The organism is Rhizobium sp. AQ_MP (assembly GCF_014237835.1).
In the GTDB taxonomy this organism is placed as follows: domain Bacteria; phylum Pseudomonadota; class Alphaproteobacteria; order Rhizobiales; family Rhizobiaceae; genus Allorhizobium.
In genome coordinates this window covers 1-57,671 of sequence record NZ_JACJVI010000012.1, presented here as the reverse complement: position 1 = coordinate 57,671, position 57,671 = coordinate 1, and the positions used below count along the sequence as shown (strand labels likewise).

Here is a 57,671-nt window from a genome sequence, read left to right as displayed (position 1 = left end):
CGGCAAGCGCCGCCACAATAAGCTTTTTCATGTTTTCTCCTCCTCAACAGACCGTTGACGCGAACGATCTCGACCGAGCACCTGCCCGGTCCTCCCGTGTTTCCTCTGAAGCCCCGGAAAACCGCGACCTTCCATCCGCCTCCTCCGGCGGACCATCCTGCACAATCGATGTTTCTTTTTTGCACAATCGATGGTGCAATGACTATCTTGCAATGCTAGACTTTCGTCAAGAGGGGATTTTTTCTAAACGATATCGGTCAGGAGAATCTGGAATGACTGAGTTCGGAAAAAAGAAGGCGACGATCTACGACCTGTCTGTCTTGTCGGGATGTTCGCCTTCAACGGTGAGTGCCGTGTTGAACGGCAGCTGGCGCAAGCGCCGGATCAAGGAGGCAACTGCCCTTCTGATCCAGGGCCTGGCCGACGAACACGACTATACGGCAAATCTCCAGGCCCGAGGCTTGCGCTCCTCTCGTTCCGGGCTGGTGGGACTGCTTCTTCCAGTGCATGACAACCGGTATTTTTCCTCGATGGCGCAGACATTCGAGGCCGAGGTCAGAAGCAGAGGCCAATGCCCGATCGTCGTCAGTGCCTGCCGCGACCCTCACGAAGAACGCCAGATCGTTGAGACCCTCATTTCCTACTCCATCGACGAGCTCTTTATCGCCGGCGCAACAGACCCGGACGGGGTGCATGAGGTCTGCGTCAAGGCTGGCCTGAGGCACATCAACATCGATCTGCCCGGCACAAAGGCGCCATCGGTGATCTCAGACAATTTCGAAGGCGCACGCATGCTGACGCGTGCAATCATCGAGCGCGCCATGGAAGAGGACAGGCTCGATCCCGATGAGGTCTATCTCTTCGGCGGCCGTGACGATCATGCGAGCCGCGAGCGTATCCGGGGCTTTCGCGACATCAAGAACACCCTGCTCAAGAGCGACAACGAAACCTGCATCCAGCCGACGGGCTATTCACCAGGTATGACGGCACGGGCATTCGAGACCTTCTACGAAAGCCACGGCAAGCTGCCGCGCTGCTTCTTCGTCAACTCTTCGATCAACCTTGAAGGTCTGATCCGCTTCCTTGGCCAGCATCCGCACGAGACCTTCGCCGACATCATCGTCGGCTGTTACGACTATGACCCCTTCGGCTCCTTCCTCCCGTTCCCGGTCTACATGATCCGTCAGGACAGCGAGGCGATGATATCGGAAGGCTTCAAGATCCTGGAAACACCCCGCCCTCCCGCCCTGACGCACCTCGTCCGTCCCCTGCTCGTCCAGCCGCGAACAGCTCTGACCGGCCCGCTCGATGCCCTCAAAGATGTGGACAGCGCTCCAGAGCCGAGTGCGCGAAGGCACAAGCAGCCGGGCGAATAGATCCCGTGCCAGGCTCGCTCATATCGGCCTGCTTCCGTCAAGCAAGCCGCCGAATCGGCTACGCTTCGGCTCGCGTGGCCTTTGCGACGCAGCTCTCCATCGGCATCGAAACCGCCAATGAACCGAGCCTCGCCGAGGCCGGTAAACGCCATAACTTGTGGCATGACATGATTGCCCTAAATCTCGCGCGAAAGCGCTAGAACTCGCCGCATGCGGCGTAAGCTCAATTTCACGGAGCTACGGAAGTATCAGGATGGCGCGAAAGTCGTTCACGTTTGTGAGTGTCGGTCCCGTGACGACTTGCGTGTTTATCGACCCGAAGAAGGAATGAGCATCGTTGTTATCGAGGGCGGCCTGTGGATCGACATTGGCTCCGAGTGCTCTCTTCAAAGTCTCTGGTCCGATCATGGCACCGGCGACTTCGGCAGCGCCATCGACGCCGTCCGTATCGCAGGCCAGGCCGTAAATGCCTTCGGCCCCATCGAGCTTCAGTGCAAGTGCGAGGCAGAACTCGGCATTTGGACCGCCGATACCGTCACCTCTTCGGGTGACGGTCAGCTCTCCGCCGGACAGAAGAAGGATTGGCGCATCGGCTGGTTTCATTCCTGACTTTACGATGAGGGCCTCTTTCGCCTGCGCTGCCGCAACCTCACGCGCCTCGCCTTCGAGTGCATCGCCTAGCAGACGCACCTCACAGCCGGCCTCTCTTGCGAGCGCTGCCGCCGCCTCCAGTGACTGGCGCGGCGCGGCATAAATGACGTTTCGGGTGCCTGCCAAGCGGGGATCAAAGGGCTTTACCACGCCGGAACCACGGGAGAGGGCCTCACGGACGGATGGGGGCACATCGACCCTCCACTGCTCTATCACGGCGAGGGCTTCCTCTGGCGTCGAGGGGTCGCCCACAGTCGGCCCTGATCCGATAAATGCCGGATCGTCTCCGGGCACATCCGAAATGATCAGCGCCAACAGTTGTGCAGGCCAGGCCGCGGCGGCCAGTTGTCCGCCCTTGGCCCGGCTCAGATGCTTTCGGACCGTATTCATCCGGTCGATCGGCGCACCGGAGGCGAGAAGCGCCTGATTGACCGCTTGCTTTTCAACGAGCGAGACGCCCGCTACCGGCTGGACCAACAATGCTGAAGCACCGCCAGAGATCAGCGCGAGGATGAAATCACCCTCGCCTGCCGTTTCGACCAGTGACAGCATGCGGGCCGTCGCCTCAAGACCGGCCTCATCCGGAACCGGGTGCGCCGCCTCGACGATCTCGATCCCCTGGCAAGGCCGGGCATAGCCATAGCGGGTGATGACGAGGCCTTCGCAGGGACCCCAGGCCGCCTCGACGGCCTCGGCCATGCGGGCGCTCGCCTTGCCGGCGCCGATGACAATCAGGCGGCCTTTGGGCTTCTCCGGCAGGAAATCCTTGAGCGAGCGCATGGGATCGGCAACTTCAACGGCCCGGTCAAACAGGCGTCGAAGGAAGAGCTCCGGCTGATCGATCATGGGACATCCCTCACGCCGCTGGTGTCGCGGATCACCAGCTCCACAGACGTGAGCGTCTCCGGCTCAGGGCGTTTGCCCTCCTCCAGCCAGGCCAGAATGGTTGCGGCGATGCTCCGACCAAATTCGGCGATGCCACAATGGACGGTGGAAAGCGCCGGGAAGACCTGGCTGCATTCCTCGATATCGTCGAAGCCGACCATGCGAAAATCCTGCCCGACATTGCGCTCCAGCTTGGCAAAGCCTGAGAGCATGCCGAGTGCCACGAGATCGTTGAAACAGATGGCAGCATCAATTTCCGGATGAGTGCGTGTCAATTCCTCGGCTGCCTCGCGACCGAAGCTGCGGCTTGCGCGGCCCAGCAGGACAAATGGTTCCATGCCGCACTCGGCCAGCGCGTCGAAATATCCTGTCATGCGCTCGCGCGTAACGGCGCGGTCTGCAAGGCCACCGACAAAGGCGATGCGGCGAGGAGAAAAGGAAAGGATATGCCGGGCAGCAAGCAGACTGCCCTGCCGATAGTCGGGGGCGGCGAAGGGGAATTGTTGGACACGAGGATCGACCTTGCGGAGCACCTGCATGGTCGGAATTCCGCCGCGCGCGATGGCATCGAATGTGCCGCCTTCGTCGCCATAGGCGGGGGACAGGACCAGCGCAGAGACGCCGTGTTCGATCATCGCGCCGACAACCTGAGCCTGGACGGCCGGGTCCTCATCGGTGTTTGCGACAACCGTCGCATAGCCGCGCGCAGACAGGGCCATCTGCAGCGAGGTTGCGAATTCCGTGAAGAACGGGTTGCGGAGATCGTTGATGACGAGGCCGATTAGGCCAACATTCGAAGATCGCAGGTTCGCGGCAGCGCGGTTATAGACATAGCCGACCTTGTCCATGGCCTCGCGGACCAGGCGGCGGGTCTCCTCCTTGACCAGCGGACTGTTCTGCAGGACGAGGCTGACGGTGGATTTGGAAATCCCTGCCACGCGTGCCACATCGATGATCGTCGGCCGCCGTTCCATGCCCGTCAATAAACCCCGTTCAGCTCAGCCAAGATCCGCATCCTTCTCACGGCAAGCTCCGGATCGGCAAGCAGATTTGCCTGATCGGCAAGCCGGAAGACCTCCGCATAGTGGACGATATCACGGCTCGACTGGAAGCCCGCCGGCATGATGAAATGCCGCTGTTGGCCGTTCAGCCATGCGAGAAAGGCAATACCGGCCTTGTAGAACCTTGTTGGGGCGCGGAAGATTTCGCGGCTGAGCGGCACCGTGGGCTTCAGCAGGCGGTGATAGGTGTCGAGATCACCGGCAGCGAGTGCATCGAGCGCCTGAGAGGCAGCGGGGGCTATTGCGGCGAAGATGCCAAGCAGCGCATGGGAATAATGCTTGCCGTCGCCCGCGATCAGGTCGGCATAGTTGAAGTCGTCGCCCGTGTAGAGACGCACACCCTCCGGCAGGCGGGCGCGAAACGCCTCTTCATGCGCCTGATCGAGCAGCGAGATCTTGATGCCGTCGACCTTGCCGGGGTTCTCGCCGATCAGGTCGAGCACGAAGTCACTTGCTTTAGCAACGTCCTCGCTGCCCCAATAGCCCTTCAGCGCCGGATCGAACATGTCACCCAGCCAGTGCAGGATGACTGGCTCGCGCGCGCCGTCGATCAGCTTGCGATAAACGGAGCGGTAGACATCGGGCCCCGCTCCCATGGCGGGGAAGGCGCGAGAGGCCATCAGGATCAACTGGCCACCGGCGGACTCGATGGCTTCCGCCTGCGTCTGATAGGCGGCTGCGATTTTGTCGGCGGTGGTCAGGTCGGCGAGCGCCATATGGTCGGTGCCGGCACCGCAAGCGACGCGCGGCTTCATCGGATGCACCTTGGCGGCCACCATCGTGCGCTGGATCAGTTCCAGCGCCGTCGGCCAATCGACCCCCATGCCGCGCTGGGCGGTGTCCATGGCTTCGGCAAGACCTAGGCCCTGATCCCAAAGCGAGGTGCGGAAGGCAAGAGTTCCCTCCCAGTCGACCGCCGGTCGCGTGTCCCAGGGATTGCGTTCGCGCAGCGGATCGGAAACGACATGGGCGGCGGCAAAGGCTGTGCGGGTCAGCGGACGCGTCGGAGCGCGCGGTGTCAGCGGTATCCCTGTCAGGCGATAGTCTTCGACGCGGCCAGCGGCGGTGGGCAAGGCAATCATGTTGGAGATCCCTGAGTTTGGACGGGGAGGTCGAAGACGAGGATGCCGTCGAGACCGCCCTCGGCATGGGCGACGAGACGGACCCCGAAGCGCTTGTGATCCGGATGGACCTGATAGGCTTCGAGGGCTGCCCAGTCGGCGAAATCGGCGACGAAGCCGTGCAGATAGCCGCGTTCGATGCGCTCCGGGCTTTCGCTGCGGCCCGAGGTGATCGACAGCAGGCCCGGCACCTTGCCTTCGATCTGATGCAGTTCGGCGAAGAGGTCGTCGATGACGGCAGGCGACACTGCCGGCTGGAAACGGATGAGCACGATGTGGCGGATCATGACTTGGCTCCGTGATCGGCCTTGATCATGTCGGCTGCCTTTTCGGCAATCATGATGGTCGGTGCATTGGTATTGGACGAGACCACGGTCGGCATGATCGAGGCGTCGATGACACGCAGGCCTTCGATACCGTTAAAGCGCAGACGCGGATCGACGACGGCCTCAGGGTCCGACCCCATGCGGCAGGTGCCGGCGGGATGGTGGTCAGTCTTGGAGTGGCGGCAGGCATAGTTGAAATAGTCCTGGTCGCTCTGCACATCGGGACCCGGAAGGCGCTCGGCCTTGACGTAGGGCTTCAGCGAATCCTGGCGCATGATGTCTCTTGCGATCTTCAGACCCCGGATCGACATTTCGCGATCGTGCGGATCTTCCCAGTAGTTGGGATCGATCAACGGGGCCGCGAGCGGATCGGCCGAGCCGAGCCGGACAGTGCCGCGCGACCTAGGGCGTAGATAGGCGGAATTCAGCGTGACGCCGCCGTTTTCCATGGCGGCCACACCGGCCTCGATGCCGGAGCCGAGGCCGAGATGAAACTGGATATCCGGCGAGCGGGCTTCCGGATCGGCATACCAGAACCCACCGGTTTCGAAGAGGCTCGACGCGACAGGGCCGCTCTTCGTCAGAAGATATTGCAGGCCGGCCAGCACCGAGAGATGCGGCTTGGCGAAGCGGTCATAGGTATGCGGCCCGGTGCATTCGGCTATGACGAAGAGATCGAGATGGTCTTGGAGATTGGAGCCGACGCCGGGCTGGTCGAAGACCACGGGCACACCGACCGAGGCGAGATGGTCGGCAGGGCCGATGCCTGACAGCATCAGGAGGCGCGGACTGCCGATTGCCCCTGATGAGAGCAGCACCTCCCGCTCGGCCCTGATCACGCCTTCGCCGGCAAGCTCCACGCCAACGGCGCGCCCGTTTTCGACCACGAGCTTCAGCACCTGCGCATCCGTGCGGATGGTGAGGTTGGGGCGTTTGCGTGTGGGGTTGAGATAGGCGATCGAGGCCGAGGAGCGGCGGACATTGCGCTGGGTCAGCTGGTAGTATCCGACGCCATCCTGCGTCTCGCCCGTCATGTCGCCATTGAAGGGAATGCCGAGTTCGGCGGCCGCCTTGAAGTAGGCCTCGCAGATCGGCAGCGGCGCCGAAGGCTTGCTGACCCCGAGCGGACCGCCCTTGCCGTGATAGCGATTGTCGAAGCTGTCATTGTCCTCGGCCTTGCGGAAGTAAGGCAGGACATCCTCGTAGGACCAGCCTTCGCAGCCCATCTGGCGCCAATCGTCATAGTCAAGCGCATTGCCACGGGTGTATATCTGGGCATTGATGCTTGAGCCGCCGCCGATAACCTTCGCCTGGGTGTAGCGGATCACCATGTTGTTCATGTGCCGCTGCGGCACCGTGCTCCAGCCCCAGCTGCCGATGCCCTTGGTCATCTTCGCGAAGCCTGCCGGCAAATGGTAGAAGGGATGCCAGTCGCGTCCGCCTGCCTCGAGCAGAAGCACGTTGAAATCCGGATTTTCCGATAGCCGAGCCGCAAGCACAGAGCCCGCCGAACCGCCACCGACAATGATAAAATCAAAAGCTTGCTTCATAAATGTCTCCTAGAGGCGGGCCAGCGACAGACCGCCATCGACCGGAATAATCGCACCATTGGCGAAGGCGAAACGTCCTTCCGCCAGCGGCACGACCACGCTGCCGATGTCGACCGGCTGGCCCCAGCGCTGCGCCGGGACAAGCCCGCCCTCGATCCGCGCCGTGTATTTGTCCTTCACACCCGCCGTCATCTCCGTCTCGATGATGCCGGGTCTCAGTTCGAAAACGCCGATGCCATGCGGCGCAAGGCGGAGTGCAAAGAGCTCCGCCATCATGCCGGCACCGGCCTTGGATATGCAGTATTCCGCTCGCTCGATCGAGGCCATGTTGGCACTCACCGAGGTCACGAAGACGATTGAGCGATAGGTATCCGATGGGGTCGCCAGCATGCGTCGTGCGACCTCTTGGGCGAGGAAGAAGGCACCGCGCAGGTTGACACCGAGCACGAAGTCGAAGCTGTCGGGTGCGAGCTCCAGCATGTCGCCGCGCACCTTGGCGGGCACGCCGGCATTCGACACGAAGGTGGTGACAGGGCCGAGGCTCGCTTCGACCTGGTCAACGACCGAGGCGACGCTGTCGATCTCCTGCAAGTCATGGCGAACATAGATGGCGGCCTCCCCCAGTTCCGCAAGTGCTGCCTGGACCTGTGGCACATCTTCCTCTGACCTCGACGCCAGCGCGAGCTTGTAGCCGGCGCCGGCCAGTTCGCGGGCGATGCCGAGGCCGATGCCCTGCTGGCCTCCGGTAATGAGTGCGACCTTGCTCACTGGCTGAACTCCGTTTCGATGATGTGCTGGCCCGACCGCAGGGCGAGTGCTGCGATGGTCAGGGCCGGGTTGACGGCGGCGGAGGTTGGCAGGATCGACGCATCGACGATGTAGAGATTGCGATGATCGTGGCTGCGCCCGAAACTGTCCACCACACTCGTCATCGGGTCCGAACCCATGCGCGCGGTGCCGCATTGATGGGAGGGCGTGCGGCGGTCGAAGGGTCGCGAGAGAACGACCGGATAACCAGCTTTCCGGATCAGAGATTTCAGCCTGTCGACCAGGGCGAGATGCGCCTCCCAGTTGGACCGCTTCCAGTCGAGCATGATCCGACCATTCCTGACCGTCACGCGGCTTTCCGGATTGGGCAGGTCCTCGGACATGGCATAGAGGTCGATCGAGCGGTCGGCGATCCAGTGTGCAAGCGGTCGCGGCAACGGCGAGCTTGCGCTCAGGATCGGGCCTGTGATCTTGCCGAGCAACTGGATATTGCCGAGCGGCTCACCGTTCGGTCCGCCCGTCAGGTAGAAGTCGTTCACCAGCAGGGTCTTCTGGTAGATCGAGGGATTGCGCCTGAAGGGGTGGAGCGCCAGGACCGCCGAGCAATTGTGGTTCATGAAGTTGCGACCGACCTGGTCGGAGCGGTTTGCGAGACCTCGCGGGTGGCTTTCATCCGCCGATGACAGCAGGATGGCAGCGCTTCGGACGGCACCGGCTGCGAGAACAACGAGCGGCGTGGAAATCACCCTCCTCTCGCCTCGGTTCAACACCACGACACCGGTTATCTGACCGCTCTCTCCCGCCAACAGACGCGTCACTTCACAACCCGTCGCCAGCGACACGTTCGGATGGCGCAGCGCGGCGGCAAGGCTTACGGTCTCGGCATCCTTCTTGCCGCCGCAGGTATCGGGAAAAGCGTCCCAGGTCGTTTTCCCATGGGCGAGCCATTGCTGAATGTCGACACCGAGTGGCAGGGAGGCCGGGTGAAGCCCGACGGACTTGAGGCGGCGACGCAGATCGGCGATGGCAGGTTCGTCCGGTACTGGCGTGTGGTCGTAGGGCCCGGAATGTGGCGGCTCGGTCGGATCCTCTCCCAACGTTCCCCGGACCTCGAACAAGCGTTCCGCCTGCTGATACCAGCGCTCCAGGCTGTCATACGTGATCGGCCAGCCGGGCGTCGTTCCGCCCATATGGCGAAGCGGCGAGAAGTCCTCTCGCCGATAGCGCAGCAGCACCGCGCCATAGAATTTCGAGTTACCGCCGACATTATAGTAGTTGCCGGGGTTGAATGGCTGGCCATCGCCGTCCAGCCATTCTTCCTTTGGCCGGAAATGCGCCTTGCCGAAAATCGCCTCGGGATCGCGATCCGCCTGGGATGGAAGCAGCCTTTCGCCCTTCTCGACGATCAGAATGCGTCGGCCGGTCGGCGCGAGCTGGGCGGCCAGCGTTGCGCCCCCCATGCCCGAACCGATGATCATGATGTCCGCGTCGCTCATGGCCGGATGCGCTCTTGCGTCTTCGGATCGAAAGCGACTGCCTTTTCCATGTTGACCGCGAATTCGAAATCGTCGCCACCGGCAATATCGACATCGGCCCGCATGCGCGCGATCACGTCCTTATTCCCGAGGCTCATCGTGACAAAGGTGTCGGAACCCGCCGGCTCGGTGACGATCACCCGGTTCTTCAGGCTGACGATGTTCTGCGACTTGCGGTCAGCGCCATCGGGGTCGGTGATCGCCTCCGGGCGGATCCCGAGCAGGATCTCACGCCCGTCCCAGGCGGCGAGGCTCGGCTGGCTGAAAGCGAGCAGGCTCTTCGATCCATCCCCCACCACGACTTCGGCATGCGCTACGCCATTGGTCACGACGACACGTGCGGGCACGACATTCATCGCCGGGCTTCCCATGAAGGTGGCGACGAAGACATTGGCCGGGGTGTCGTAGATCTCCTTCGGCGTGCCGAGCTGCTGGATGTAGCCCTTGTTCATGACCGCGATGCGGGTCGACAGCGTCATCGCCTCGATCTGGTCGTGGGTGACATAGACGATGGTGCGCTTCAGCTTGGCATGCAGTTTCTTGATCTCGGTGCGCATGTCGACGCGCAGCTTGGCATCCAGGTTGGAAAGCGGCTCGTCGAAGAGGAAGACGTCGGGATCGCGCACCAAAGCGCGGCCCATGGCGACACGCTGACGCTGGCCGCCAGACAGCTGACCGGGCTTGCGGTCCGTCAGGTGATCGATCTGCAGCAGCTTCGCGACGTCGAGCAGTGCCTTGTCCCGTTCCGGCTTCGGCACCCCGTGCATCTCAAGGCCAAAGGTGATGTTCTGGCCAACAGTCATGTTGGGGTAGAGCGCATAGGATTGGAAGACCATGGCAATGTTGCGCTTCGACGGATGGACCCCGTTAATGACTCGGTCCTTGATCGCGATTTCGCCGGAGGAAATGCCCTCAAGGCCGGCGATCATGCCGAGCAGGGTCGACTTGCCGCAGCCGGAGGGGCCGACGAGCACGAGGAACTCCCCCTCCTCCACCGAGATGTCCACGCGATGCAGGACTTCAAGCTGTCCGTAGGACTTGGTGACGTTCCGGATGTCGAGAAAGCCCATGATCTTATCCTTTGACTGAACCGGCCATCAGTCCGCGCACGAAATAGCGCCCGGCGACGACGTAAACGAGAAGGGTGGGAAGGGCAGCGATGATCGCGCCCGCGAAGTGGACATTGTATTCCTTCACGCCCGTAGAGGACTGAACGAGGTTGTTGAGGGCTGCCGTCATCGGCTGGCTGGTGCCGCCAAAGGAGACGCCGAACAGGAAGTCGTTCCAGATATTGGTGAACTGCCAGATGACGGAGACGACGGTAATCGGGCCCGACACCGGCAAAAGGATGCGCCAGAAGATGCGGAAAAAGCCGGCGCCGTCGATCTGTGCCGCTTTCACCAGTTCGGTCGGAAAGGTCGCATAGTAGTTGCGGTAGTAGAGCGTGGTGAAGCCAATGCCATAGACCACATGGACCAAGACCAGTCCTGGAACCGTGCCGGCAAGCCCGAGCTTTCCAAGCACCAGCGCCATCGGGATCAGCACGATCTGAAACGGAATGAAGCAGGAAAACAGCATCAGACCGAAGACGATGGTGTCGCCGCGGAATCGCCATTTGGTAAGCACGTATCCATTGAGCGCACCAACGATCGTCGAGATGGCGACGGCGGGGACGACCATCAGGATCGAGTTCAGGAAGTAGGGTTTGAGGCCGGTGGGCGACACGCCGATCTGGGCGGTCGACCAGGCGGATCGCCAGGCATCCAGCGTCCAGGTTTCCGGCAGCGCCATCATGTTGCCGCCGGTGATCTCCGGCAGCGGCTTCAGCGAATTGACACCCATCACATAGAGCGGCAGCAGGTAGAAGAGCGCGAAGAGGAGAAGCACCAGATAGATGAAGGTGCGGGTGACGCGACCGGTCCTGACGGCGGTGTCCTGGCTGACGGCAGACATCAGTTCTTCTCCTTCAGTTCGGCATAGAGATAGGGAACCATGATGGCCGCAATGGTCATCAGCATGATCACGGCAGAGGCCGAGCCGACACCCATCTGGTTGCGGGTGAAGGTGTAGGAATACATGAAGGTCGCGGGCATCTCGGTGGCGCGCCCTGGGCCGCCACCGGTGAGGGCAATGACGAGGTCATAGGACTTGATCGCGAGGTGGCTGAGGATGACGAAGGCCGAGAGAAAGGCCGGTCGCAGCATCGGGATGACGATGCGCCGGTAGAGCTGGAAGCTCGAGGCGCCGTCGATCTGGGCGGCCTTCAGGATCTCGTTGTCGATGCCGCGCAGTCCGGCCAGGAACATGGCCATGACGAAGCCGCTTGTCTGCCAGACCGCCGCAATGACGATGGTGTAGATGGCCATGTCATTGTCCTTGATCCAGGTGAAGGAAAAGCTCTCCCAGCCCCAGAGGCGCATGATGCGTTCGAGACCGATGCCCGGATCGAGGAACCACTTCCAGGCCGTGCCGGTGACGATGAAGGACAGAGCCATCGGATAGAGATAGATCGGCCGCAACAGCCCCTCGCCCCTTATCTTCTGGTCGAGGAAAATCGCCAGCATCAGGCCGATTGCGGTGCAGATGACGATGTAGAGGCTTGCGAAGATCGCGATGTTGCTGATCGCGATATGCCAGTTTTCCTGGGCCCAGAGCCGGCTGTAGTTGGTGAAGCCGACGAAATTGTAGATCGGCAGCATCTTCGAGCCGGTAAACGACAGGAAAATCGTGAACAGGATGAAGCCATAGACAAACAGGAGGGTCACGGCAAAGGAGGGCGCCAGCACCACCTTAGGCAGCCAATCCTGTATGCGCGTGCGCAAGTCAGCTCCGGTCGAGCTTGTCATGGGGTTTCTCCTGATACGGTCTGGATAGACCGACGCCGCCTTTCACCAAGCAGACGGCGTCGGAGGGGTCGCGAGCGGCGAGGAGGCCGCCCGCGACGGGAGGTTACTTCGCAGCCGCGACGGCTTCGGCGAGCGCCTTGGCTGCCTCGGCACCATCCTTGAAGCCGCCGTTGAAGGCCTTGGTGACGACGTCATAGACGGCATTCTTCACCGCAGCCGGGGCAGCATGACCATGCGCCATGGAGCCGAAGAGCGAACCGGCAGAGCTCGCTTCTGCGAGGTCCTTCATGCCCTTCTTGCCGCAATCGTCGAAGTCCGTGTCCGGCACGTCGGTGCGGGCCGGGACCGATCCCTTGACGACGTTGAAGGCCGACTGGAACTTCGGGCTTTCGATGGCGGAGGCCATGGCCATCTGTGCCTTGATCTTGTCGTCGCCAGAGACGTTGAACATCGCGAACTGGTCGGAGTTGAACGTCACAGACCCCTGCGTTCCGGGGAAGCGAATGCAGACGAAGTCGGTGCCCGGCTTCTGGCCGGCCTTCAGGAACTCACCCTTGGCCCAGTCGCCCATCATCTGCATGCCGGCCTTGCCTTCGATGACCATGGCCGAGGCCAGGTTCCAGTCACGGCCGGAGAAGTTGTCGTCCACGTAGCTGCGCAGCTTGATCAGACGATCGAAGGCGTCCGCCATATCGGGACCGCTGAGTGTCGCTTCGTCGAGATCGATGAAGGCCTTCTTGTAGAAGTCGTTGCCCTTGGAGAGAACGACACCATCAAAGACAGTGGCGTCCTGCCAGGGCTGGCCACCATGGGCGAGCGGGGTGATGCCGTTTGCCTTCATCTTGTCGAGCATGGCGACGAGTTCGTCCCAGCTTTCGGGTGCCTTGCCACCGGCGGCATCGAGAGCTGCCTTATTGATCCACACCCAGTTGGTCGAGTGGACGTTGACAGGAGCGGCGATCCAGCGACCGTCATACTTCGAGAATTTCTGCAGTGCTTCCGGGACGACCTTGTCCCAGCCTTCGGCATTGGCGACTTCATCGAGATTGCCGAGAGCCCCCTGCTCCGCCCAGTCGAGAATGTCGAAACCCAACATCTGGACGGCCGTCGGGGAATCCCCGGCCGTAACGCGGGCGCGCAGCGCGGTCATTGCGGCTTCACCGCCACCGCCGGCAACCGGCATGTCGACCCAGCCGATACCCTTGCTGTTCAGATCCTCCTTCAGAACATTCAAGGCCGCGGCTTCACCGCCAGAGGTCCACCAGTGCAGCACCTCGACGTCGGTGGCATGAGAGATGCCGGCGGTGCCCGCCAGCATGGTACCAGTAATCAGCATGGTCTTGAAAAGGCTACGCATGTTTTCCTCCTGTTTGATGCGTTGCTTTCAATCGTTCCGGAAGTCAGTCGCGTACCCAGTTCGGCCTGGTCTTGCCGATGCGCATCACGACGGATTTGATCTCCAGGAATTCTTCGAGGCCATAGCGGCCATTCTCGCGGCCTTGGCCGCTCTGCTTGAAGCCGCCAAAGGCGACTTCCGGGAAGCCATCCATCCATGTGTTGGTCCAGACGGTGCCGGCTTCGGCGCGGCGGGCGAAGGCAAGGCAGGTATGCACATTCTCGCTCCAGACGCCGGCCGACAGGCCGTAGGACGCGTCATTGACGAGTGCGACCGCTTCCTCCAGCGTCTTGAAAGTGAGAACCGCAAGCACCGGGCCGAAGACCTCCTCGCGGGCAATCGGCATGTCGGGGCTGACATGCGTCACCACGGTCGGGGCAAAGAAATCGCCGGGTAGGCCGGGATGACGCACGGCTTCGCCGCCGAGCGCGAGCTTCGCGCCCGATGCCACCGCATCGCGCACATAGGCAGCGATCTTCTGCTGATGCGCCTCAGAGATGATCGCGCCGACCTGGGTCTCGGGATTGAGCGGATCGCCGAAGGCAACCTTTCGGGAGAGCGCCACGACCTTTTCAACCAGGGCGTCTGCGATGTCTTCATGCACGATGATGCGACTGCCGGAATTGCAGCACTCGCCGGCGTTGAAATAGACGCCGAAGGTGATCGCATCCGCAGCAGAATCGAGGTCGGCATCCGGGAAGACGACCTGCGGGTTCTTGCCGCCCAGTTCGAGCGCGACCTTCTTCAGCGACTTCGAAGCTGCGGCACTGATCGCCTTGCCGACGGCGGTTGAACCGGTGAAGCTCACCATGTCGATATGCGGATGTTCCGCCATCAGCGCGCCGACCGGCTGACCGAAACCAAGGACGATGTTGACGACGCCTGCTGGCAGTCCCGCTTCGATCAGCAGCTCTCCCAGCATTACGGTCGTCGAGGGCGTCATTTCCGACGGCTTGATCACGCAGGTGCAGCCGGCCGCCAGCGCAAAGGGCAGCTTCTGGCTGAGGATCCAGAAGGGAAAATTCCAGGGCGTAATGATCGAGACGACGCCGATCGGCTCTTTCAGCACGACGGCCAGCATGTCCTCGCCGAGCGAATTGTGGCTGTCACCATGCAGCGTACGGGCAAGTGCTGCGGCATAGCGCCAGAGGTCGGCAGCACCGGCGACTTCACCGCGCGCCTGGGAAATCGGCTTCCCGCTTTCGAGTGTTTCGAGAAGCGCCATGCGCTCGACATTGGCCTCGATAAGATCGGCGACCTTCAGAAGCAGCGTCGAGCGCTCCTTGCCGGTCGCGCGGCTCCATGTGCCCTTGTCGAAGGCCCGTCTCGCCGCTGAAATGGCAGCAGCCGTCTCAGCAGCACCACCACGGGACGAGCGACTGACGACAATGCCATGCGACGGTGAGATCCTGTCGAAAGTTGCCCCATCGGCGCTTCCCTGCCAGAGCCCGTCGATCAGGTGGCGACCTTCGAAGGGAGCCTCCGGAAGCGGATGGGCGACGGCAGCGGTCATGGTCATGTCGTTCATGTCATTCTCCCGAGAATGCGGGTTTGCGTTTCGCCCTGAAGGCGGCGACACCTTCGTCGCGATCGGCGCTGGCTGCAATTGCGGCGCTGCCCAACGCCTCGATCATCGCATCGCGGTCTTCGCCCCGGCCCGCATGGACCATGAATTTCGCCACTTCGACCGCGCGCGGCGACAGACCAAGGACGGAGCGGGCGATCTCCCGAGCGGTTTCCTCCGGGCTTGCCGAAACCTCGGCCACAAAGCCGAAGCCATGGGCGCGCTCGGCAGAGATGCGACGGCCAAACAGGGCCATTTCCTTGAGGATCGGTTCCGGCAGCAACCGCGCCAGGCGCTGCGTGCCGGACCAGCCAGGCACGATGCCGACATGGGCTTCCGGAAGGGCGATCGTGGCGGATGGCGCCATGACCCTGATGTCGCAGGCGGCGGCAAGCTCCAGACCACCGCCGAAGGCATGGCCTGCCATGGCGGCGATCGCCGGCTTCGACAGGCGTGCCAGACGATCGAAGATGCGATGCCCATCGCGCACCCAGTGGCGGGCGAATTCGGCAGGGGTCAGATCACCCCATGCATTGATGTCCGCCCCGGCGCAGAAAGCGCGCTCGCCCTGTGCCGTGATGACGACACAGCGGACATCGCCCATCCGCTCCAGCCGATCGAGATGGCAAGAGAGTTGCTCCAGCATCTCGACCGTGAAGGCATTGAGTTTCGCCGGATTATCGAGCCGCATCTCAGCGATCCCATCGGCGATATCCAGGTGAACGGCGCTCATGGTGTCCACCCCATCGGATCACTCGACAGGAGCGAGGTGGAGATGATGCGTGCATCCGGCGCGACCGCCACCCTGCCCTGCGATGCCGCGACGATATCCTGTCCGGGATTGATGCCCGGCATGATCTCGGTCGCGACGAGCCCGGTTTCCGTCAGGCGCATGACGCAGCGCTCGGTAATGTAGAGCACATCCTGTCCCTGCTCACGGGCTCTTTTGCCGGAGAAGGTGACATGCTCCACCTTGTCGACCATCTTGGTAAACTTGCCGGGACTGCGGACGTGGATACCGTCTTCCGTCAATTCGACGGCCGCACCGGCCTCGAACCAGCCGGAGAAGACGATCTTCTTTGCATGGGCCGTGATATCGACAAAGCCGCCGCAGCCTGCGGTCAGATAAGGCTTCTTGCCGAGCTTGGAGACGTTGACATTGCCCTCGACGTCCACCTCCAGGAAGGAGAGGAAGGACACGTCGAAGCCGCCGCCCTGGAAATAGATGAACTGCTGCGGCGATGGTACGAAAGCATCGGCATTCGAGGCACAGCCAAAGGCGAAGTCGGTGAGCGGCATGCCGCCCACGGCACCCTGCTCAATCGCCCAGGTGACGGCTTCGGGATGTCCCTCCTCCAGCAGGATACGCGGCACCTGCGCGCTGATGCCGAAGCCGAGATTGGCCGTCATGCCGGCTTTCAGTTCAAGAGCTGCGCGGCGGGCAATCACCTTCTCAACGCCATGTTCGGCCAGCTTGAAGCTTGACCAGGGCCGCATGATCTGGCCCGAGATTGCCGGATCATAGGGCGTCTCGCAGGTCTGCTTCTGCTCGGGATCGAGGACAACAAGGTCAACGAGATGACCGGGCACGCGCACATCGTGGGGACGAAGGCTCCCGGCCGCCGTCATGCGGCTGACCTGGGCGATGACGAGGCCGCCATTGTTGCGCGTTGCGATCGCCTGCTCCAGACCGCCGAGGTAGGCGCCCTCGTGTTCATAAGTGAGATTACCGCGCTCATCGGCCGTGGTGGCCCTGAGAATGCAGACATCCGGATAGATGTTTGGGAAATGCAGCCAGGTCTCGCCGGCAAACTCGACGCGGCTGACGATCGGATGGCCTGATGCCCTCTCATTCATCGCGCAGCCCTCGCGGACCGGATCAACAAAGGTGTCGAGGCCGATGCGGGTCAAAACGCCGGGACGCCGGGCGGCCGCTTCGCGGTGCATGTCGAACATGATGCCGGAGGGGACGTTATAGGCCTCGATCCTGTCTTCCACGACCATCTTCCAGATCTCGGGCATGGGCAGACTTGAGGGACCCGACGGATAGGAGCCGGCCAACACACGGCTGATCAGGCCATCCTTTGCGATATGGTCGATGCCCTTCACGCCATACATGTCACCAGCAGCGATCGGATGCAGCATGGTGAGATTACGCGGGTGACCTTCAGCGTCGAAACGGCGGCCAATTGCGGCCAGGACGAAGTCCGGGCAGCCGAGCGCCGATGACGAAGACACCGTGACGACGGCGCCATCCGGGATGCGCGAGACGGCCTCGGCGGGGGCAACAAGCTTGCTCAACGGACACCTCCGTAATTCACGTCGATCCGAACACCGCGCGCGGCGGCTTCACGCACGGCAAGAGCCACGGCAAGCGACTTGACGCCATCGGGGCCGGTGGCTGCCGGCTCGCCATCGCCGGCGACGGCGGCATGGAAGCGCCGAACGCCCTCTGCGTAGAGATCATGGTGATCGAAGCCGATCGCCTCGCGACCGGAGGCCGTGACCAGTTCGATGGAACCGATCGGATTTTGGGTCATGACGTCCCGGGCGAAGATCGACCCTTCCGTGCCGTGCACTTCGAGACCGGAGCCGGCGAAGGGATGGGTGAAACTCTCGTGGCTCATCACCATGGCACCTGACGGCATGGTCCAGACCGACATGGCCGAATCCTCGACGCCCTCTCCCAGCCCCGAAGCCGTCATCTGCGCCACCACCGAGACTGGGTCTTCCCCCAGCAGGAAGCGGGCGACGTCAGCATCGTGAACGGTGATGTCGGGAATGACGCCACCGCCAGCATCCGGCGCATTGATCCGCCATCCCTGCAGATGCGGCGGCAGGAACACGGCGTGATGGAGGCGCAGGGAAAGCACACGGCCGATCCGGCCAGAGTCGATCAGCGCGCGAACAGTGCGATGACTTCCGGAGCAACGCAGATGGTGATTGGTGGCGAAGACGAGGCCCGCCTCAGCAGCGGCTTGGACCATGGCGATCGCGTCCTGCAGCGCGAGCGCGAGCGGCTTCTCGCAAAGCACATGCTTACCCGCCCCGATGGCAGCCAGGGCCTGCGGCAGGTGCTTTTCATTTGTGGTTGAGATGTAGACCGCCTCCACCTCGGGATCGGCCAGAAGGTCGGTGAGGTCGATATACGCTCGCCGAATCTGATTCTCATCCGCGAATGCGCGCGCACGGTCAGTCGATGCGCTTACAACGCCGACAACCTCACCATGCTGAGCGCGAATGGCTGCAATCATATACTGACGAGCAATCGTGCTCGCACCCACCAGGCCCCATCGCATCGCAAGCGTCTCCTCAACGTCACCGCTTTATTGGATCGTTCCAATTTGTATGGAACGATCCAAATCATATGTCAACCGGTTTTGATCAGTGGGTTCGTGACATGGCCATAGACCGCCCTGGCGACTAGCCTTGGGAACCTTCCCCAAAGGCCGAATGACGACAAGAAGCCAGATTTCCAGAAAGTGCGCCGTCGCTGATCGCGCCAGGTCGCTGGGTCAGGAGCCACGGCGGTTGCGTCGGACAACTGTCGGACTTGGCCGGATTTTCAGGGTCGAACGATAGTGCGAGATATCACGGTGTCTAGCCACCCCATGATAACTCGCAGGCGCCACTCGCCGGAGCCACAAAATCCTGACGCGCAGCCATCTGGCGACTGGTCCATCCACGCGTAGAACCGCCTGCTCGCAAGGCTCGTCTCCATTCAGGACTTGAAACCCGTGTCCTTCAGGGGCGCTGCGAGACGAACCTGATTCGACGACCAACTATCCGAAAATTCGACGACCAACGCTTCAGCCGTAACTCGCCCGGTAGATTCTCTCCGCATCGACCTTCGTCACAGGGCGTGGGTTATTGGCGAGCAGGCGCTGCTGCAGCATAGCCTGTTCTGCAAGGTTCGGGATGGCCTCAGCAGGAATACCGACCGAGGACAGTCCAGCGGGAAGACCGAGGGTGCTTGTGAGAGCCTGCAGCTTCTCGATGAGCAAGCCGGCGCGTTGGTGCGGTGGAAGATGAACCAGATCTGGAAAGGCAAAGGGCGCGATCTCGGCATAGGCTTCCTCCGCCATTGGCAGATTAAAGCGCATGACCTCGACCAAAACCAGCGCGTTTGAAAGCCCATGAGGGACGTGATAGAGGCCGCCGATGGGATAGGCGAGAGCATGAACCGCACCAACCGGTGAATTGCCGAACGCCTGGCCCGCCAACATGGCCCCAAGCAGCATCGCGTGGCGAGCGGCGCGGTTGCTTCCGTCTGCAACTGCGCTTTCGATGTGGCCGCATAGCAACGAAAGGGCCTGACAGGCCATCATGCGGGATAGCGAATTGTTGTTCGCATTGACTGAGCTATAGGCCTCGATAGCATGGACGATTGCATCAACCCCGGTGTAGGCGGTGATATGGCGAGGCAGACTCATGGTCAGCCCGACGTCGAGTACGGCAATGTCCGGCACGATCAGCGGGCTTGAAACACCGCGCTTCTCGCCATCACCGACAGTGATGATCGAGACCGGAGTGACTTCCGAGCCGGTGCCTGCGGTGGTGGGCACCAGCACCAGCGGCAGGCGTGGTCCGGTGGCGTTGTTGACGCCCCAGGCCGCATCGAGATCTTCCCCCGAGCCGAGCAGCAGCGCGGTAAGCTTGGCGATATCCAACGACGAGCCGCCGCCCAACCCGACGACACCGGTAACGCCATGCGCCTTACCGATCTCGACTGCCCGCTCCAGCGTGGCCCGTGATGGATCAGCCTCGACCGCATCGAAGACGCAGACGTCGTGGCCAGCCTTGATCAGAGCTGCGACAACAGGATCGACCAGCCCTGCGGCCCTCAAGCCGGGATCGGTGACGAGGAGCAGATGCTTGCCGAAGCGTCGTCCAATAAGATCGGCGAGCTCAAGCGATGCACCCTCCCGCACAACGATGCTGGCGGCAGTATTGAATATGAAATCGTTCATGGCTCAGGCCGGGTTCAACTGGTAGGGCGAGACGCCGCGGTGAAAGTTTCGGTCGAGATAGATCAACGGCTCCACCTCCGTTTCCGTGACCCGAACATCGAGGATCTCGCCGAGAAAGATCGTGTGCGAATGATAGGCGATCTGCTGTGTCACCCGGCAGTCGAAGGAGGCCAGGGCATCGCACAACACCGGCGCGCCGGATGCGAGTGTTCGCCATTCGCCGCTTGCAAAACGTTCGGAACGCCGTGCCGAGCTTGAGAACTGGCCGGCAATGTCGATGCAGGCGGTCGGCAGGATGTTTACGCAGAAATTGCCACAGGCCGCGATGATGTCATGTGCCGAAGCCGACTGGTTGACGCAGATCAGCAGGGTTGGCGGATCGGCGCTGACCGAGTTGACCGCTGTGGCAATCAAACCGGCCTGGGTTTCGCCATGTCCGGTGGTAATGAGGGACACGCCGGCGGCCAGCCGACGCATTCCTGCTTTGTATTGCGCGGCGAGCTCATCCTTAGACGGCTGGTTCATCGTCGTTCCCTCTCCTCTTTGATAATGTGGATTCGGCAAAGCGATCGCCGGCGGCGCGCTGCATGGCTCGAGTCGCTGCGATGTTGGCATCACGCCAGGCCTGGCGCTCGGAGAAGCGGGCCTCAGGAACGACCGACAGCAGCTCCGCATGAATGTCACTCGCCAGGCTGTCCGGCCAATCATAATCCGTGCGGGCATCGGCGCCCATCTTGCGCATCATGCCGCCCAGATGATCCACGAACCCGCGAAACCCATGGGGCGAATTGAGGTGAGCCACTTCGAAGGGGCCGATCGTCGCCCAGCGCAAAGCAAGGCCCTGCGTCATGACCCGGTCGATATCGGCGGCCGAGCAATAGCCTTCCCCGACGAGATGAAGCGCTTCGGCCACCAGCGTGTATTGAAGGCGGTTGAGCAGGAAGCCATCGATCTCCTTACGCAGCACCACCGGGGCCATTCCGAGCGCCGTCATGAAGGCATGGGTCCGTTCGATCGTTTCCGGGGCCGTGCGGGGCGTACCGCAGAGTTCGACGAGCGGGATCAGCGACGGCGGATTGACCGGATGCGCTACCAAGGCGCGGTCCGCCGTTTCGAAGGTCAGGAATTCGGATCCCTTGATCGCCGAGGTGGACGAGGCGAGCACCGCGTCGCGGGGTGCAAGCCGACCAAGCGTCTCAAACAGCTGGCGTTTGACCCCGGGGTCCTCCTTTGCGGATTCCTGCACATGAGACACACCGTCGAGCGCCTCTTCCAGTGTCCCGACGTAGCGAATGCTGGCCTGGATCGCTTCCGGGGTCCGATCGAGCTCACCCGTATCGGCGAGCAGGCGCAGCGTCTGGCCGATCAACTCGCGCGAACGATCTTCCGCGGCGCCTCCTGCGGCGTCGAACATCGCGACCTCGCAGCCCGCCTTGGCAAAGACGACGCTCCAGGCGGAGCCGACGAGACCTGTTCCCACACATGCAACCCGTGTCATGCGCCTGCCTCCCGGTTCAGCCCCGCGCCCATTTGCGTTCGAAGTCCCAGACTTCCTCAAAGCCGATCAAGCTGTTGAATTCCTTGAAGGGGAAAAGATCGAGATTGGCAGAATCCGACGTGCCCTCATTCTTGATGGTGCTGAAAGCGATCTCGGCGGCACGCGCGGCGGCGAGGCCGCTGGCGGACGGAAATATCGCCATGCTGTAGCCCAGCGCCTCAAGCTCCTTGCTGCTTCGGATCGGCGTCAGGCCACCATCGGCCATGTTGGCCATGACCGGCCGGTTCAGTCGCTTGCAGGCGTCACGCATTTCGGCTTCGCTTTCCAGCGCCTCGACGAACAGAACATCGGCGCCAGCCTCGCCATAGGCTTCGGCTCGCTTCAGGGCACCCTCAAAGCCATCCGTCTGACGCGCATCGGTGCGCGCGATGATCAGCGTGTCCGGATTGGTCCGGGCATCAACAGCAACCTTGATCTTCTCGACCATGTCCTCCATGGGGACGACGCGCTTGAACGGCGTATGTCCGCACTTCTTCGGAAACTCCTGGTCCTCGATCTGGATCGCGGTGACTCCAGCCTCTTCGTAACCCCGCACAGTGTGGTGGACATTGAGCAATCCGCCATAACCGGTGTCAGCATCAGCGATCACTCCGGCAGAAACCATGCGGCACAGGGTCCGTACGCGATCCACCATCTGGGTATAGGTGGCGATACCGGCATCCGGCAGGCCATAGGCCGAAGCCGTCATCCAATAGCCTGAGGCATAGGCGAACTCGAAGCCCATCTTGTTGAAGACGGCGGCCGCGATCATGTCGTGGATCCCGGGGGCGACGACGAAACGACCAGCAGCCAGGGCCGACTTGAGAGAATTCTTTTGCATATTCAGCGATCCAGTGATGTCAGATAGGTCATGATGTCCTGTTCGCTGACCACGTCGCCATATTTGGCATCCATGTCGAACAGGTTGGCTTCGTGTGGGGCGGCGTGGCGATCACCGACGGCTTCGCGCGCGATGATTGGAATGAAGCCGTGCGAACAGCAATCCACACAGGTGGCGCGGACGCAGCCGCTGGTGGAGACGCCGGTGTGGATCAGTGTGTCCACGCCGAGTGAGGCCAGGGTCGAAGCGAGCGACGTGCCGAAGAAGGCACTCGGATACTGCTTGGAGATGACGATCTCGCCGGCACGAGGGGCAATTCCCTTCGCCCAGGCGCCCATCGGATTGCCCTCGACGAAATTGTGAAGGGTCATCGATTTCTGGTAGAAGCGCCCGCCATTTGCCCCGCCCTGCGTATAGACGACGTTGGTGTAGAGCACGGGCACGCCGTTCGCACGGGCTGCATCCACCAGTCGCAGCGCCGAGGCGAGAGCCTCTTCGACGCCAGCATAAAGCGCACATGACGGATCGAAATAGGCTTCAACGAGATCGATCAGGATCAGCGCCGGTTTGCGGCCAAAGCCGATCCGCTTGCCAAAGGCACGTTTGTAATTCGCGTCGAGGCTCTCCTCAGCGGACAAGGGCGGTCTCCTTCTCGAGATCGTGGAAATAGGCAAGCTGGTCTGACGTCAGATAGAGCCAGGGGGTCAATTCACGCTGGCGGGCTTCGAAAGCGGCGATGTCGGCGGCGTCGCCCTCGATCATGGCGCCGATCTCGTCGAGCCCGCGCAACAGCGCATCCTTGCGGTAGGGGGCGATGTCGAAGGGGATCGGCTCAACATTGTCGATAGTCACGGTTTGAGCGGCGAGGTCGACGGAAAATTCGATGCCCGCCTCCGCCAATGGTCGCAGCGTCGTCAGGATCGCTTCCGGCAGCGCGATCGGAAGCACGCCATTCTTGAAGCAGTTCGCATGGAAGATTTCGCCGAAACTCTCGGCAATCACCACGCGAATGCCGAAATCGGCCAGCGCCCAGACAGCCTGTTCCCGGCTCGAACCGGTGCCGAAGTTGCGGGCAGCGAGAATGATCTGCGCCCGGGCGAAGCCAGGCCGGTCCAGAACGAAAGGAGCCCCCTTCGGTGCGTTGGCGCGGCGTTCGTGGAATACGTTCCGTCCGAGCCCCTGCTTGTCGAGCAGCAGCAGGAAGCGGGCTGGAAAGATGATGTCAGTATCAATGTCGTTTTCGGCAATCGAGGCCGCAACACTGCGCAAGGTCTCAAATGGCTTCATGACCCAGATTCCTTTCGCGGATATCGGTGAGACGTCCCGCCAGCGCGGCAGCGGCGGCCATCGGCGGGCTCATCAGATGGGTGCGGCCACCTTTACCCTGTCTGCCCTCGAAGTTGCGATTGGACGTCGAGGCGCAGCGTTCGCCCTCTGCGAGCCTGTCATCGTTCATCGCCACGCACATAGAGCAACCCGATGCGCGCCATTCGAACCCGGCCTCGCGGAAGATGCGATCGAGACCCTCCTGTTCGGCTGTGCGGCGGACTTGGTCGGAACCAGGAACGACGATCGCCTGGACATGCGGGGCAACACGCCCGTTCGCGACGATGGCGGCGGCGGCTCGCAGGTCCTCGATGCGACCATTGGTGCAGGATCCAATAAAGACGCGGTCTATGCGCAGATCGGTGAGCGGAGTGCCAGGCGTGAGACCCATGTAGGCGAGGCTGCGCTGCATGCGGGCACGACGCGCGGGATCCGGCTCGTTGGCAGGGTCCGGCACGGAGGAGGCGATCGGTGCGCATTCTTCGGGCGTCGTGCCCCAGGACACATGCGGCGAGAGGGTCGAGACGTCGATGACGATCTCGCGGTCAAACCGGGCATCGGCATCCGAGGGAAGCGTGCGCCAGAAAGCGAGCGCCTTCTCGCGCATCGGCCCCGACGGCGCCAGCGGTCGGCCTTCAAGATAGGCGTAAGTCTTGTCGTCCGGTGCGACGAGGCCGATGCGGCTGCCAGCTTCGATCGACATGTTGCAGAGTGTCATGCGGGCCTCCATCGACAATGCACGCACCGCCGGCCCGGCATATTCAATGGCATATCCCGTCCCGCCACCCACGCCGATACGGGCGATCAGCGAGAGGATCATGTCCTTGACCTCAACCCCCGCTGCCCGTTTGCCCTCGAAGGTGACGCGCATCGATTTCTGTTTCGCCTGTCGCAGAGCCTGGGTTGCGAATACGCATTCGCATTCACTCGCGCCGATGCCGAAACCGATTGCCCCGAAGGCACCATGCGTGCTGGTGTGGCTGTCACCACAGACAATCACGGCGCCGGGCAGAGTGAAGCCGAGCTCCGGTCCGATGACGTGGACGATGCCATGCCGACGATCGCGGACGGGGATATAGGGAATGCCGTGGGCGGCGCAGTTTTCCTGGAGACGCGCCACCTGCCGCGAGGCCAGCCCTTCGACCATCGGCAGATGCCGGTCACGCGTTGGAACTGCATGATCCGCAACGGCAATTTGCGCATCCGGCCTGCGAATTCGACGGTTGGCGGCGGTCAAGCCGGCAAAGGCCTGCGGGCTTGAAACCTCCTGCACGAGGTGCCTGTCGATATAAAGAAGATCAGTTCCGTCGGTGTAAGTCTTGACCACATGAAGGTCCCAGATCTTGTCATAGAGCGTCCGCGGCGAAGCCGTATTCAAAGTCATGTTTCCAACCTTGATCGGCCCTCCGGCGGCGTGCCGGCGGCCTTTGAAAAATGACGGAAGAGCCAGGAATTAGACCTTGCGTCTGTCGTTGAGCTGGCACTATAGTGATTTTGCATGCGCATGCAAGAGCTTTCCGAGATCGTTCGGACATGCTGCCACCAGAAGGGAAAAACGATGAGACTGGGAGTCGACGTCGGGGGAACATTCACTGACCTGCTTCTTCACGACGATAAAACCAAGCGGACCTATCAAGCCAAGACGCCATCAACGCCGGAAGACCAATCGATCGGTGTAGCCGCCGGCGTGCGGCTGATCTGCGAAAAAGCCGGCATTCAACCCTCCGACATTTCACTGATCCTGCACGGCACCACCGTAGCAACCAATGCAGTGCTGGAAGGCAAGGGTTCTCGCGTCGGCCTGCTCGTGACGGAAGGCTTCGAATACACATTGCATCTGGCGAAATCCTGGACCCCCGGTCCGCTGTTCGGCTGGATCGTCATGGACAAGCCCGATCCGTTGGCGTCACTAGCCGACACGCGCGGCATCCCCGAGCGACTCAACGCGCGCGGTGAAGTGGTGCGCGAGCTGGACCGCGCCAGGGCAATCGAATTGATCGACGACCTCTGCTCTTCGGGCATCGAGGCGCTGACCATTTCACTCATGCATTCCTATGCAAACCCGGTTCATGAGAGAATTCTCGGCGAGATCGTTGCCGAACGATATCCCGATATTCCCGTCTCGCTGTCGTCCGACATCCTGCCGGAATTTCGCGAATATGACCGGGCGATCACCACGGTGATGAACGACTATGTCCGTCCGATCATGAAGCGGTACTTGTCGCGCATCGAAACCCGTCTTCGGGATGAGGGCGTTACTGCCCGTTTGCATATTGTACGTTCCGACGGCGGCCTGATGAGCGCCGAGGCGGCCTCGCAGCGGCCGGTGCATACCGTGCTCTCCGGACCTGCCGGTGGCGTCACCTCGACGGTGATGGTCTCACGTCGTACGGGTATCAAGAAGCTGCTGGCCTTTGATATGGGCGGCACCTCGACCGACGTATCAGTTATTCTCGACGGTGAGCCGACGATCTCGCGTTCGACGGAAGTCGGCGCGTTTCCGGCCAAGGTACCGACACTCGACGTGCGGTCCGTTGGGGCCGGCGGCGGCTCGATTGCCGAAGTGTCGGAGCTCACCAAGTCGCTTCGCGTCGGCCCTCGCAGCGCCGGCGCCCGCCCGGGTCCGGTGGCCTACAGCCGGGGTGGAACGGAGCCGACCGTTAGCGATGCCAATGTCGTACTCGGTTATCTGCCGCCTCTGCTGCTCGGCGGTGACATGAAGCTGGACGTCGAGGGCGCACGCACGGCAGTGGCGGGCATCGGCACCGCGATCGGACTGTCTCCCGAAGATGCGGCGCAGGGCATCATCGACATCGCCAACGAGGTGATGCTCGGCGCTCTGCGCGTCATCACGGTACAGCGTGGTCTCGATCCGCGGGATTTCGGCATTGTTGCCTTCGGCGGCGCCGGGCCTCTGCATGCCAACTCCATGGCCGAATTGCTCGGCTGCTATCCGGTGGTCGTTCCGGCCAACCCAGGCGTACTTTCAGCGCTCGGCTTCCTCGAGTCGGAGTTCAAGAACGAGTTCGTTCAGACCTTCATCCATTCGAGCACCAATCTGGTGGCCGACGACGTATGGAAGCGCTTCGATGAACTCGAGCGTAAGGCCTTCGTCTGGCTGGACGAGGAGCATGTGCCCGAAGCTGACCGCAGCCTGAAGTATTCCCTCGACCTGCGCTACGAACAGCAGGGCTTCGAAGTCACCGTCGACATCGAGCACGCCACGATTGCAGGGCGTGGCAGCTTCGATGACGTGTTCGAGAAGTTCCATGCCACGCATGAGCGACTCTATGGCGTCCGCTTTCATGTGCCGGTGGAGTTGGTCGCGCTGCGCGTGGTGGCAACAGGAGCTACGCTTCCCGTCGAGGAATCGGCGCCGGCTGCCGCATCCGGCCAGAGCACGGCGATCATCGAGACGCGCCCGAGCTACTTCAAGGGGCGCTGGATCGATACGCCGAATTATGATCGTGCCAAGCTCAGTGTCGGTGAACGTGTCGCTGGCCCTGCCATCATCCGCCAATATGACACCACGACGGTGCTGCTGCCCGATCACTATGCCGAGGTTGATCCGCACGGCAATCTGTTGATCTGGCCGAACACCAGGAGGAACTGAGATGACGAAGGTTGATCCGATTACGCTCGATATCATCGAGAACGCCCTGAAGAATGCCCGCTATGAGATGGATGGCGTGGTGGTGCGCATTGCGTTGTCGCCGGTCATTCGCGAACAGCACGACGAATTTCCGATGATCTGCAACGCCCGCGGCCAGATGGTCGTCGGTCAGTTCGGGTCCTACATCCCGGCGATCGTCGAGCAGTTCAAAGGCGATCTCAACGAAGGCGACATTTTCGTCTGGAACGACCCCTATGCCTGCAAAGGCTCCATCTCGCACAACAACGACTGGTGCGTGATGCTACCGATCTTTCATGAAGGCGTGCTGGTCGGCTTCTCGTCGATTTTCGGTCACATGGTGGATGTGGGCGGCAAGGTTCCGGGCTCCATGCCGTTCGACGCCCGCACCATCTGGGAAGAAGGTCTGCGAATCCCGCCGGTGCGCATCTATGAGAAAGGCGTGCTGAACAAGGGCGTGCTCGACATCATGCTCAACAACACCCGCACGCCGGACATGAACAGGGCAGACCTGATGGCGCTGATTGCGGGTTGCCGCACGGCGGCGATGCGTGTGCGGGAGTTGTGCGACCGGTTCGGCCGCGAGACCTATATGGAAGCCTGCGACATGCTGCTCGACCGCACACGCGACGCGATGCGGGTGCTGATCGACAAGTACATCACCGACGAGCCTGTGTCCTTCACGGACTATGTCGATGATGACGGTGTCGGCAATGGTCCATTCAAGATGACCCTGTCCATCTACAAGAAGGATGGCAAGGCGGTCTTCGACTGGACCGGAACGGACGATCAGGCGGAAGGGCCTATCAACTTCCATATCCACGAGGGGCTCTGCAAGCTGTTCTTCGGTGTCTACATGATCATGGCCTTTGATCCGTCGATCCTGTTCAACGAGGGCTTCTATGATCTTTTCGAGGTCGTGCTTCCGGAAGGCAGCCTGCTCAATCCCCGCTTCCCGGCCGCGCTCTCCAACCGCCTGAACACGCATACGCGCTTCTTCGACTGCCAGGCCGGCGCGCTCGGCCAGCGGGCGCCGCATCTGTCGATGGCCGCCGGCTACGGTACCAGCCCGCACTTCATCTTCACCGGGCATGACAAAAACGGCCGGTATTTCCAGCTGATGGAGTTGCTGTTCGGCGGTGTCCCGGGTCGGCCACGCGGTGACGGACTCGACGGCCACGCCTGGTGGCCGTTGTTCTCGGCCACACCGATCGAATACATCGAGAACTACTATCCGGTTCTCGTGGAGAGCTACCGCCCCGTGCGAGATTCCGGTGGGCCGGGTCTCAATCGTGGCGGCGCGGGGATCGAAAAGGTCTACCGCATGCTGGAGCCTGGCAAGGTTTCGATCCATGATGATCGCGAAGTGGTGCCGCCATGGGGCATCAATGGGGGCCTGTTCGGCGGCACGTCGAGCAAGTGGCTCATTCGCAATGGTGCGGAAAATGGCGAGCGTATTCCCTCCAAGGTCGACAATCTCGACGTGAAGGCGGGCGATGTCGTGGTGTTCAAGACCGCCGGATCCGGCGGCTGGGGTGATCCGCTTGATCGTCCGGCAGCCCTCGTTGCTCGTGATGTCGCCAGCGATCTCGTCTCTGCGGATCAGGCTTACGAGTCCTATGGTGTGGTTCTGACGGGAGACAATGCCGTCGACCAGGGGGCCACCGAAGCCCGTCGCGCGGATCTACGCAGCCTTCGCGGCGCGCCCGAGCCGTTCAGCTTCGGCTTCACGCCGGGGATTGCGGCGCAATAAACATCGCGCGAACATAGCTGCGGGAGCAGAAGCTTCCGCAGCCAACTCCAGAAGCTATGTCGGTCAGGTTCAGCCAGTCGGCTCTTCCGCGGGACGCGGAATGGTCGAGCGCCACATCATTTCGCCCGGGAAGGCAAGATCCTGCGAGGGGAGGAATTCCTTTTCCGACTTCTCCAACTGCAAGAGCTTGATTGTCTCTGTGACCATGGCGTTCAACGGCTGGCAGACTGTCGTCAACTGATAGGGCGGGCGACCGCTTTCGGGAATCCCGTCGAAGCCCGCCACCATCACATCTTCGGGGACGCGCTGCCCGTAGCGAAGCCGCAGGGTGTCCATCGCACCCATCGCCATGATGTCGGCAATACCGAAGATTGCATCTGGCATGGCGCGTCCGCTCGAAACATGGCGATCGATTGCCGCGCCGCCACCTTCATAGGTCGAGCCGCCAGCGTATTCGACGATTTGGTCACGGCGGATCCCTTCCTCGAGGAGCCGCTCGGTGAAGCCGCGGACGCGGTCCTGGCTGGTCGTACCCGTCGGATCGCCGGTGATCATCATGAAGGTCTTGGCGCCTGCGGCGAGAAAGGCCTCTGCAATCATTCGCCCACCGCCGACATTGTCGCAGCGCACGCCATAGGCGCCGCTGTAGGGGATGTAGCGGTTGAACAGCGCGACGGGTATGCCACGATCCTGGCACAGATTGACCATGCGGGTCGATAACTGGGCGGAAGTCAGGATCACCGCCTCCACTTGGTATTGCAGCACCTTCATGATGGCATCATCGGTGCTGATGCCATCACCGAGCGCAAAGGTCAGCGCTTGGCGCCCAATGCGCTGCAGATCGAAGCTGAAGCTCTCGAGGACGTGGACATAAAAGGGGTTGTGAAGATTGCCAAGGATCAGGGCCACCATGTTCGACCGATTGGTGGTCAGGCTGCTCGCAATCGAATTGGGGACGTAGTTGAGTTTACGCGCCGCTTCGAGGATCTTCTGGCGGGTCGTCTCCTTGATGCTAGAACCGGGCGTGAATGCTCGGGATACGGCTGATTGCGATACCCCCGCAAGAGCGGCAACGTCGAATGACGTCGTTCTGACCGAGGTGCGCTGCATAACATTCCTTTCGCAAACGTATGCAAGCCGGAGGCCGGGCATAGTCCGGGCCGGCGGCGGAAATTGGCAAAACGCGCGACATATCCTGCCGCGCGAACAGGCCGCACTCTTGTCAAATTTTTCCAGGATTTGCAATGATGCCTATCGGGCGTGCACGCCTTACACCCTGCATCCGTATGCACAGAGCATCACGCGGCCGTCCAGCCGCCATCCACGGGAATGACGGTTCCGGTGACAAAGGAGGCGTCTGATGAGAGCAAATGGCACGCCACGGCGGCGATCTCGTCGGCTTGCCCGAAACGGCCCAGCGGATGACGTTGACGGGCCGTCTCGATGGCGTCACGTTCAAGCGTGGAAAAGACGCGGTCCATCATCGCGGTCTCGACGGCGCCGGGAGCAATGGCATTGACGCGAACGCCTGAAGCTGCGCAGTCGAGCGCGAGGCTTCGGCAAAATGCGTTGATCGCCCCCTTCGACGCGGCATAGGCAACACAATCCCGGCCGCCCGACAGCGACAATTGCGTCGAGCACAGGACGATGGCGCCGCGTTTGCGGCGAAGCCCAGGCAGCGCCGATCTCGCCACGTTGACCGTACCGAGCACATTCACCCGGAAGCACGCCATCCAGTCGGCTTCAGTCGTCTCTTCCAGCGTTCCGGGTCGCTCGATGCCGGCAAAGGTCGCGAGGCCGTCTATGCCGTCCAAGCAAGTCCGGCCGAGTACGGCTGTGACGCTCGTCTCATCGGAGACGTCGACGACATGGAAAGCGACACCCTCGACCATTTCGGCCGGGGACTGGATATCAAGGCCGATAACCCGCGCGCCCTCGCGAGCCAGCCGTCGCGCGGTGGCGAGACCGATACCGGAAGCGGCGCCGGTGACGATCACGGTCCGCGGGGCGGTTGGTTCCGTCAATGGGGATGCTCCCTCAACCAGTCCACATAGGCGGCGAGACCCGACGGGAAAGGAACAGACGGCTCCCAACCAAGATCGCGCCTGGCCGCCTCTATCGACATCGGAGCCTGCTGGTCCGCCCCCGGCAGAGGGCCGGGGCCGATGCTGGCCGTCACGCCCGGCAGTTGCCTGCGAATGGCGCCCAGCATGTCGCCGACTCGCACTGTCTCACGGCCGTTGATGTTGTAGGCGGCGAACGGCAGGGTCGCGGCAGCGAGCGCGGCAATGATCGCGGACACGACATCTTCGACATGGACGAATTGCAGAATCTGATCGGCTCCGGCGTCGATCGCGTACCTTTCGCCGCGTGACGAGCGGACGATCGGCTGGATCAGCGCATCGGTCATCCGACCCGGTCCATAGACCCAACCGATGCGCAGGCAGACGGCGCTGAGGGCTGCCTGGCGGGCGAAGGTTTGTACAATGAGGTCGGATGCCGCCTTGCTGGTACCATAGAAGGTGGAGGCGGACAGCGGCGCGTCTTCATTCACCACGGCAAGCCCAGGTGTATCACCATAGGCCGAGACGGAGGACAGAGAGACAAAGCGCCGCAGCCCGAGATTGCTGGCCAGCGCCAGCAATTGCGACGTGCCACGCACGTTTATATCGAGCACCTCAGCAGGATTGTGGTTGAGCAACATCGGTCCGGAAATGCCGCCGCAATGGACGATACTGTCGCACTGGCCGGCGATTTTCGCGGCGTGCAGGCCTACGTCTCTAACATCGGCCAGGTGGAAGGGAACCCCATCGGGTAGCGGCTGGCGTGGAGGCATCACATCGGTTGCCACCACTCCATGGCCTTTGGACACCAGCGCCCGGGCGAGCGCTTGGCCGATAAAGCCACTGGCGCCCGTCAGGTAGATGGTCTCGCGTTTCAAGTGCCCGCCGCCGACGCTCATGTGATGTCGGACTCTTCACGGCCGCGTGCGAATTGCGACACGGTGACGGCGAGGATCAGAGCCAGGCCGTTGAAGGCGCTGGTCACCCAGAGCGGAATACCGAGCATGGTCAGGCCGGTGATGCCGGTGGCGAGGAAATAGACGGCGATGACCGCGCCCCAGGGATTGAAGCGGCCGGGCATGATTGCCGTTGCGCCGAGATAGGCGGCGGCAAAAGCAGGCAGCAGGAAATTCAACCCGGAGAAGGGATCGGCCGCGCCAAGGAGGCCGGCATAGACGATGCCGCCCAGACTGGCGAGGACGGAGGAGGCGATCAGGCAGCCGACACGTACCCGCGATACGTCGATGCCCGACAGGCGAGCGACTTCACGGCTGCGTCCGACGAACAGAATCCGCCGGCCAAGCGGGGTGAATTCGAACACCAGCCAGATCACGATGGCGATAAGGATGACGTAATAGAAGGCGTAGGAGATGCCGAAGAGGCGGCCTCGCGCAACCAGATTGGTGAGGATCGGTGAAATGCCGCCGATGGTGGAGGAATTGCTCATCCACTGCACGACACCTGTCAGGATCGAGGTCGTCCCGAGGGTAACCACCAGGGAGGGGATGCGGACGAAAACGATGAAGAAGGAATTGATCGCGCCAATGACGACGCCGATCAGCAGGACGAGAGGAATGACGACACCGATCGGGACCTGATAGATCACGTTGAGAACGCCGATCGTCACCGCGGACATTGTCAGCGTCGCTCCGACCGAAAGATCGTAATCGCCGGCGGTCAGAGGAATGATCAACGCCAGAGCCAGCACGGCGCCGGGCGCCTGAGTTGCGAATAGAATGGAAAAATTCGTCCAGCTCAGGAAGATTCCGGGCAGCAGAATGGAAAAGACGAGGATAATCAGGAGCCATACCCCCACCAGAGCGAAGCGCTCGATGAAGTTGCCAATGCGGGGGCCCCGGGCGATTTTCTCATGCTGCGTCGATACTTGAGTGACCATAGCAGGCCTCCGCGATACTATCTTTTGAAATGTCGCTGCCGATCAGCTCGTGCACGATGCGGCCCCTGGAGAAGACCAGGACGCGGGTACAGAGGTCGGCCAGCTGCTCGAAATCTGAACTGGCGCAGATCACCGATGCGCCGCCGGCGGCGGCTTTACGGATGACATCGAAGACCTGCTGGCGTGTTCCGACATCCACGCCCTGCGTGGGTTCATCGAGCATCAGCAGGCGCGGCGAGCGGATCAGCCACTTGGCCAGGAGCACCTTTTGCGCGTTGCCCCCGCTCAGAGCACCGAGCTTCAGCGATGGATTGTTCGGCCGGACTTCATACTGCGCCGCAAGTTCCTTGGTCCGTTCGACCATGGCTTTACGGTCGAGACCAAAACGGCCCATGAACCGGCGGAGCTCGAGGAGCTGCATGTTGTCCGTGAGCGTCAATGACATGGAGCCACTCGCCTTAGGCCGATCGGCCGGTAGCAGTGCCATTTCCAGCGCCACCGACTGCCGTGGCGTCGCGGTGGCGAGCTGAATGTCCCGGCCGCCGAGTGTCAGGGTGCCGCTGCTTGCCTTCTCGGCGCCGAACAGCAGATAGGGCACACGGGCATAGCCCGAACCGATCAACCCGGTCATCCCCACGATCTCACCTTCGGCGATCCGCAACTCGGGCACTTCCAGGCCGGGTTCGGCAATCCCGTGCACATGAGCCCGGATCTGCCGGGAGGCGAGATCGATCGGTTGCGTCACCGTCCGGGCAACGCGCCGACCGATAATGCTCTCGATGAAGTCGTCATGGGAGGCGGAGCGGGTTTCGAGCGTGCCGGAGACCGACCCGTCACGCAAGATGGTGGCCCGATCGGTGATTTCCCGCACCTCGTCGATGTCGTGGGAGATGAAGATCACGCTGTCGCCATGACCGGAGACCTGGCGGACAAGATCAAAGAGGCGCGTCACCCCCTCTCTGGGCAGAAAGGGCGTCGGCTCATCGAGCACAAGAATACCCTTGCGGCCGCTCACGGCATGGGCTGCCCGGAGATCTTCTGCAGCTCTGACAATCGCAAGCAGCGCCCGGTCCGTCTGGCTGAGCTCGGAGACCCGCTGGGAGAGATCCATGTCGATGCCGAACCGCTCCAGAGCTGCAGCCGCGGCCCGGCGTTCGGCGCGCCAGTCAATCCGCGTCTTGCGTTCGGTAATGCTGGCCACCCGCAGGTTTTCAAGAACCGACAAAGAGGGCACGAGCCCGAGATGCTGATGGACGAACGCCATCTGATAATCCCGGAATGCACCAGCGCGCATCGGCAGGTCCAGCGGACGGCCGAAAACGGAAATCGAGCCACCCGGATCGGGGGCATGGAAACCGGACAAGATCTTCACGAAGGTCGACTTGCCGGACCCATTCTGTCCAAGAAGGCCGTGGACTTCGCCGGCGGCGACCGAGAAGTCGATACCTTTGAGGGCTTGGGCGCCCCCAAAGGTCTTGGCGATCCGTGACACGAGCAGGGCAGGGACCGCGGCAGAGGAGCCACCGTGGTCGCGTGCTGTATCAGGCGCGTTGGACATGGCTGTCACTGCATCTTCCAGGTCTCTTTGAAACCCTTCACATACTCGTCGCCGTAGCCCTTGTTCGGTTCTGCCGGAATGCCGGCGCTTTCGACGTTCGAGGCGTCGAAAATATAGTAGGGCACGCCAATGTCCTTCGGCATCGGAAGGCCCGCAAGCTTGCGCATATAGCCGTCGATGGTGGCGCGGGCGATCCAGTCGAGGCTTTCGCCGATATCCATTTCGACCTTGCCTTCGCGGATGAAGTCGAGGACGAAGGGCGTGCCGTTCGAGGTGGCGATCTTGACGGTTTCACTCTTGCCGGTGAGCTCGACGGCCGGCACCACGAACTGGCTCATGCTGTCATAGATCGGGATCACGTAGTTGGCAGTGGGGTTGGCGATGAGCGCAGACTGCACGGAAGGCTGAATCTTGGTGCCCCACTCGGTGATGCCGACGTTGATTTCCTGCAGGATCGTGCAGTTCGGGCAATTCTTCTCGAAGGCATCACGGATCCCCTGGACCAGCGGGCCCGTCGGCGGCACTTCATCTGTCTTGACGACAATGGCGTTGGCTGCGCCTTTCGTCTTGTAGACCATCCAGTTGCCGAGCAGCCAGCCCTGCTTGTAGAAACTCACCGGCAGGTCGCCCTCCAGCAGCGGGCTGGCCGGCTGAGACGGATCGTAGAAATGCGAGGTGAAAACCTTGACTCCTGCATCCCTGGCGGCCTGCAACTGCGGCTCCACCACAGCCGGATTGACGCCCGAGATCAGGTCAACGATGTCGATCTTGTTCTGGATCGCATATTCGATGCCCTGGACCCACTGGTTGGGCTGCCCCTGGTTTTCCCACTCGCGCACATCGAGGCCGATCTCCTTGCCGACCGCGATTTCGCGGGTGATGATCCCCTTCAGGAACTGGTTCGAACTGGTGTTGGGGATCGACAGCATCGTCTTACCCTTGGCAACGGCGGCGATATCGAAGGCTTCGCCGGCCGGGGTGTAAACGGGGGGCTTGCGGTGCGCCTCGATGATTTCGGTTGCCCGCGCCACGCCTTCGCTGACTTCGTCAGCCTGCGCCGCTGCGCAAGGCAGAAGCAGCATGCTGGCACACATCAACCAGACTCTCTTGCGATCCATGTTCATGTCAGTTCCCTCTTGTTATCTTGCCGTTCTGGCAGTTTCGCATGCGTATTCATTCATCGCTTGTTAGGGCTTGTCAATATGTTTGTTGACCTTGCGAGTTTGCCTTATTTGCCCCAGTGAGGAGCGCGTTTTGCCGAGTGGCCGAGAGGTAACTTGCTGAGAATGAAGGGGAAAAATCGCGAGGATTTCGGGAGCGTGAATATTTCTCAGAATCCTTGACAAGCAGGCAACCCATGGGAATTCTGCATGCGTATGCTAAAAACGAGAGGGAACGCCCATGGTCAAGCATCTGGAACTCGGACTATTTCTGCCCAGCACGAGCGGGGGGCTGATCATTGCCAAGGGCGAGCCGCCCCAGAACAAAGCAACATATGCTCTCAACCGTGACGTAACGCTCGCTGCGGAAGCAGCGGGCATGGAATTCGCCCTGTCGCAGGTGAAATGGCGTGGCTATGGAGGTGAGTCCCATCACTGGGATGCTGCACTCGAATCCTTCACGCTGATGTCGGCGCTCTCTGCGGTGACCAGCCGCATCAAGCTCTATGCTTCGGTTGCGGTGCGCACCATCAATCCTGCTGTGCTCGCCAAGATGGCCGCCACCGTGGCCGACGTTTCCAGTGGCCGCTTCGGCGTCAACATCGTCGCCGGGTGGAACAAGTTCGAGTATGCCCAGATGGGAATGTGGAGCGACGACGACTATTATCTCAACCGCTATGAGTATGCCGATGAATTTCTGACCGTACTCAAGCGGTTATGGACGGAAGAAAGCGTCACCTTCTCCGGCAAGCACTTCACGCTGGAAGACTGCAAATCCTGGCCCAAGCCGGCTTATGATCTACCGGTCGTGTGCGCCGGCCAGTCGGATGGGGCGTTGAAATTCGTCGCGAAACAGGCTGATTTCTCGTTTGTCGGCCGAATGAACGATACGCCGGAGCAATTGGGCGAGGTTGTCGGGAAGATTGCCGGTCTGGCAGCGGCAGAGGGCCGGACCGTTAACTCCTATACGCTGCTCAACGTCATTGCTGCTGAGACCGATGCAGAGGCGGAGGCTGAGCGGGATCATTATCTCGCCAACCGTGACGATGTCGCCATCCAGGAGTTTCTGCGGGTCTCGGGCATGGATGTGAACCGCGCGGATTATCTCAAGCTCGACCCGGCGACCGTGACCTTCATGTCGATCCCCTATATCGTCGGCTCCTACAGCAAAGTTGCCGCCTATCTCGATACGCTGGCGGCACAGGGCCTGCACGGCGTGTGTCTGACATTCCCGGATTTCGCCACCGATGTCCCGGATTTCATCGCCAATGTGATGCCTAAAATGACGTCACGTCGGGCTGCGTGAACGCGGTTGCGCGTATCAGCCACTTGCCCGGATGGTCAGCTTTCCGGGCAGGATGCGAACCGAGCCGTCGTCTCCCGGACGGATCGCCGGGTCGTCAATAATGCTCAGCGCCTCCTGAACCATGCGCTCGACCGGCTGGCGGATGGTCGTGAGCCGATAGGAGGTCCAGCCGGCCATCGGTATGTCGTCGAAGCCGACGATGGCGATGTCCTCGCCGGGCCGCAATCCCTTTTCCCGGGCAGCGTCGATGGCGGCAAGCCCCATGATGTCGTTGCAGCAGAACAAGGCGTCGGGCCGGCTGCGGCTGGCCAGCAAACGGAGAGCGGCGGCATAAGCTTCGTTGTAGGTGAAATTGCCGGCAACCTCGTGTTGCAGCGACAATCCGGCCTCCCGCAGGCCGTCGCGAAAACCTCGCGCGCGCTCGGCATGCGTAGATGTATTGGCGATGCCGCCAATGAAGCCTATGCGCGTGCGGCCACGGGCGGCAAACAGCCGTGCCACATCGCGCCCGCCGCCATAATTGTCGCAACTGACCGCATTCATCTTCATGTCCCGCTGGATGCGGTTGATCAGCACAACCTTGATGCCGTTGCGCCGGCAGGCCCGCGCCATTGCCGAGGTCAGGCGTGCCGAGGTGACGATCACTGCCGACGGTCGCTGGGCGAGGATCTGCGGCAGCATGGCATCGACATCCTCTTGTGCCGGCACCGCATAGACCAACAGCTGCCGCTGGGACAGCTGCAACTGTTTGGCCAGCGTATCGAGCACCATGGGGTAGAACGGATTGCCGAGATCACCCGCAACGAGCGTGACAGTGCTGGCTGCGATCGCTTCCGCCGTGCGCCGGGCCGGACTGGCATATCCGAGCTTGGCGGCGACGGCGAGAATGCGCTGGCGTTTTGCAGCATCCAGTGGTGAACCCGGCAGGAAGGCACGCGACACGGCTGAGAGGGAAACGCCTGCGGCCTGCGCGACCTGTTTGGCTGTCGGCTTCACGGTGACACCTCATGAAAAACTTTCACTTTCTTGATGAAAACTTGCAACGACGTGGCGCCGAACGCAATATCCCGCTGGGAAAAACGGAGTGCAATCTATGACCATCACCCATCTCAAGCAGGGCAAGCCAGCCACCGAGCGCGCAGATGACGACGCAAAGGTTCGCAGCATCGTTGAAACAACGCTGGCCGATATCGAAGCGCGCGGAGATGCGGCCGTGCGGGCGCTCTCCGAAACATTCGATTCCTATTCGCCCCCTTCCTTCCGGTTGTCTTCCTCTGAAATCGAGGCCGCAATGGGCAAGGTGTCGACCAGAGACATGGCGGATATCGACTTCGCCCAGGCGCAGATCCGTCGTTTTGCCGAGGCACAGCGGGCCTCGATGCAGGATATCGAAGTCGAGACGCTGCCGGGGGTCATCCTCGGCCACCGCAATATTCCGGTACAATCGGTCGGCTGCTATGTGCCGGGCGGCAAGTTTCCGATGGTGGCATCTGCGCACATGTCGGTCCTGACCGCTTCGGTTGCGGGCGTGCCGCGCATCGTCGCTGCCGCGCCACCGCAAAAGGGAGAGCCGCATCCGGCAATTGTCGCTGCCATGCATCGAGCGGGCGCGCATGAAATCTACGTGCTGGGTGGCATGCAGGCTGTCGGGGCCATGGCGATCGGCACCGAAACGATCCGCCCGGTCGATATGCTGGTCGGCCCTGGAAATGCGTTCGTCGCCGAGGCCAAGCGTCAGCTCTATGGCCGTGTGGGCATCGACCTCTTCGCCGGCCCGACGGAAACCATGGTGATCGCCGACGAGACGGTCGACGCCGAGATCTGCGCGACCGACCTGCTGGGACAGGCCGAGCATGGCTACAATTCGCCGGCCGTGCTGATCACCAATTCGATGGCGCTGGCCAAAGCGACACTTGCCGAGATCGAACGCCAGCTCGAGATATTGCCGACGCGCGATACTGCCAGCGTCTCCTGGCGCGACTACGGCGAAATCATCGTCTGCGACACGCATGAGGAAATGCTGGCCGTGGCGAATGACATCGCGTCGGAGCATGTACAGGTGATGACGGATCGCGACGACTGGTATCTGCAGAACATGCATTCCTACGGCGCGCTGTTCCTGGGACCGCGCACCAATGTTGCCAATGGCGACAAGGTGATCGGCACCAACCATACGCTGCCGACGAAGAAGGCCGGGCGCTATACCGGTGGCCTGTGGGTCGGCAAGTTCCTGAAGACCCATTCCTATCAAAAGGTCACCACCGACCAGGCCGCGGCGGAGATCGGCGCCTATTGCTCCCGTCTTTGCATGCTGGAAGGCTTTGTCGGCCATGCCGAGCAGGCCAATATTCGCGTACGCCGCTATGGCGGTCAGAACGTGCCCTATGGGCAGGCAGCCGAGTAGGCGAACCATGGGGCCCGGGCTGGCTGCATGACGTGAAGGAGAAGCCGCTGATGGATCTGCCGAAGACCCCAACTTTTCGTCTCGATGGCCGGCGGGCGCTCGCCGTCGGCGCGTCCTCCGGTATCGGGGCGGCCGCGGCGGTCGCCCTTGCGGAGGCGGGAGCGCATGTGGTTCTCGTTGCGCGCAGTGCAGACAAGCTCACCTCCGTGGCCGAGGAACTCGTTCGCCGTGGATGTTCGGCAGAGCCTATGGCGCTGGACGTGACCGACATTGAGGCAACCGAGCGCTGGGTCGCCTCGTCCGGTCCTTTTGATGTTCTCGTCAACAGTGCTGGCCTTGCCCGCCATGGCCCGGCGCTCGACACGAAGCCGGAGGACTTCGATGCGGTGTTCGGCGTCAATGTTCGCAGCGCCTATTTCCTCACCCGCGCGGTGGCACGCGGGCTGATCGAGCACGGCCGAGCCGGCTCCCTGATCAACATCTCGTCGCAGATGGCCCATGTCGGGGGCGTCGACCGCGCCGTCTATGCGGCAACGAAGCACGCCGTCGAAGGCTTCACCAAATCCATGGCGATCGAATGGGGACAGCACGGCATCCGTGTCAACACGATCTGCCCGACCTTCATCCGCACGCCGCTGACCGAGCAGACCTTCTCCAACCCGGAGCGGGCCCGCTGGTTGGCTGAAAAGATCAAGCTGGGACGGATCGGCACGGTTGAGGACATCATGGCCGGGGTGGTGTATCTCGCGTCCGATGCATCGGCGATGGTCACGGGTACCGCGCTAAGGATCGATGGCGGCTGGACTGCCGACTAGGGCCTGTCGATTCCTATCCAGCTTGCCACGCTTCTCATTGATCCGGTCCAGCTCACGAGCAATGCGTAGACCGGCAGGGGATGCGTCAGCGACAAGGCCCAGGCATTTCCTGGTGCAATCATCGACGATCGTCAAAATCGGCCCCCGCGACCATCGGCGAGTTGATCCGGCGCGAAATCCTGCGACCATCGATCATTGACCGTCATCGGGACCAGAATCGGTGCACGTGTGCCGATCGCGCGCTTGGGTCCGCCGCACGTTCGCAGAGCCAGTTTCTTCTCGGTTGCCCATCGTCTGAGGCAGTCATCGCCCGTCAGCAATGCGGCCTGTCGATACTCGTTGGACATGAGCCTGTGCTGGAGCCTATCAGCTTGACTTTCCGGATCGTGGTGCGGGATGGTCGCCCGTGGCTGATATACCGGATGGGGTGGAGGGACCCGATCGGATATGGAACTCGTTCCGATGGGCGAGGACCTGTTCTGCATGGGCGCCGACCCGCGCCTGCCCGAACGGCTGCGGATCGCCGCGACCTGCGACGGCCGCCCTGTCACCGTCTACCGCGACAGATGCCGCTATTGCCGCATGTCGCTGGGCTAGGACGAGAGCCCTGTTCGACCTGGTCGGGCAGCACTCTAGATCCCGGGCGAGTTTTGTGGTCGCGGCCTGTGCGGCCTTGCTCGGTTTTGTGGCATACAAACGCCAAACCGCCCCCGGTGATGCGGAGGCGGTGAGGTTTTGCTGTTTGAACTGGTTGCGGGGCCCGATTGCGCGGAGACTTGCATTAAGACCGTGCCGAGAGGGCTGACACCGAGCAGTTATGTGCTGGTATGATTTTCCGAGTCATAGCGTGTTGGCCCCGAACCTTGCGGAAATTCGGATCGATTGATGGCAGAGACTTAAAAAGATGATCGTGAAGGCGCTTTGACATTTCCTACCCCTGACCGAGCAGGCACTCGGTTCACAGTCGGATCACCCAATCGGCAGGCCAAGGGGTCGGTTCTCAACGAACATCCACGGGCACGGTTTTCTGGGAGATGAGCAGGCGATCCGACCACAGCGCGGAGCTGGAAAAGTGCTTTTCGAACAAGCTCCATGCGCGCCCTTGCCTGGGGGAAGCTTCAAGCACCGCAAGTGCCGACGGACCACTTTTTGCCTGTATCCGCCTTGAGCCTTCCAGATAGGCCCCGACCAAGGTCCCACGATCCTGCTCCGTCGGGATGACCCAACCAATGGGAAAGTACCACCGGTCTAGCGCAGGCTGCGGCTCACACACCACCCAGCCAGCCAAGTCCCCTTTCCCATCCAGGATCGCCAGAGAAAGCTGCCGGCAAAGGGATGCACTCCAAGGCCGCGGATCAGACCATTCCGGCGCCTGTCCTGCATCAACCATGACCGCAGCCTGCTCAATCAAGTCGAAATTGGTGTCCTCCCAGCTGAGATACCGGATACCTCGACTTTGAAGCCGCCTGAGCAGCAGATCCCACGCCTTGGACGTGGTAACCGTGTCCCCGACCCGACCACAGATGCGGATTCTGTCGGCCCTTGGTTCCATCCAGGCATGATTGAGCAACAAGCCTGACATTGCACCCGCGCCAGGAAGGATGGATGAGTAACTGGTGGTCACGACAGAGACGCCGCGAGCAGCAAGTTCCACCTCTGCCATCTGCATCAATCGGGTCGCAACACCGCGGCGTCGCCAAGCGGCGGCAACAACAAGCGACAAGAGTGTGTGGCTTCTCTGCTGGCCTTCGAACGGCATTTGGACCGACAACCACAATGCCACGGGAATCTCGCCTGAGAATGCGACCAAGGCCAAACGGTTTTCGGTTTTCGAAGCGTCGAGTATGGACCGATAGCTGCGCCAGGTCAGTCCGGCGCAAGCGTCTCGCAACTCCATGTCGACAATTGCGTCAAAGTTAACAAAATGTAAATGATCTCCCGCCAATTCCAAATCTAAATCCTTGCGCGTTGCCCGATAGAAATTGATCTACAAAAAGTCAGAGTAGCCTTCAAAGCGCAAAAGAAATCCGCCCAGATTTGGATGCTCAATACCGGGCAATGCCCAGTTGATCTTGCCATTGGCCCATCGATATTTGTCCCGTCCGGATATTCGGACGCTTAGAAGGACTTTGGTGACAACATGTTACAACAGCAATCAGATGTGATGTCTGACCTGCGGCTTCACATCGAGAAGGCCGTGGTCGAGAAAGCGAACCAAGACACTGGCTTTCGCGAGCGCCTGAAAAAAGACCCCCATGCGGCGCTGGCGGAGGTGCTGGAGCGTGAGAACCCGCTCAAGAACCTCAAGATCAACGTGATTGAAGAGAAGCCCGGCGAAGCGACTATCGTCCTGCGCGCACCGTTCAAACTGGACGAGCTCCCTGACGAACTCCTGGATCTTGCATCGGGCGGTATCTCGTTCAGCGCTTTCATTCTGTACGGCCCTCCCTACCCCGACAAAAAGAAGAAGTAAGACCGAGCTGACGGGTCGCCAGGCAGACGACTGCCCAGCGACCCGATCTGTGGTCATACGCCAGGAGCCGACAGCGCAGATGACATTGTCCGTTCAGATGGGAACGACATTGACGCGTCTGTCGGCGATGGCGACCGCGCTTTCGCGATGTGTCGCGATCAACACGCCGATTCCAGCGATACGCAAATCCGTCAAAAGCTTGGTCTGCACCGCTTCATCGAGACCAGTCGTTGCTTCGTCCAAGACCAGCAGTGCGGGGCGGCGCAGGAGAACTCTGGCAATTTGCAGGCGCTCCATCAAACCCGTCGGGATCATCCCCTCGGCGAGAACTGTCTGAATGCCCATCGGCAGAGCGTCGATCTCCTGGAGAAGACCGAGCGTATCGAGGCATTCGAGCGCAGCCTCCAAGCGGAGGGCGCTCATTCCCAACAAGAAGGACTTGATAGTTTCCACGGGAACATGCTCGTCCTGAAGAACGGCACCAACCTGTCTTCGCCAGGCCATATTGTCCAGCGCGAAAGCCGGTTGTCCGTTGATCCTGAGTTCACCCTCAAACGGCTGCAAGAGACCCAAGGCAAGCCTCAACAGCGTCGATTTTCCCGCGCCGGACGGGCCTGTTACGGCAACGATTTCGCCTCGCCTGATGAGGAGATCTGTAGGTCTGAACAAGGGTGCCGGTGCTCCGGAATGTCGGAAGGTGACCCCCTTGAGCTCGATCGATTGGAGCGCTTCTTCGCTACCCGGCTGGCAACGTGGCGACAGGCGACCAGACGCCTTCTTTTCAATCGGCGATTTCCCCGCCGGAACCATCGCCACAACGGAACGACCGACCTCCACCAGTCCAATTGCAACCATCAGCCCGGCCGCAGTTACCAGAGCCATAGTGGGCATGCCCTTTGAGAAGGCAACGAATGTTGCGCCGGTCAGCACCACGAGCAGGATCTCGCACACCACCGCAGTCTGAAGAAGACCTCTTTGTCGACGCGCAAGCCTCTTCCGATTGTCTGCGGCAGCCTCCAGACGGTTCAATGCAAAGGCCTCTGCTCCGAGTGGACGCAGACCCAAGTTGATTTGCGTGACCAGATCCAGTCGATGCTGGGCATCGCCCAGCCCCTGCTCTTGCTGACTTTCGACCGTGGCAAGCAGATGACGGGCCGTCATCGCAGCCAAAAACAGCGGAATCCAAACGAGGCTGAAGCGAAGCACCAGCTCCGGCGATGAAACCCCGATAAAGAGAAGGCCGGGAAGAAGCGTGGCAAGCCCCATCGGAAGGGAGATCGTCCCGCACAATCCTCTGATGCGTCTCTTTAGCAAGGAACGCATCGACTGCGCGTAGTCGTATGAAGTAGAGCCCTGAAGGACTGTCAGGCCCCGATCCAGAGCTTCGGTCCAAAGTTGGTCATGAAGATGCCATCCCAGCACGATGGATGCGCGCGAGGACGTGACCAAGTAGGCGGCGCGCGCCAGGACCAAGGCGAGACCCGCCAGAAGCAGAATCGAGACCGCTCGCCCCCCCTGTGGCTCACCCGCAAAAACCGATAGGATCACAACCTGTGCCGCAAACATGACGCCAAGCGCGGCAGTAGGGAGGCTCACTGGGACGAGGCGCCCCTGCGGAACGACAAGAGCCAGCATGTCTGAGTGTAGCGCGCGGCAATCGGCTTCAGATAGGGGATGTCGGCGGCCATCGACGGTCACTGCAAATGGTAATCCACGGCAACGGGCATGGACCACGACGAATTGTCGTCTCACGCTATGCCATGCGAGAAGGATTCCCAGGTCGCGCTTCCACCATTGCCTTTCATGCATCCGGACACGTCGAAGCATTAAACCTCGTTCCTGAGCGAGGCTTCGCAATTCTGCTTCGTGCGATAGGTCGCGACCATGCGCCAATTGAGCCAGACGATAGGCGATTTCGTCCATCAGAGCTTGCCCATCTCGATGTTCGCCGTCGGCTGCCGCGCTTCTGTGCCACGTTCGCCGACCAGAACAAGAATATGTCGTTCACTGAGTCGCTCAACGATCCGTTCAGCGAGGCGCGCATCCAGTGCATCGAGCGTCCCATCCAGAACGATCACACGGGGTTGACGCAGCAGCGCACGAGCCAGCGCGAGGCGCCGAAGCTGACCGCCACTCAACATCGGTCTCTCTGCAGACAGCATCAGATCCAGTCCCCCTCGAGGGTCAAGCTCCCGCTTGAGTTCGACCAAGTCGAGCACGCGGTCCAGGGCTGCGCGTTCGAAGCGGGCTTCCCCGAGGCGAAGATTCTCGGCGACGCTCGCTGAGATCAGAACGACCTGCTGGTCAACCAACATCACCTGAGACGAACCTTGATGGCAAAGCGTTTCGGTAGCCGTTCCGCCGTAGGTGATCGCGCCCCGCAAGCACGGTTCAAGCCCCGCAATCTGACGGGCAAGCCGCGTTTTTCCGCTCCCAGAGGGGCCAGTGAGTTTGAGGAGGTCTCCTCTCCTCAAACTCAGGTCGGTTTGCGAAAGCTCGATCCTTAGGATGCCGTACGTCTCCTGTCTTTCCTCTGATACGGCGAGATTGCCTCCGGTCTGTCGCAGATCGTGCAGGCGGGAGAGTAGCCCCATGAGATCGTTCACAGCGGGAAAGTTGCGGCGCGTCGAGATCAAGCAAGAACCGATGGTAACGCAGACTGTCCCAAGCGCTGCGGCCGTGCCCCAGTTGTCAGTCAGGAGCCCCTCCCCCATGCTGACCGCCAGAGCGATGGTAAGCGGGAGTGCAACCCAGATGTCGACCTTCGTCTGCCAGTCCAGGTTCGCCTGAGCCTCGGAGTGAATGCGCGCATGCTCTCCCACAAGCTGAGCGACAAGCTCGCAATCCCTGGCTCCGAATTGCCGGCTCTCAAGATCCGCAAGGATTTGGGCGTCGGGCAAAGCGACGAGCCGGTCCGGCCCCATAGGCCTCATGCGGGTCTCGCCGCGCCTGAGGCATGCAGACAGGGTGATCCATGAAGCGATTCCTGTTAACGACATGACCAGCAGTCCACTCCAAAGACTGAGCCAAGGTGCAATCATCAGGATCGGCAGGAAAAGCAGCGAACGAGCAAGCGAGAGAATATCAGGCAGGAGCGAAAGCCACCTCTCTCCGAGGACCATGATGTCTGCGAGCTGGCTTGGCGTTTTCGCAGCAAACCAGTGTGGCGGCATGTTTCTGAAGCGGTGCCAGGCAAGTTCTTGCGTCTGCCTTGCAAGACGATCGGTCCAGACGTCGATGCTCCAATGCAGCAAAACCTGCAGGATCACGGCCACGCCCCCGATCATGAGCGCATGGCCTAAAGGAGAAGCCCCGTCGACGACCGGAGCCAATGTCAGCAAACCGGACACCAAGGCGGCCATTTGCAGAAGACAAAGGCAGAAAAAGACAGTGGCCGGAAGCCGATCGATGCTGAGTTGCAGCCAGAATTCCTGCCGTGCCGGATGTTGCGGCGGCATCTGCGTGCGACGTGGAACAAACGTCAGGGCAACGCCGGTAAAGTCTCTTGCAAACTCCTCCAGTGTCAGTCGCAGAGGCCCGCGCGCGGGATCGTTTACGACGACGTGACGATCGGAAACATCCTCTACGACTACGAAATGTATGAAGCGGCTATGGGCGATGAAGGGTCGCGGAAGCGTTGCAAGCTGATCGATGTCACGCCGATATGCCTTGGTGTCGAAATCATAGCGGCGGGCGAGTTCGAGGAGCTGGCGCGCCGTAAGCCCGAGCCTGCTGGAACCGATCTCATGACGCAGTTTTTCCAGAGGAACATCAACCCCGTGCCACGCAAAGATGATCGCCAATGCAGTGAGACCACATTCCGTTACCGCAGACTGGCGCAACTGCGGCGTATGCGTTGCGGCTGTTCCACCTCTCGAAAAACTGAAAGCGCCTATGAGCCTGGCCAAAGTGCCGATATGGCCTTGATGGCGCCGCTCCAACTGGTTTAGCTGGTGCTTTACCTTACTCCGATGGAAAATCACCGTCTGATGTCTCGACATGAAAATGCAGGTTTGCCCTTGATGAGAGGCGCGCGACTTTTCCGTTCGCAAGCCTTGGACAGCATTTCAGCGACCCAGGATCTCGATCGCCCCTTGAGGCTATCCCGCATGGCTGGCCCGCTGACGGTGATGAGCCTCATCCTGCTGCTCTTGTGTGCTATCATCTGGATCGTCTGAGTTTGCCTGACGGTCTCGATCTTTCCGCGGATCGCCCGTGCAGGACCAGGGCTGAAGGAGCGTCAGTTCACTTTCGACAAGACTGAAAGCATGTGCTCAAAACGGGAACCGGCCAGGGAGACCTGATCCAGTATGCTCTCGTCGAGCTCGTCGTCCATGATTTCGTCTTTGCGTAATCCTGCAGTGCTACGCATCCGACCCATTGTCGAACGCAGCCGATCGGCCAGGAAAATGGCAATCGCTTTGTAGAAGCGTCCTGCGAAGCCGTTATCCCGGCGCAATCGAGCGTCAATGGCTGATTTCTCAACCGCAAGTACCGTTGCGCCGTCATGCGCCAGGATCGTTGCAGAGGGAGGCGATGAATCGACGAAGGACATTTCGCCCACAACCTCGCCGCGGCCAAGGCGCGCCACTTCCCCCGCGCCCTCGACATGGACGCCGACTTCGCCCGTCAATACAAAGTAGAGATCCTGGGTGGCAAGGCCCTCTTTGATCAGCAACTCACCTTCGCGGCATGTCCTAATGCGACCGGTCCGAGCCAGCCATTCGGCGTCTTCGTCGTTCAACTGGCCAAGAATGTAGAGAACCTTGCGCATACCGTCTCCTAAAGCAATTGTCGGCGAGCAAGGTCACTGAAGGTGCCACCCGCCCCGATCAGTTCGTCATACGTGCCACTCTCGACGAGGCTGCCGCGATTGAGCACGATGATGCGGTCAGCCTCCCTGATCGTGCTCAGCCTATGGGCGATCACGATGCGGGTGACCTCCAGACTTGACAGGCTTCGCGTGACAATCGCCTGCGTTCGATTGTCCAGCGCGCTGGTCGCTTCGTCGAAGAGGAGGATCCGTGGCTTTCTGACAAGGGCGCGTGCAATCAGGATACGTTGCCTTTGACCACCCGAGATCGTCATCGCGCCGTCGTTGAGAACCGTGTGCATGCCCATCGGCATATTCTCGATTTCTTCGGCCAGGCCAACCATGCGGGCAGCCGCCCAGGCGTCGCCCACGCCCAAACCGGAGGAGCCGACGATGTTCTCGTAGATCGATCCTGCACTGAGACCACCATTCTGCAGGACTATACCAATCTGCGACCTGAGCGACGACAGCTCAATGCCGTGTGACGGGACGCCATCATAGAAGATCTCACCCGTTTCCAATGTCTCGAAGCCCAGAATGAGACGCATCAGAGTGGACTTGCCGCTTCCGGAAGGCCCCGCAACGGCAATGAAGTCGCCTGGCTTTATCTCGAGATTGAGGCCTTTCAGAACGAGCGGGCTATCGGGTCCGTAGCGGAAACTGACGTTGCGGAAGACGAGATTGCCGGTGAGCTGTGACGGAGATCCCCGAACTGCCGGGCTATCGTCGGGCACAGCCTGCAGCACCGGTGCTGTCCGTTCCGCCAGGGGCGCAACGCTGAGCAAGCGCGTGAAGGCATCGACCGTCGCCTTCAAGCCGCTCGTCATCTGCCCGAATGCAGTGGCAAACCCGACGAAGGCTGCAGCTGTAAATGCTTCCCTTGCGCCACCGGCAGCCGTCGTACCTCCGTTCGGCAAAAGCGCAAGAAGGGCTGCCTTCTGCTGATCGGATTTCGTCAACCACAGGAGCGTGAGGTATACGACCATGAGCGAAATCCAGGGCATCAACGCCAGAAGTGCGGCATGCATCGACTGGATTGCTCTTGACGCTGCGAATGCCTTGCGGTGTTCGAGGCTCTTCCACGCCCATTGAGCGAGAGCCAGTTTTTCCGCGTGCGCAGCGCGCAGCTTGGTCATGCCGATCAACAACTGAAGGACAAAGCCCTGATTCCGGCCCCGGATCGTGGCCTGACGGCGCTCCTGTGCCAGCTGCCTGACGGACAAAGCTGCGGAGGCCGCCAGAAACAGGCTGAGGACAGCCACCCCCGCGAGAGCCAGACGCCAATCGAGCACAAGCAAAACCGCGCTGCTGGCGATCACACCCATCGTACCAAACAGTCCTGATACGGTCGCCCCGGTAATCATTTGGCGCGCCTCCTGAATTCCCAGCACGCGTTCCGTCAGATCACCTGCCGAAAACGACCGGAAGAAGTTGACGGGAAGTCTCAGGAGCCGCTGGAAAAGTGCCGCCTGTATCGCCGTATCGAGACGGGTCTCGATCCGTGCCACGCAGAGACCACGCATCAGTTCAAACGCGGATTGTCCAAAGGCCAAGGCGACCAGAGACACCAGGACGAAAAGCAGGTTGAGCCTGTCGCCGGCGGGAACCACATGCTCAAAGAGCATGGTTGCGGCAACAGGTGGAACCATGACAACAGCGCTGGCGACAAGTGCGGCAACCACGGTGGCGATCACGTCGTGGCGCGTGCCGGAAAAGCCGAACCGCATCGTTTCATAGAGGCCGATCGGTCTATCATCCAACGACGGATAGATCTGAAGTGCTGCTGTCGAGACCTCGCGGGCGAGGGATGCATTCAGCCGACGCATGCCTTCATGGGTTGCCAAAAGCCACCCGCCACCTTTGTTTGGCAGCAAGCCGACCGGCGACCCGTCTCGCAGCGTCCCGACCTTCGCTATGCCATCGTGGCACCACCAATCATGGCCCAGCATCACCTGCCGGTAATAGAGCCCGGCACATCGCAGAAGGGGTTCATACGACCCCTGGTCACCCAAGGCTTCGAGTTCCCTCTGCAGCGTTGGTGATACCTCCAGGCCACTACCCTGCATGACAGTGACAACGACCGACAGCCGGGCAGATGACATCTCACTGCTTGTCACCCCCTGAAACGAGAGCAGATCCGACAGACTTTTGCCAAGGCTTCGATCCATGGCCTGACGACGCATGGCGAGCCGATCCTCGAGTTTTGCGCCATGTTGAGCGGCCTCGCGGTCGAGTTGCGATATGACTTCGCCACCGATGAATGACAGGCCGAGCGCCAAGGTTTGCGGCGCAGGGCATTCTGTTGAAACCTGCAAGGTTGCATCGCCGACTGCGGAAACCAAGGCGCCGGGGGTGACCGGAAGTTGAAAGTCACCCGGCCAGCTTCGACCACACCAGGTCACGGCTCCGCTCACGGGGCGAACGAAGCACATCGTCCGGTGAGGAGCCGAGACTGCAGCGCCCTGAGGCAGCTCGATTTCACCCGCCAAGAGGATGCGGTCGGTCCACCCCTGCTGCACCGGCTCGAGGATGCGGGTCATCGCCGTGACCCAATGCTGGACGGCTTCGAGCGGCGGCGTGCTGTCCGTTAGCTGGCAAAGCGTGAATTCCGAACCGAGCGAGCCGATCGCGCAGAGGCGGTGTTGCCCGCCAGCCGCAGCAGGAAAGAGGTACTCGCCCGCCTCAATCCGGAACAGATGGCGTCTCAGACCATCTGCGCGTATGGCGAAGATGTCCGCATAGCCACGGGTCAACCGATAGAAATCATCAGGCTGTTCAAGGAAAAGTGGTCGGTTCGCGCCACCGGGGATCGTGGTTTGACCGTCAGCCATGACCCGCCCCCTCAGCAATCAGAGCAGCGTATTCGCCAGCTGTCGCCATCAATGTTTCATGGTCCCCACGTTCAACGATCCGACCGTCCTTCATGACGATGATCTCGTCGCAGTCGCGGATCGTGCTCAATCGGTGGGCGATGATGATTGTCGTGCAGCCCCGTGCGCGCAAGTTGTCGTCGATCAGCTTTTCTGTCGCGGGGTCGAGCGCTGACGTGGCTTCGTCGAGGATGACGATGGCCGGTTCGGCAGCGAGGACACGACTGATTTCCAGCCTTTGACGCTGCCCCCCGGAGAAATTCACTCCGCCTTCGTTGACAGGGGACAAGAGCTGTCCCTTACGCATGATGATGTCATCGAGGAGTGCTGCATCAGAAAGCGCTCTCATGAGGCGAGTGTCCGAAAGAGCGGGATCCCAAAGGCTCAAGTTGTCCCGAACAGTGCCTTCGAACAGGAATATCTCCTGATCCACATAGCCGCATAATGTCGCCCTTCGAGCCGGATCCAGTTCATTCAGCGCGACACCACCGATCGAAATCGTGCCGGACCAAGGTGTGAAAAGACCGGCGAGAAGCCTGCCGACGGTGCTCTTGCCACTGCCTGACCCGCCCACCAAGGCAACGCGCGCACCGGGCCTGAGAGTCAGCGAGAAATCATTGATGAAGGGCGCATCAAGCGGGCTGTAACCGAAGACCAGATTTTCGGCCCGCATTTCGAAACTTGTCGGGGTTGCCTCTTTGGTCTCGAAGCTCGCCGCAGGTGCTCTCATCAGGTCATCCGCGCGATCGATGTCGGCTTTGACCATCTGGATCTGGCCGGCGAGCTGAACGAGGCTTGCAATTGGAGTGTAGAAGCTGACTGCAAGCGCCTGGAAGGCAATAAGTGTCCCCAGTGAAATTGCCCCCTCCATGACGCGCAGACCGCCAAGCCCAAGGACTGCGGCGGCTGACAAGGCGGAGAGCAGACCCGGAACGACACCGACCACGGCCTCCACCCGGCCCTGGCTGCTGCGCAGGCTGAGGAGCCTTGCCTGATGCCCCGCCCAGCGTTGAAATGCTTCCCGTTCGGTTGCTGATGCCTTGATCGTCTCGATCGCCCGGATTGCACCGATGGTCGCTGAGATGAGCTTCCCGGATTGGGCCGCCTGTAATCTCGCATTGCGGGCCTGCAGACGATTGGAGACGCGCAACGTCAGAAAGTAGACGGACTGCAGGAAGATGAGCGTGACCGCCAAAACCGGGTCCAACAGGAGCATGACGACTGCATAGACGAGCATGCTCAGGAGGTTGAAAATGCTTGTTGCGAACTCTCCAGAAAGAAGGGTCGCCAGCCTTTCATTCGCATCGAGCCGGTTGGCCAATTCGCCAGGGTGGCGCTGGCTGTAGAAGCTCATCGGGAGACGCATCATGTGCCAAAACATCTTCGCCGCAGGGAGAAACGCGAGACGGACCTCAAGCCGCGACAGAAGTGTCTGTTGAAAGAGCACAAGGGCGCCCTGCGCGAGCGTCATCACCGCCAACAGAAGGACAAACGGGATGACCCAGTCGACCTGCCTGGCGGTCAGGATGTCGTCCACGAAGACACGTGAAAGCACGGGGAGCGCGACGCCGGGCACCACAAGCAGGCAGGACGCCATGATGATCTGCGGCAAGATCGCTCTCGTGCCTGCGAGCCGTTCTGCAAGGGCTGCCAAAACGGATGGCGGAGACCCGGATGGTTTGAAGTCGGCTCCCGGCTCGCAGGCGATCACGACACCCGTAAACGCCTGTCGGAACTGGTCCATCGGAATCTTGCGGCGTCCACTGGCCGGATCGTTCACATAGGCGAAACCTGAGGCCAACCCCTCGAGAACCACGAAATGGTTGAAGTTCCAGTGCAGTATCGCTGGCCACGGAATTTCGTGCAGCTGCTCGGGCTCCTTGCGAAAACCTTTGGCGATCAGACCCACGTTCCGGGCAGCCTTCAAGAGGTTGCTTGCCCTTGTGCCATCGCGCGAGACACCTGCCATTTCGCGAAGGCGCTCAAGACCCATATGCACGCCATGCGACGCCATGATCATCGCGAGGCAGGCAACACCACATTCCGTCTGTTCGATCTGCAGAATGGTCGGGACCGGCTTGCGCCGCTTGACATTGGACCGGAGCGGCATCTCAGACGCTCGTGAGTTTTCGGATCATCGGGACCAGGAAATCGATCGGAGCACGCTCCTCGATGGTGACCTTTGCCTTACCGATTGCACCATGACTGAGCGCTTGCCCCGGACCTGGTCCCCCGACCCACCGATATCCGCTCGGGGCCGAAGGATCTGGATCGAGAGTGACGACGGCCGTGAAGGGGGCTCCATCTCCCGAGAAACTCGAAACGAGCGTATCGTTCTGCAGAATGGCGCGCATGCCCTCGCGCGTTGCCGGAAAATCGGAAACGGAGCGCACGTGACCGGTGAGTGTGCCCCACTGTTCCCGCGGGAGACCGGAAATCTCTATATCGACGCGCATGCCAGGCCGCACGCGCTTGCCGCTGGCCGGGGGCAAGAAAAGACGCATCTCCAGAAGACCATCTCCCGTGGCAATGCTCGCTACCGGCGTTCCGGATGCGATGTACGTGCCGGATGGCACCTTCCATTCGACAAGCGTGCCGGTCTCGATCGCCTGAACCGTGCCAAACTCCCTCAGCGTCTGCGCAAGCTGGTCGCGCTCGGCCCGGACCTTGCTGACCTCCTGATCGAGCGAGTTGATCAGACGCCGGCTCTCTGCGTCGGAGGCAAAGCCAGAAGCCTCCATTTCGAGGAGACTGGCTTCGACATTCGACAGATCCTGAGCCGCAAGCTCGATCTGCTCGCGCGTCTGCTGCAAGGCAGCGACCGCCAGAGCACCGGTCACGACCAGCTTCTCCTGCCGTTTCAGTTGGGCCTGATAGGCTTCCAGTCGCTGCCGGGCGTCCCGAGACTTTCCTTGATATGCAACACGTCTAGCTTCGGTGTTGGAAAGCCTTGCCTGACGCAGCCGACCTTCATCGAGCACTGCCTGTTGTCTGCTCGCCGTCAACCGTTCGAGACGACTTTCCACGTCGACAAGTCGAAGCTTGACGTCGGGCTGTTCAATCCGGGCGATCGTCATACCGGAGGTTACGGCTACCCCGGGCGCTACACCTTGGCCGACCAGAGTGCCTGACGCCATGGCAACGGTATCGACGACATTGCCACCGGAGAGCAGCAATATGCCCTGTCCGTTGACGCGGGACGGAATTCGCCCGATGACGCTCCACAATCCGAAAAGCAGAGCGAGTACAACGAACGCCATAACGGCAACCCAGGTGCCTCTGGAATTGATCTGAACGGCTTCATCCAGTCGCTCGGGAGAGGCGAGCTTTTGCAGTGCTTCCTGACGAAAAAGCTTGTCCGCACTCATCTGCCAAATCCGTTCAACTGCATGACTTGTTGGAGCCGGTGGCACCGCGCAGTCGGGCACCCCCACCGTAGATCTGTCCCTGGACTTCTCTTCCGCCGCACCGTCGCCATCTCGTGGCTCACCCCTTCAGGACGAATATTCGTCCGATGCTTAGCGGATCCTGATTGCAAGTGCGACTAATCGGTTTAACACGATAAGGCCAAATCTGGGCAGAACGGAACAATGCGTCGTCGGTCACTTTTCATTCGCAAGCTGCAGCTTCAGATTGCCGCCGACTAAGTCGCGGGAAGACCCCGCGATCGCAGATGAAAGCTTGAAGTCGTGGTCTTTACAGAACGAGATCCATCACCGTTTACCGCGGCAATTGCGTCGCGCACCTCCCACGTGGATGTCCAACTGATCTCTCTCGAGAACGATGCCGGGCTTTTCGCTGGAATGACGTTTCCACACTTGCGCCCGCTGGTACACAAGCTGCCGTCCAATTGGGTTGCCGTGGGCGCGGTTGTCGGGGGATTGCCTGCAGGACTAGCACTAGGGCTGATGGCAGATGACAGACAAGCGGAACTCATGTCCGTTTTCGTAACCGCACGGAGCCGCCGGCGCGGAATTGGCAAGCGTCTTGTCAAAACCTGGATGGCCAAAGTTGGGACAAAAGGCGCACGTTCGATTTCCGTCCGTTTTGCCGAGCGGGGAGAAAGAAGGCCAGCGCTGGAAGCCCTGCTTTCTGCCGCAGGCTGGAGCGAACCGGTAGAGGACGGCCTCGTCGTCCTGGGAAGATCCGGCGCCATGGTGGAAGCCGTTGGCGGCTGGGCGCCGGTTTCGGAAAGGCTCTCCAAGCAGTCCCTCTACACCTTCGATCCCCTCTGCCTGACCGAGGCCGATATGGAAAGGGTGGACAGCCTACTGGCTCTGAGTGATGCCGCGCAAATGCATGGACCTCTTCGTCTCTGGCCGCAGCTGGAGCAGGGCGTCAGTTGCATCGTGCGCCGGGAAGGCGCGCTTATCGGCTGGGTCCTGGCGGGTCCATCGAGAGAGCGCTGGAGTGCCCTCTCGGCGAGCAGGACAACCCAAAACACCCAGGATGCCCCTCTGATCGAGTATTATGAGGCCTATCTCGATCCGCGCTACTGGCACACCGCTATCGCGGTTGGCGCTTATCATCATTGCTACAGCAGGCAGGTTGAGCTCTTCGGCCCTCAGTCGCTTGCGCTTTACTTTACCGACCCTTCACGACCGCGGATGGTCCGCCTGACCCGCCGCCGGTTTGCTCCGATCGCGGAACGGGTCGAGACCATCTGGAGGTCGGATGGACCCTCCAGTGAAAATGCCCCAAGAACCTAAAAGAGAAAGGAAATTTCATGTCGCTCGATGCGTTGGAAAAATTTTATGAACACGTTCGCAATGACAAGACTCTCGAGCAGGAGGCGACGGCAGCCCTTCAGGAAGGTGCATCTGCGGTCGTGAAGCTTGCCGAACGCGAAGGTTTCGCCTTCACAAGTGAGGAGCTCACCGTCGCATTGGCCCATCATGCAGCGGCGAATGATGAACTGTCTGACGACGAACTGGAGCTGGTGGCTGGCGGCCTAGCGATCCCGCCTTATAAAAAGGTATCGAAGGCTGACATGATGAGAATGGGGTAAAGAGTGTCCGGTCACCGCGCCCCATCTGCATTCCATCCAACTAGGTGGAGGCGAGCCTAGAAGAACGCAGGACCTCGGGAGGCAGGCTCGTAGCATACGGGTCCTGCCTCTCCTGAGGCGCAAACTTCTCCAGCTATCTGCATGATCCATGAAATCTATCTGATCAATCCCGCAGAGAACACGCCAGGCTATTTTGGCCTTGAGGTTCTCGGCTCATGGACCGGCATCAATGCAACGGCCATGGCGGATCTGGCGACTCCGACGGTGGCAGCCTTCGCACCTTCAAACTGGCGGGTGACAATTTGTGAGGAGCGTCTCGATGCCGTCGATTTTGACCACCCGGCTCCATACATCGGGATCACCGGCAAGGTGACCCAGCACGCTCGAATGATCGAGATCGCGGCGGAGTTCAGGCGTCGTGGGAAGATCGTGCTGATGGGAGGGTCTTATGCCTCACTCTCTCCCGATGCCTTGCGAGACCACTGCGATATCCTCGTCACGGGGGAAATCGAAGACATCGCCGGCGAGCTTTTCGACGATCTCGCTACCGGAAAACACAAACCGGTCTATCAGGGCGGCAAGCCCTCCCTTGCTCTGTCTCCCGTGCCGCGCTGGGACCTCTATCCGCTGGAGCGGACCTGGTCGGCGCAGGTTCAAACCTCGCGGGGATGCCCGTTCGATTGCGAATTCTGTGACGTCATTCAGTATCTGGGACGCAAGCAAAGATGGAAGGAGCCGGACCAGATCACGGCAGAACTCGATGTCCTGCATGTGCGCGGCGTGCGAAGCGTCTTTTTTGCCGATGATAATCTGACTGTCATGAGGCGGCGGACCAGGACGTTGCTGGAACGACTGATAGAATGGAATGACCGTGCACCGGAAGATCGCATGGCCTTTTCGACGCAGGTCTCCATCGACATCAGTCGCGATCTCGACATTCTTGCGCTGATGCGTGATTGCGGTTTTGAAACTCTCTTCATCGGCATCGAAACCCCCAATGAACCGAGCCTCGCCGAGGCCGGCAAACGTCAGAACTTGCGGCATGACATGATTGCCCAGGTCGAAACGATCGTTCGGCATGGGATGATGGTCTATAGCGGCATCATCGTTGGCTTCGACCAGGATGATATCGACATCTTCGAACGACAGTTCGATTTCATCCAAAGCATGCCCGTGCCCCTGATCAGCCCGGGCGTTCTGGTCGCCCCGGAAACAACCCCGCTCTATGCACGCCTGCTTGCGGAGGGCCGGCTGACAACCGGGGCCGATCACTCGGCTTCGCTGGTCAGCACCAATATCATTCCTGTCAGAATGAGCTCGGATCAGTTGCGCTCAGGCATGACCTGGCTGCTCAATCGTTTGTTCGCGCCAGAGCATTTCGTCGCGCGACTGGAGCGTTACATCGCGCTGACAGGCGAGCGGACATCGGACCAAAGCAACCGCCCGCTGTTCACGGGTCCGACAGCCGCGCTGGCCAGAAAACTCGTGACCCGTGGCGCCAGCGAATATGCGTTGGTGCGAGCCTTTGACCGGGCATCTGAGAAGCGCTCCGACCTGAAGCTGTCACTGACCTCAATCTTTTCCTTCTACTGTCAGGCCCGCCATATGCTTGAGGTTCAAGATTTATGGCGACCGGATCTCGCGCGTCTCGAAAGACCCGTGCTTTAAACCCGCGACGCACGCTGGTGACCTCGCATCCATCACCCGGGATGGGAACGATCTACTGGCCGGGGGTCTAACCCCGCAACGGCGGGGCCCGCGGTTCAGTCTCGCCGCATCCTTCTGGCCACGGGTCCGGTATCCCGGAACTATGCGGCTCATCAGAGGTGTCGGCTCGGCATGCACCCGGATGGCTTCATCCAGTCAGACCCACTGGGTCTCGGCCCTGCCTGCGACACGGCAAGCCCAGCACTCGTCATCACCGGAGCGCCAATCACCGGCCTCTTCGTCCCAAGCCCTCCCGCCCGCCTCGCTTTCGGTGAACGCACAGGTATCCCTGAATTGTCACCCAGGTTGCGGATATGGTGGACAGGATCATTCGCATTTGCATCCGCGAGACGAGGGCGATGGTGATCGACCCATTGGCGTAAAGTAAGCATCCGGCGAAGGCCGCAGGTCAGGCTGCCTGAGCACTCAGCGTCTTGGGTGTCCAGTTCCACGGCAACAA

General features: G+C 61.1%; 48 protein-coding genes and 1 pseudogene (1 of these 49 running past the window's edge). 11 read left to right on the top strand and 38 right to left on the bottom strand.

The genetic code is table 11. From position 1 onward, the window contains the following. Nucleotides 1-31, bottom strand: partial view of a substrate-binding domain-containing protein gene (locus H6M51_RS17155; RefSeq protein ID WP_185811045.1) — the start only. It extends 947 nt beyond the left edge of the window; the window shows 31 of its 978 coding nt (coding positions 1-31); the start codon lies at nucleotides 29-31; the stop codon falls past the left edge of the window. A 241-nt stretch (nucleotides 32-272) separates the two neighbouring features. Between H6M51_RS17155 and H6M51_RS17150 the strand changes: the two genes are divergently transcribed. Beyond that, nucleotides 273-1,376: a LacI family DNA-binding transcriptional regulator gene (locus H6M51_RS17150; protein WP_185811044.1), complete on the top strand. Its 1,104-nt coding sequence runs from the start codon at nucleotides 273-275 to the stop codon at nucleotides 1,374-1,376. A 237-nt stretch (nucleotides 1,377-1,613) separates the two neighbouring features. On the opposite strand, the gene H6M51_RS17145 is transcribed toward H6M51_RS17150, so the two are convergent. The 22 genes from H6M51_RS17145 to leuC form a co-directional block, all read right to left on the bottom strand. Further along, nucleotides 1,614-2,873 carry a glycerate kinase gene (locus H6M51_RS17145; protein WP_185811043.1) on the bottom strand — a complete coding sequence of 420 codons (1,260 nt, stop codon included), beginning with the start codon at nucleotides 2,871-2,873 and terminating at the stop codon, nucleotides 1,614-1,616. After that, nucleotides 2,870-3,886, bottom strand: coding sequence for a LacI family DNA-binding transcriptional regulator (locus H6M51_RS17140; RefSeq protein ID WP_185811042.1), 1,017 nt, complete (start codon nucleotides 3,884-3,886; stop codon nucleotides 2,870-2,872). The genes H6M51_RS17145 and H6M51_RS17140 overlap by 4 nt, the downstream gene beginning before the upstream one ends. Before the next feature lie 5 nt (nucleotides 3,887-3,891). Further along, nucleotides 3,892-5,055 carry a dihydrodipicolinate synthase family protein gene (locus H6M51_RS17135; protein ID WP_185811041.1) on the bottom strand — a complete coding sequence of 388 codons (1,164 nt, stop codon included), beginning with the start codon at nucleotides 5,053-5,055 and terminating at the stop codon, nucleotides 3,892-3,894. Continuing rightward, a complete protein-coding gene (locus tag H6M51_RS17130; RefSeq protein ID WP_185811040.1) occupies nucleotides 5,052-5,381 on the bottom strand; it encodes a Dabb family protein in 330 nt (109 codons plus the stop codon). Before H6M51_RS17130 ends, H6M51_RS17135 begins: the two co-directional genes overlap by 4 nt. Continuing rightward, entirely contained in the window at nucleotides 5,378-6,970 is a 1,593-nt protein-coding gene (locus H6M51_RS17125; protein ID WP_185811039.1) for a GMC family oxidoreductase, read from the bottom strand. The genes H6M51_RS17130 and H6M51_RS17125 overlap by 4 nt, the downstream gene beginning before the upstream one ends. A gap of 9 nt (nucleotides 6,971-6,979) precedes the next feature. Then, nucleotides 6,980-7,738, bottom strand: coding sequence for a 3-ketoacyl-ACP reductase (locus tag H6M51_RS17120; RefSeq protein WP_185811038.1), 759 nt, complete (start codon nucleotides 7,736-7,738; stop codon nucleotides 6,980-6,982). Further along, a complete protein-coding gene (locus H6M51_RS17115) occupies nucleotides 7,735-9,234 on the bottom strand; it encodes an FAD-dependent oxidoreductase (protein WP_185811037.1) in 1,500 nt (499 codons plus the stop codon). Before H6M51_RS17115 ends, H6M51_RS17120 begins: the two co-directional genes overlap by 4 nt. Then, entirely contained in the window at nucleotides 9,231-10,343 is a 1,113-nt protein-coding gene (locus tag H6M51_RS17110) for an ABC transporter ATP-binding protein (protein WP_185811036.1), read from the bottom strand. Before H6M51_RS17110 ends, H6M51_RS17115 begins: the two co-directional genes overlap by 4 nt. A 4-nt stretch (nucleotides 10,344-10,347) precedes the next feature. Next, complete coding sequence (locus tag H6M51_RS17105; RefSeq protein WP_185811035.1) at nucleotides 10,348-11,226, bottom strand: carbohydrate ABC transporter permease; 879 nt, start codon at nucleotides 11,224-11,226, stop codon at nucleotides 10,348-10,350. Continuing rightward, the gene (locus H6M51_RS17100; protein ID WP_185811034.1) at nucleotides 11,226-12,119 is read right to left on the bottom strand and encodes a carbohydrate ABC transporter permease; all 894 of its coding nucleotides are present in this window, start codon (nucleotides 12,117-12,119) and stop codon (nucleotides 11,226-11,228) included. Before H6M51_RS17100 ends, H6M51_RS17105 begins: the two co-directional genes overlap by 1 nt. A gap of 103 nt (nucleotides 12,120-12,222) precedes the next feature. Continuing rightward, entirely contained in the window at nucleotides 12,223-13,476 is a 1,254-nt protein-coding gene (locus tag H6M51_RS17095) for an ABC transporter substrate-binding protein (protein WP_185811033.1), read from the bottom strand. Nucleotides 13,477-13,519: 43 nt separating this feature from the next. Beyond that, a complete protein-coding gene (locus H6M51_RS17090; protein WP_246780555.1) occupies nucleotides 13,520-15,034 on the bottom strand; it encodes an aldehyde dehydrogenase family protein in 1,515 nt (504 codons plus the stop codon). Between the two features lie 10 nt (nucleotides 15,035-15,044). Next, nucleotides 15,045-15,812, bottom strand: a complete 768-nt coding sequence (locus H6M51_RS17085; protein WP_185811031.1) for an enoyl-CoA hydratase/isomerase family protein — start codon at nucleotides 15,810-15,812, stop codon at nucleotides 15,045-15,047. Next, a complete protein-coding gene (locus H6M51_RS17080; RefSeq protein ID WP_185811030.1) occupies nucleotides 15,809-17,380 on the bottom strand; it encodes an acyl CoA:acetate/3-ketoacid CoA transferase in 1,572 nt (523 codons plus the stop codon). Before H6M51_RS17080 ends, H6M51_RS17085 begins: the two co-directional genes overlap by 4 nt. After that, nucleotides 17,377-18,378, bottom strand: a complete 1,002-nt coding sequence (locus H6M51_RS17075) for a Gfo/Idh/MocA family protein (RefSeq protein WP_185811029.1) — start codon at nucleotides 18,376-18,378, stop codon at nucleotides 17,377-17,379. The genes H6M51_RS17080 and H6M51_RS17075 overlap by 4 nt, the downstream gene beginning before the upstream one ends. A 510-nt stretch (nucleotides 18,379-18,888) precedes the next feature. Then, nucleotides 18,889-20,049, bottom strand: coding sequence for an iron-containing alcohol dehydrogenase (locus H6M51_RS17070; RefSeq protein ID WP_185811028.1), 1,161 nt, complete (start codon nucleotides 20,047-20,049; stop codon nucleotides 18,889-18,891). A 3-nt stretch (nucleotides 20,050-20,052) separates the two neighbouring features. Beyond that, a complete protein-coding gene (locus tag H6M51_RS17065; RefSeq protein ID WP_185811027.1) occupies nucleotides 20,053-20,574 on the bottom strand; it encodes a flavin reductase family protein in 522 nt (173 codons plus the stop codon). Then, nucleotides 20,558-21,547 carry a 3-hydroxyacyl-CoA dehydrogenase NAD-binding domain-containing protein gene (locus H6M51_RS17060; protein ID WP_185811026.1) on the bottom strand — a complete coding sequence of 330 codons (990 nt, stop codon included), beginning with the start codon at nucleotides 21,545-21,547 and terminating at the stop codon, nucleotides 20,558-20,560. Before H6M51_RS17060 ends, H6M51_RS17065 begins: the two co-directional genes overlap by 17 nt. A 16-nt stretch (nucleotides 21,548-21,563) precedes the next feature. Next, entirely contained in the window at nucleotides 21,564-22,427 is an 864-nt protein-coding gene (locus tag H6M51_RS17055) for an oxaloacetate decarboxylase (protein ID WP_185811025.1), read from the bottom strand. Nucleotides 22,428-22,429: 2 nt separating this feature from the next. Beyond that, on the bottom strand, nucleotides 22,430-23,065 hold the full coding sequence (locus tag H6M51_RS17050; protein ID WP_185811024.1) for an isochorismatase family protein: 636 nt from the start codon (nucleotides 23,063-23,065) through the stop codon (nucleotides 22,430-22,432). Beyond that, nucleotides 23,055-23,714: a 3-isopropylmalate dehydratase small subunit gene (gene leuD / locus H6M51_RS17045; protein ID WP_185811023.1), complete on the bottom strand. Its 660-nt coding sequence runs from the start codon at nucleotides 23,712-23,714 to the stop codon at nucleotides 23,055-23,057. The genes H6M51_RS17050 and leuD overlap by 11 nt, the downstream gene beginning before the upstream one ends. Next, nucleotides 23,701-25,131 (bottom strand): 3-isopropylmalate dehydratase large subunit, encoded by a 1,431-nt coding sequence (gene leuC, locus H6M51_RS17040; protein WP_210314857.1) that lies wholly within the window; start codon nucleotides 25,129-25,131, stop codon nucleotides 23,701-23,703. The genes leuD and leuC overlap by 14 nt, the downstream gene beginning before the upstream one ends. A 180-nt stretch (nucleotides 25,132-25,311) precedes the next feature. Here leuC and H6M51_RS17035 point away from each other — a divergent pair, with 180 nt between their 5' ends. Both H6M51_RS17035 and H6M51_RS17030 read left to right on the top strand, forming a co-directional pair. Then, nucleotides 25,312-27,366 (top strand): hydantoinase/oxoprolinase family protein, encoded by a 2,055-nt coding sequence (locus tag H6M51_RS17035; RefSeq protein WP_185811021.1) that lies wholly within the window; start codon nucleotides 25,312-25,314, stop codon nucleotides 27,364-27,366. A 1-nt stretch (nucleotide 27,367) separates the two neighbouring features. Next, a complete protein-coding gene (locus H6M51_RS17030) occupies nucleotides 27,368-29,137 on the top strand; it encodes a hydantoinase B/oxoprolinase family protein (protein ID WP_185811020.1) in 1,770 nt (589 codons plus the stop codon). Nucleotides 29,138-29,206: 69 nt separating this feature from the next. Here H6M51_RS17030 and H6M51_RS17025 read toward each other — a convergent pair whose 3' ends face one another. The 6 genes from H6M51_RS17025 to H6M51_RS17000 all read right to left on the bottom strand — a co-directional run bounded on the left by H6M51_RS17025 (nucleotide 29,207) and on the right by H6M51_RS17000 (nucleotide 35,773). Next, entirely contained in the window at nucleotides 29,207-30,247 is a 1,041-nt protein-coding gene (locus H6M51_RS17025; protein WP_185811019.1) for a LacI family DNA-binding transcriptional regulator, read from the bottom strand. A gap of 188 nt (nucleotides 30,248-30,435) precedes the next feature. Further along, nucleotides 30,436-31,161: an SDR family NAD(P)-dependent oxidoreductase gene (locus H6M51_RS17020; RefSeq protein WP_185811018.1), complete on the bottom strand. Its 726-nt coding sequence runs from the start codon at nucleotides 31,159-31,161 to the stop codon at nucleotides 30,436-30,438. Then, nucleotides 31,158-32,099 (bottom strand): NAD(P)-dependent oxidoreductase, encoded by a 942-nt coding sequence (locus H6M51_RS17015; RefSeq protein ID WP_185811017.1) that lies wholly within the window; start codon nucleotides 32,097-32,099, stop codon nucleotides 31,158-31,160. Before H6M51_RS17015 ends, H6M51_RS17020 begins: the two co-directional genes overlap by 4 nt. Next, nucleotides 32,096-33,097 (bottom strand): ABC transporter permease, encoded by a 1,002-nt coding sequence (locus H6M51_RS17010; RefSeq protein WP_185811016.1) that lies wholly within the window; start codon nucleotides 33,095-33,097, stop codon nucleotides 32,096-32,098. The genes H6M51_RS17015 and H6M51_RS17010 overlap by 4 nt, the downstream gene beginning before the upstream one ends. Further along, on the bottom strand, nucleotides 33,069-34,655 hold the full coding sequence (locus tag H6M51_RS17005; RefSeq protein ID WP_246780554.1) for a sugar ABC transporter ATP-binding protein: 1,587 nt from the start codon (nucleotides 34,653-34,655) through the stop codon (nucleotides 33,069-33,071). Before H6M51_RS17005 ends, H6M51_RS17010 begins: the two co-directional genes overlap by 29 nt. Nucleotides 34,656-34,660: 5 nt before the next feature. Further along, nucleotides 34,661-35,773 carry a substrate-binding domain-containing protein gene (locus H6M51_RS17000; protein ID WP_185811014.1) on the bottom strand — a complete coding sequence of 371 codons (1,113 nt, stop codon included), beginning with the start codon at nucleotides 35,771-35,773 and terminating at the stop codon, nucleotides 34,661-34,663. A 283-nt stretch (nucleotides 35,774-36,056) separates the two neighbouring features. Between H6M51_RS17000 and H6M51_RS16995 the strand changes: the two genes are divergently transcribed. Next, the gene (locus tag H6M51_RS16995; RefSeq protein WP_185811013.1) at nucleotides 36,057-37,121 is read left to right on the top strand and encodes an LLM class flavin-dependent oxidoreductase; all 1,065 of its coding nucleotides are present in this window, start codon (nucleotides 36,057-36,059) and stop codon (nucleotides 37,119-37,121) included. A 15-nt stretch (nucleotides 37,122-37,136) separates the two neighbouring features. Here H6M51_RS16995 and H6M51_RS16990 read toward each other — a convergent pair whose 3' ends face one another. After that, nucleotides 37,137-38,117, bottom strand: a complete 981-nt coding sequence (locus tag H6M51_RS16990) for a substrate-binding domain-containing protein (protein ID WP_185811012.1) — start codon at nucleotides 38,115-38,117, stop codon at nucleotides 37,137-37,139. Between the two features lie 97 nt (nucleotides 38,118-38,214). On the opposite strand from H6M51_RS16990, the gene hisD reads away from it, so the two are divergent. Then, the gene (gene hisD, locus H6M51_RS16985; RefSeq protein WP_185811011.1) at nucleotides 38,215-39,525 is read left to right on the top strand and encodes a histidinol dehydrogenase; all 1,311 of its coding nucleotides are present in this window, start codon (nucleotides 38,215-38,217) and stop codon (nucleotides 39,523-39,525) included. Between the two features lie 50 nt (nucleotides 39,526-39,575). Further along, nucleotides 39,576-40,340: an SDR family NAD(P)-dependent oxidoreductase gene (locus H6M51_RS16980; RefSeq protein WP_185811010.1), complete on the top strand. Its 765-nt coding sequence runs from the start codon at nucleotides 39,576-39,578 to the stop codon at nucleotides 40,338-40,340. 21 nt (nucleotides 40,341-40,361) lie between these two features. On the opposite strand, the pseudogene H6M51_RS16975 reads toward H6M51_RS16980, so the two are convergent. Next, nucleotides 40,362-40,624: pseudogene (locus H6M51_RS16975) on the bottom strand (IS3 family transposase); the annotation flags it as partial. A 163-nt stretch (nucleotides 40,625-40,787) separates the two neighbouring features. Here H6M51_RS16975 and H6M51_RS16970 point away from each other — a divergent pair. Continuing rightward, nucleotides 40,788-40,937 carry a hypothetical protein gene (locus tag H6M51_RS16970; protein WP_185811009.1) on the top strand — a complete coding sequence of 50 codons (150 nt, stop codon included), beginning with the start codon at nucleotides 40,788-40,790 and terminating at the stop codon, nucleotides 40,935-40,937. 403 nt (nucleotides 40,938-41,340) lie between these two features. Here the strand turns inward: H6M51_RS16970 and H6M51_RS16965 are convergent, their stop codons facing one another. After that, nucleotides 41,341-42,291: a GNAT family N-acetyltransferase gene (locus tag H6M51_RS16965; RefSeq protein WP_185811008.1), complete on the bottom strand. Its 951-nt coding sequence runs from the start codon at nucleotides 42,289-42,291 to the stop codon at nucleotides 41,341-41,343. A 189-nt stretch (nucleotides 42,292-42,480) separates the two neighbouring features. On the opposite strand from H6M51_RS16965, the gene H6M51_RS16960 reads away from it, so the two are divergent. Beyond that, a complete protein-coding gene (locus H6M51_RS16960) occupies nucleotides 42,481-42,813 on the top strand; it encodes an NHLP leader peptide family natural product precursor (protein WP_185811007.1) in 333 nt (110 codons plus the stop codon). Nucleotides 42,814-42,906: 93 nt separating this feature from the next. Here H6M51_RS16960 and H6M51_RS16955 read toward each other — a convergent pair whose 3' ends face one another. From H6M51_RS16955 to H6M51_RS16930, 6 genes are all read right to left on the bottom strand, one after another. Beyond that, complete coding sequence (locus H6M51_RS16955; protein ID WP_185811006.1) at nucleotides 42,907-44,736, bottom strand: ATP-binding cassette domain-containing protein; 1,830 nt, start codon at nucleotides 44,734-44,736, stop codon at nucleotides 42,907-42,909. Beyond that, complete coding sequence (locus tag H6M51_RS16950; RefSeq protein ID WP_185811005.1) at nucleotides 44,736-46,796, bottom strand: cysteine peptidase family C39 domain-containing protein; 2,061 nt, start codon at nucleotides 46,794-46,796, stop codon at nucleotides 44,736-44,738. Before H6M51_RS16950 ends, H6M51_RS16955 begins: the two co-directional genes overlap by 1 nt. A 257-nt stretch (nucleotides 46,797-47,053) precedes the next feature. Continuing rightward, the gene (locus H6M51_RS16945) at nucleotides 47,054-47,587 is read right to left on the bottom strand and encodes a cyclic nucleotide-binding domain-containing protein (protein WP_185811004.1); all 534 of its coding nucleotides are present in this window, start codon (nucleotides 47,585-47,587) and stop codon (nucleotides 47,054-47,056) included. 8 nt (nucleotides 47,588-47,595) lie between these two features. Next, complete coding sequence (locus H6M51_RS16940) at nucleotides 47,596-50,457, bottom strand: ATP-binding cassette domain-containing protein (protein WP_185811003.1); 2,862 nt, start codon at nucleotides 50,455-50,457, stop codon at nucleotides 47,596-47,598. Beyond that, nucleotides 50,450-52,606 (bottom strand): NHLP family bacteriocin export ABC transporter peptidase/permease/ATPase subunit, encoded by a 2,157-nt coding sequence (locus H6M51_RS16935; RefSeq protein WP_185811002.1) that lies wholly within the window; start codon nucleotides 52,604-52,606, stop codon nucleotides 50,450-50,452. Before H6M51_RS16935 ends, H6M51_RS16940 begins: the two co-directional genes overlap by 8 nt. Nucleotide 52,607: 1 nt before the next feature. Next, entirely contained in the window at nucleotides 52,608-53,864 is a 1,257-nt protein-coding gene (locus tag H6M51_RS16930) for an NHLP bacteriocin system secretion protein (protein ID WP_185811001.1), read from the bottom strand. A 435-nt stretch (nucleotides 53,865-54,299) separates the two neighbouring features. Here H6M51_RS16930 and H6M51_RS16925 point away from each other — a divergent pair, with 435 nt between their 5' ends. The 3 genes from H6M51_RS16925 (at nucleotide 54,300) to H6M51_RS16915 (ending at nucleotide 57,172) form a co-directional block, all read left to right on the top strand. Beyond that, nucleotides 54,300-55,205 (top strand): GNAT family N-acetyltransferase, encoded by a 906-nt coding sequence (locus H6M51_RS16925; protein ID WP_348644515.1) that lies wholly within the window; start codon nucleotides 54,300-54,302, stop codon nucleotides 55,203-55,205. A 17-nt stretch (nucleotides 55,206-55,222) separates the two neighbouring features. Beyond that, nucleotides 55,223-55,504, top strand: coding sequence for a Nif11-like leader peptide family RiPP precursor (locus tag H6M51_RS16920; protein WP_185810999.1), 282 nt, complete (start codon nucleotides 55,223-55,225; stop codon nucleotides 55,502-55,504). A gap of 141 nt (nucleotides 55,505-55,645) precedes the next feature. Then, complete coding sequence (locus tag H6M51_RS16915; protein ID WP_185810998.1) at nucleotides 55,646-57,172, top strand: radical SAM protein; 1,527 nt, start codon at nucleotides 55,646-55,648, stop codon at nucleotides 57,170-57,172. Nucleotides 57,173-57,671: the final 499 nt, after the last annotated feature.

Bases quoted from the DNA above. Each gene is read 5' to 3' on its own strand.
- H6M51_RS17060 (WP_185811026.1), bottom strand. From the start codon at position 21,547: ATGACACGGGTTGCATGTGTGGGAACAGGTCTCGTCGGCTCCGCCTGG.
- H6M51_RS16940 (WP_185811003.1), bottom strand. From the start codon at position 50,457: ATGGCTGACGGTCAAACCACGATCCCCGGTGGCGCGAACCGACCACTT.
- H6M51_RS17125 (WP_185811039.1), bottom strand. From the start codon at position 6,970: ATGAAGCAAGCTTTTGATTTTATCATTGTCGGTGGCGGTTCGGCGGGC.
- H6M51_RS17140 (WP_185811042.1), bottom strand. From the start codon at position 3,886: ATGGAACGGCGGCCGACGATCATCGATGTGGCACGCGTGGCAGGGATT.
- H6M51_RS17075 (WP_185811029.1), bottom strand. From the start codon at position 18,378: ATGCGATGGGGCCTGGTGGGTGCGAGCACGATTGCTCGTCAGTATATG.
- H6M51_RS16930 (WP_185811001.1), bottom strand. From the start codon at position 53,864: ATGAGTGCGGACAAGCTTTTTCGTCAGGAAGCACTGCAAAAGCTCGCC.
- H6M51_RS17070 (WP_185811028.1), bottom strand. From the start codon at position 20,049: ATGAACGATTTCATATTCAATACTGCCGCCAGCATCGTTGTGCGGGAG.
- H6M51_RS16945 (WP_185811004.1), bottom strand. From the start codon at position 47,587: ATGCGCAAGGTTCTCTACATTCTTGGCCAGTTGAACGACGAAGACGCC.
- H6M51_RS16925 (WP_348644515.1), top strand. From the start codon at position 54,300: ATGACGTTTCCACACTTGCGCCCGCTGGTACACAAGCTGCCGTCCAAT.
- leuD (WP_185811023.1), bottom strand. From the start codon at position 23,714: ATGAAGCCATTTGAGACCTTGCGCAGTGTTGCGGCCTCGATTGCCGAA.
- H6M51_RS17090 (WP_246780555.1), bottom strand. From the start codon at position 15,034: ATGACCATGACCGCTGCCGTCGCCCATCCGCTTCCGGAGGCTCCCTTC.
- H6M51_RS17085 (WP_185811031.1), bottom strand. From the start codon at position 15,812: ATGAGCGCCGTTCACCTGGATATCGCCGATGGGATCGCTGAGATGCGG.
- H6M51_RS17150 (WP_185811044.1), top strand. From the start codon at position 273: ATGACTGAGTTCGGAAAAAAGAAGGCGACGATCTACGACCTGTCTGTC.
- H6M51_RS16935 (WP_185811002.1), bottom strand. From the start codon at position 52,606: ATGCCGCTCCGGTCCAATGTCAAGCGGCGCAAGCCGGTCCCGACCATT.
- H6M51_RS17030 (WP_185811020.1), top strand. From the start codon at position 27,368: ATGACGAAGGTTGATCCGATTACGCTCGATATCATCGAGAACGCCCTG.
- H6M51_RS17110 (WP_185811036.1), bottom strand. From the start codon at position 10,343: ATGGGCTTTCTCGACATCCGGAACGTCACCAAGTCCTACGGACAGCTT.
- H6M51_RS16980 (WP_185811010.1), top strand. From the start codon at position 39,576: ATGGATCTGCCGAAGACCCCAACTTTTCGTCTCGATGGCCGGCGGGCG.
- H6M51_RS17055 (WP_185811025.1), bottom strand. From the start codon at position 22,427: ATGCAAAAGAATTCTCTCAAGTCGGCCCTGGCTGCTGGTCGTTTCGTC.
- H6M51_RS17015 (WP_185811017.1), bottom strand. From the start codon at position 32,099: ATGAGCGTCGGCGGCGGGCACTTGAAACGCGAGACCATCTACCTGACG.
- H6M51_RS16995 (WP_185811013.1), top strand. From the start codon at position 36,057: ATGGTCAAGCATCTGGAACTCGGACTATTTCTGCCCAGCACGAGCGGG.
- hisD (WP_185811011.1), top strand. From the start codon at position 38,215: ATGACCATCACCCATCTCAAGCAGGGCAAGCCAGCCACCGAGCGCGCA.
- H6M51_RS17035 (WP_185811021.1), top strand. From the start codon at position 25,312: ATGAGACTGGGAGTCGACGTCGGGGGAACATTCACTGACCTGCTTCTT.
- H6M51_RS16915 (WP_185810998.1), top strand. From the start codon at position 55,646: ATGATCCATGAAATCTATCTGATCAATCCCGCAGAGAACACGCCAGGC.
- H6M51_RS16920 (WP_185810999.1), top strand. From the start codon at position 55,223: ATGTCGCTCGATGCGTTGGAAAAATTTTATGAACACGTTCGCAATGAC.
- H6M51_RS16970 (WP_185811009.1), top strand. From the start codon at position 40,788: ATGGAACTCGTTCCGATGGGCGAGGACCTGTTCTGCATGGGCGCCGAC.
- H6M51_RS17145 (WP_185811043.1), bottom strand. From the start codon at position 2,873: ATGATCGATCAGCCGGAGCTCTTCCTTCGACGCCTGTTTGACCGGGCC.
- H6M51_RS16960 (WP_185811007.1), top strand. From the start codon at position 42,481: ATGTTACAACAGCAATCAGATGTGATGTCTGACCTGCGGCTTCACATC.
- H6M51_RS17000 (WP_185811014.1), bottom strand. From the start codon at position 35,773: ATGGATCGCAAGAGAGTCTGGTTGATGTGTGCCAGCATGCTGCTTCTG.
- H6M51_RS17135 (WP_185811041.1), bottom strand. From the start codon at position 5,055: ATGATTGCCTTGCCCACCGCCGCTGGCCGCGTCGAAGACTATCGCCTG.
- H6M51_RS17115 (WP_185811037.1), bottom strand. From the start codon at position 9,234: ATGAGCGACGCGGACATCATGATCATCGGTTCGGGCATGGGGGGCGCA.
- H6M51_RS17130 (WP_185811040.1), bottom strand. From the start codon at position 5,381: ATGATCCGCCACATCGTGCTCATCCGTTTCCAGCCGGCAGTGTCGCCT.
- H6M51_RS17105 (WP_185811035.1), bottom strand. From the start codon at position 11,226: ATGTCTGCCGTCAGCCAGGACACCGCCGTCAGGACCGGTCGCGTCACC.
- H6M51_RS17095 (WP_185811033.1), bottom strand. From the start codon at position 13,476: ATGCGTAGCCTTTTCAAGACCATGCTGATTACTGGTACCATGCTGGCG.
- H6M51_RS17065 (WP_185811027.1), bottom strand. From the start codon at position 20,574: ATGAACCAGCCGTCTAAGGATGAGCTCGCCGCGCAATACAAAGCAGGA.
- H6M51_RS17025 (WP_185811019.1), bottom strand. From the start codon at position 30,247: ATGCAGCGCACCTCGGTCAGAACGACGTCATTCGACGTTGCCGCTCTT.
- H6M51_RS16955 (WP_185811006.1), bottom strand. From the start codon at position 44,736: ATGGACGAAATCGCCTATCGTCTGGCTCAATTGGCGCATGGTCGCGAC.
- H6M51_RS17010 (WP_185811016.1), bottom strand. From the start codon at position 33,097: ATGGTCACTCAAGTATCGACGCAGCATGAGAAAATCGCCCGGGGCCCC.
- H6M51_RS17100 (WP_185811034.1), bottom strand. From the start codon at position 12,119: ATGACAAGCTCGACCGGAGCTGACTTGCGCACGCGCATACAGGATTGG.
- H6M51_RS17005 (WP_246780554.1), bottom strand. From the start codon at position 34,655: ATGTCCAACGCGCCTGATACAGCACGCGACCACGGTGGCTCCTCTGCC.